This is a genomic window from Marinifilum fragile JCM 15579, assembly GCF_001310955.1.
In the GTDB taxonomy this organism is placed as follows: domain Bacteria; phylum Bacteroidota; class Bacteroidia; order Bacteroidales; family Marinifilaceae; genus Marinifilum; species Marinifilum fragile.
Window position 1 is genome coordinate 57,672 of record NZ_BAZX01000008.1, and the last position, 57,671, is coordinate 115,342.

At 35.1% G+C, this 57,671-nt stretch carries 44 protein-coding genes and 1 pseudogene (2 of these 45 cut by a window edge); 33 read left to right on the forward strand and 12 right to left on the reverse strand.

The features are described from left to right. The 6 genes from JCM15579_RS08300 to JCM15579_RS08325 all read right to left on the reverse strand — a co-directional run. Positions 1-1,064: the 5' portion of an aminopeptidase P family protein gene (locus JCM15579_RS08300; RefSeq protein WP_054718482.1), read on the reverse strand. The gene continues 319 nt to the left of window position 1, outside the view; only the first 1,064 of its 1,383 coding nucleotides appear in the window; the start codon lies at positions 1,062-1,064; the stop codon falls past the left edge of the window. Positions 1,065-1,464: 400 nt separating this feature from the next. Then, positions 1,465-2,070, reverse strand: coding sequence for a LysO family transporter (locus tag JCM15579_RS08305; RefSeq protein ID WP_054718485.1), 606 nt, complete (start codon positions 2,068-2,070; stop codon positions 1,465-1,467). Positions 2,071-2,094: 24 nt separating this feature from the next. Further along, the gene (locus JCM15579_RS08310; RefSeq protein WP_054718488.1) at positions 2,095-2,367 is read right to left on the reverse strand and encodes a LysO family transporter; all 273 of its coding nucleotides are present in this window, start codon (positions 2,365-2,367) and stop codon (positions 2,095-2,097) included. Between the two features lie 135 nt (positions 2,368-2,502). Then, on the reverse strand, positions 2,503-4,038 hold the full coding sequence (locus JCM15579_RS08315; RefSeq protein WP_054718490.1) for a RagB/SusD family nutrient uptake outer membrane protein: 1,536 nt from the start codon (positions 4,036-4,038) through the stop codon (positions 2,503-2,505). 18 nt (positions 4,039-4,056) lie between these two features. Next, a complete protein-coding gene (locus JCM15579_RS08320; protein WP_054718493.1) occupies positions 4,057-7,242 on the reverse strand; it encodes a SusC/RagA family TonB-linked outer membrane protein in 3,186 nt (1,061 codons plus the stop codon). Between the two features lie 699 nt (positions 7,243-7,941). Further along, complete coding sequence (locus JCM15579_RS08325; RefSeq protein WP_054718497.1) at positions 7,942-8,214, reverse strand: DUF493 family protein; 273 nt, start codon at positions 8,212-8,214, stop codon at positions 7,942-7,944. A gap of 337 nt (positions 8,215-8,551) precedes the next feature. Between JCM15579_RS08325 and JCM15579_RS08330 the strand changes: the two genes are divergently transcribed. The 5 genes from JCM15579_RS08330 to JCM15579_RS08340 all read left to right on the forward strand — a co-directional run bounded on the left by JCM15579_RS08330 (position 8,552) and on the right by JCM15579_RS08340 (position 14,189). Further along, positions 8,552-9,673 carry an efflux RND transporter periplasmic adaptor subunit gene (locus tag JCM15579_RS08330; RefSeq protein ID WP_054718500.1) on the forward strand — a complete coding sequence of 374 codons (1,122 nt, stop codon included), beginning with the start codon at positions 8,552-8,554 and terminating at the stop codon, positions 9,671-9,673. Between the two features lie 24 nt (positions 9,674-9,697). Beyond that, complete coding sequence (locus tag JCM15579_RS21880) at positions 9,698-10,693, forward strand: efflux RND transporter permease subunit (RefSeq protein ID WP_262493502.1); 996 nt, start codon at positions 9,698-9,700, stop codon at positions 10,691-10,693. A gap of 37 nt (positions 10,694-10,730) precedes the next feature. Continuing rightward, positions 10,731-12,536: an efflux RND transporter permease subunit gene (locus JCM15579_RS21885; RefSeq protein ID WP_262493503.1), complete on the forward strand. Its 1,806-nt coding sequence runs from the start codon at positions 10,731-10,733 to the stop codon at positions 12,534-12,536. Further along, positions 12,470-12,862, forward strand: a complete 393-nt coding sequence (locus tag JCM15579_RS21890) for an efflux RND transporter permease subunit (protein ID WP_262493504.1) — start codon at positions 12,470-12,472, stop codon at positions 12,860-12,862. The genes JCM15579_RS21885 and JCM15579_RS21890 overlap by 67 nt, the downstream gene beginning before the upstream one ends. 85 nt (positions 12,863-12,947) lie before the next feature. Beyond that, a complete protein-coding gene (locus JCM15579_RS08340; RefSeq protein WP_172677399.1) occupies positions 12,948-14,189 on the forward strand; it encodes a TolC family protein in 1,242 nt (413 codons plus the stop codon). 60 nt (positions 14,190-14,249) lie between these two features. Here JCM15579_RS08340 and JCM15579_RS08345 read toward each other — a convergent pair whose 3' ends face one another. Continuing rightward, complete coding sequence (locus tag JCM15579_RS08345; RefSeq protein ID WP_054718502.1) at positions 14,250-14,711, reverse strand: PaaI family thioesterase; 462 nt, start codon at positions 14,709-14,711, stop codon at positions 14,250-14,252. Positions 14,712-14,984: 273 nt separating this feature from the next. On the opposite strand from JCM15579_RS08345, the gene JCM15579_RS08350 reads away from it, so the two are divergent. The 13 genes from JCM15579_RS08350 (at position 14,985) to JCM15579_RS08410 (ending at position 30,878) form a co-directional block, all read left to right on the forward strand. After that, positions 14,985-15,260 (forward strand): hypothetical protein, encoded by a 276-nt coding sequence (locus JCM15579_RS08350; protein ID WP_157471399.1) that lies wholly within the window; start codon positions 14,985-14,987, stop codon positions 15,258-15,260. A 6-nt stretch (positions 15,261-15,266) separates the two neighbouring features. Then, on the forward strand, positions 15,267-16,145 hold the full coding sequence (locus tag JCM15579_RS08355) for a DUF5777 family beta-barrel protein (protein ID WP_054718508.1): 879 nt from the start codon (positions 15,267-15,269) through the stop codon (positions 16,143-16,145). A 1-nt stretch (position 16,146) separates the two neighbouring features. After that, complete coding sequence (locus JCM15579_RS08360; RefSeq protein ID WP_054718511.1) at positions 16,147-16,698, forward strand: YceI family protein; 552 nt, start codon at positions 16,147-16,149, stop codon at positions 16,696-16,698. A 102-nt stretch (positions 16,699-16,800) separates the two neighbouring features. Continuing rightward, positions 16,801-17,865, forward strand: coding sequence for a glycerate kinase (locus tag JCM15579_RS08365; RefSeq protein ID WP_218186111.1), 1,065 nt, complete (start codon positions 16,801-16,803; stop codon positions 17,863-17,865). Positions 17,866-18,312: 447 nt separating this feature from the next. Beyond that, complete coding sequence (locus tag JCM15579_RS08370; protein ID WP_054718514.1) at positions 18,313-18,894, forward strand: RNA polymerase sigma-70 factor; 582 nt, start codon at positions 18,313-18,315, stop codon at positions 18,892-18,894. A gap of 155 nt (positions 18,895-19,049) precedes the next feature. Continuing rightward, positions 19,050-20,039, forward strand: a complete 990-nt coding sequence (locus JCM15579_RS08375; protein WP_054718517.1) for a FecR family protein — start codon at positions 19,050-19,052, stop codon at positions 20,037-20,039. 138 nt (positions 20,040-20,177) lie between these two features. Continuing rightward, entirely contained in the window at positions 20,178-23,537 is a 3,360-nt protein-coding gene (locus JCM15579_RS08380; protein ID WP_083464602.1) for a SusC/RagA family TonB-linked outer membrane protein, read from the forward strand. Positions 23,538-23,557: 20 nt separating this feature from the next. Then, on the forward strand, positions 23,558-25,135 hold the full coding sequence (locus JCM15579_RS08385) for a RagB/SusD family nutrient uptake outer membrane protein (RefSeq protein WP_054718520.1): 1,578 nt from the start codon (positions 23,558-23,560) through the stop codon (positions 25,133-25,135). Between the two features lie 6 nt (positions 25,136-25,141). Then, the gene (locus JCM15579_RS08390) at positions 25,142-26,206 is read left to right on the forward strand and encodes a glycoside hydrolase family 18 (RefSeq protein ID WP_054718522.1); all 1,065 of its coding nucleotides are present in this window, start codon (positions 25,142-25,144) and stop codon (positions 26,204-26,206) included. Positions 26,207-26,212: 6 nt separating this feature from the next. Beyond that, positions 26,213-27,355: a DUF1735 and LamG domain-containing protein gene (locus JCM15579_RS08395; protein ID WP_054718525.1), complete on the forward strand. Its 1,143-nt coding sequence runs from the start codon at positions 26,213-26,215 to the stop codon at positions 27,353-27,355. 28 nt (positions 27,356-27,383) lie between these two features. Next, complete coding sequence (locus tag JCM15579_RS08400; protein ID WP_054718664.1) at positions 27,384-28,784, forward strand: BT_3987 domain-containing protein; 1,401 nt, start codon at positions 27,384-27,386, stop codon at positions 28,782-28,784. A gap of 193 nt (positions 28,785-28,977) precedes the next feature. After that, positions 28,978-29,937, forward strand: a complete 960-nt coding sequence (locus JCM15579_RS08405; protein ID WP_054718528.1) for a flagellin family protein — start codon at positions 28,978-28,980, stop codon at positions 29,935-29,937. Positions 29,938-30,470: 533 nt separating this feature from the next. Beyond that, positions 30,471-30,878 (forward strand): DUF4625 domain-containing protein, encoded by a 408-nt coding sequence (locus tag JCM15579_RS08410; RefSeq protein ID WP_054718531.1) that lies wholly within the window; start codon positions 30,471-30,473, stop codon positions 30,876-30,878. 228 nt (positions 30,879-31,106) lie between these two features. On the opposite strand, the gene JCM15579_RS08415 is transcribed toward JCM15579_RS08410, so the two are convergent. Continuing rightward, positions 31,107-31,808: a DNA-binding domain-containing protein gene (locus JCM15579_RS08415; RefSeq protein ID WP_054718534.1), complete on the reverse strand. Its 702-nt coding sequence runs from the start codon at positions 31,806-31,808 to the stop codon at positions 31,107-31,109. A 436-nt stretch (positions 31,809-32,244) separates the two neighbouring features. Here JCM15579_RS08415 and JCM15579_RS08420 point away from each other — a divergent pair, with 436 nt between their 5' ends. The 4 genes from JCM15579_RS08420 to JCM15579_RS08435 all read left to right on the forward strand — a co-directional run bounded on the left by JCM15579_RS08420 (position 32,245) and on the right by JCM15579_RS08435 (position 36,916). Further along, positions 32,245-32,694 (forward strand): MarR family winged helix-turn-helix transcriptional regulator, encoded by a 450-nt coding sequence (locus JCM15579_RS08420; RefSeq protein WP_157471401.1) that lies wholly within the window; start codon positions 32,245-32,247, stop codon positions 32,692-32,694. A 509-nt stretch (positions 32,695-33,203) separates the two neighbouring features. Continuing rightward, positions 33,204-34,367, forward strand: coding sequence for a hypothetical protein (locus JCM15579_RS08425; protein WP_054718537.1), 1,164 nt, complete (start codon positions 33,204-33,206; stop codon positions 34,365-34,367). 29 nt (positions 34,368-34,396) lie between these two features. Next, entirely contained in the window at positions 34,397-36,013 is a 1,617-nt protein-coding gene (locus tag JCM15579_RS08430; RefSeq protein WP_054718541.1) for a BCCT family transporter, read from the forward strand. A 60-nt stretch (positions 36,014-36,073) separates the two neighbouring features. After that, on the forward strand, positions 36,074-36,916 hold the full coding sequence (locus JCM15579_RS08435) for a tetratricopeptide repeat protein (RefSeq protein WP_054718544.1): 843 nt from the start codon (positions 36,074-36,076) through the stop codon (positions 36,914-36,916). 420 nt (positions 36,917-37,336) lie between these two features. On the opposite strand, the gene JCM15579_RS08440 is transcribed toward JCM15579_RS08435, so the two are convergent. Next, a complete protein-coding gene (locus tag JCM15579_RS08440; RefSeq protein WP_054718547.1) occupies positions 37,337-37,540 on the reverse strand; it encodes a hypothetical protein in 204 nt (67 codons plus the stop codon). A gap of 236 nt (positions 37,541-37,776) precedes the next feature. Here JCM15579_RS08440 and JCM15579_RS08445 point away from each other — a divergent pair, with 236 nt between their 5' ends. The 9 genes and pseudogenes from JCM15579_RS08445 (at position 37,777) to JCM15579_RS08490 (ending at position 46,871) form a co-directional block, all read left to right on the forward strand. Beyond that, on the forward strand, positions 37,777-38,217 hold the full coding sequence (locus JCM15579_RS08445) for a GNAT family N-acetyltransferase (RefSeq protein WP_054718550.1): 441 nt from the start codon (positions 37,777-37,779) through the stop codon (positions 38,215-38,217). A gap of 6 nt (positions 38,218-38,223) precedes the next feature. Next, complete coding sequence (locus JCM15579_RS08450; RefSeq protein ID WP_054718553.1) at positions 38,224-39,297, forward strand: alanine racemase; 1,074 nt, start codon at positions 38,224-38,226, stop codon at positions 39,295-39,297. Between the two features lie 27 nt (positions 39,298-39,324). Further along, on the forward strand, positions 39,325-39,513 hold the full coding sequence (locus JCM15579_RS08455; protein ID WP_054718556.1) for a hypothetical protein: 189 nt from the start codon (positions 39,325-39,327) through the stop codon (positions 39,511-39,513). Between the two features lie 214 nt (positions 39,514-39,727). Continuing rightward, complete coding sequence (locus JCM15579_RS08460; protein ID WP_054718559.1) at positions 39,728-41,194, forward strand: sodium:solute symporter family protein; 1,467 nt, start codon at positions 39,728-39,730, stop codon at positions 41,192-41,194. Positions 41,195-41,339: 145 nt separating this feature from the next. Continuing rightward, positions 41,340-42,283, forward strand: a pseudogene (locus JCM15579_RS08470) (amidohydrolase). Between the two features lie 36 nt (positions 42,284-42,319). After that, positions 42,320-43,177, forward strand: a complete 858-nt coding sequence (alr, locus tag JCM15579_RS08475) for an alanine racemase (protein ID WP_054718568.1) — start codon at positions 42,320-42,322, stop codon at positions 43,175-43,177. Beyond that, complete coding sequence (locus JCM15579_RS08480; protein ID WP_054718571.1) at positions 43,174-43,458, forward strand: alanine racemase C-terminal domain-containing protein; 285 nt, start codon at positions 43,174-43,176, stop codon at positions 43,456-43,458. The genes alr and JCM15579_RS08480 overlap by 4 nt, the downstream gene beginning before the upstream one ends. 107 nt (positions 43,459-43,565) lie before the next feature. Next, positions 43,566-44,159: a hypothetical protein gene (locus tag JCM15579_RS08485; RefSeq protein ID WP_054718574.1), complete on the forward strand. Its 594-nt coding sequence runs from the start codon at positions 43,566-43,568 to the stop codon at positions 44,157-44,159. 210 nt (positions 44,160-44,369) lie between these two features. Further along, positions 44,370-46,871 (forward strand): beta-mannosidase, encoded by a 2,502-nt coding sequence (locus JCM15579_RS08490; protein WP_218186112.1) that lies wholly within the window; start codon positions 44,370-44,372, stop codon positions 46,869-46,871. Between the two features lie 75 nt (positions 46,872-46,946). On the opposite strand, the gene JCM15579_RS08495 is transcribed toward JCM15579_RS08490, so the two are convergent. The 3 genes from JCM15579_RS08495 to JCM15579_RS08505 all read right to left on the reverse strand — a co-directional run bounded on the left by JCM15579_RS08495 (position 46,947) and on the right by JCM15579_RS08505 (position 52,327). After that, entirely contained in the window at positions 46,947-47,657 is a 711-nt protein-coding gene (locus JCM15579_RS08495; RefSeq protein WP_054718580.1) for a response regulator transcription factor, read from the reverse strand. A gap of 196 nt (positions 47,658-47,853) precedes the next feature. Next, positions 47,854-49,359, reverse strand: coding sequence for a sensor histidine kinase (locus tag JCM15579_RS08500; protein WP_054718583.1), 1,506 nt, complete (start codon positions 49,357-49,359; stop codon positions 47,854-47,856). A 214-nt stretch (positions 49,360-49,573) separates the two neighbouring features. After that, positions 49,574-52,327, reverse strand: a complete 2,754-nt coding sequence (locus JCM15579_RS08505; protein WP_054718586.1) for a TonB-dependent receptor — start codon at positions 52,325-52,327, stop codon at positions 49,574-49,576. A gap of 292 nt (positions 52,328-52,619) precedes the next feature. Here JCM15579_RS08505 and JCM15579_RS08510 point away from each other — a divergent pair, with 292 nt between their 5' ends. Together JCM15579_RS08510 and JCM15579_RS08515 are read left to right on the forward strand one after the other, a co-directional pair. Next, positions 52,620-55,526, forward strand: a complete 2,907-nt coding sequence (locus JCM15579_RS08510) for a triple tyrosine motif-containing protein (RefSeq protein ID WP_054718588.1) — start codon at positions 52,620-52,622, stop codon at positions 55,524-55,526. A gap of 308 nt (positions 55,527-55,834) precedes the next feature. Beyond that, a protein-coding gene (locus JCM15579_RS08515) for a SusC/RagA family TonB-linked outer membrane protein (RefSeq protein WP_054718591.1) crosses the window boundary here: on the forward strand, positions 55,835-57,671 show its 5' portion. Its footprint extends 1,196 nt past the window's final position; only the first 1,837 of its 3,033 coding nucleotides appear in the window; it begins with the start codon at positions 55,835-55,837; its stop codon lies beyond the right edge, outside the window.

A 57,671-nucleotide genomic window follows, 5' to 3' on the forward strand; every position in this document is an offset into this window, starting at 1 on the left:
AGATTTTCCATATCATGAACATCCAAACCCATCATATGTCCAAGTCCACATTGGAAAAATAGAGCATGTGCACCTTGCTGAACAGCTTCATCCATATCACCCTTCATGAAACCCATTTGTTTCATTCCTTCAGCAATGGTTTTACAAGCTTTCATGTGTACATCTTTAAATCGAACACCTGGTCTTAGTTCAGTAATGGCAGCATCATGTGCATTTAAAGCAATCTGATAAATTTCTCTTTGACGTTCTGTAAATGTTTTATTTACAGGAAAAGTGCTAGACATGTCTCCAGCGTAATGCATGCCATTTTCAGCACCACAATCAATTAAAACCATATCGCCACTTTTAATTGTGTTCCCATGATAGTGATTGTGAAGTGTCTGTCCATTTATCGTAGCAATGGTAGGAAATGAAAGCTGTCCTCCGGCTCTAATGGCAACCTCTTGCACAGCAGCAGCAATTTCCGATTCTTTCATTCCTGGTTTAGCCATTCTCATGGCAGTTAGATGCATGTCAGCTGTAATGTTTACAGCTTCTTCAATCTGAATGATTTCTTCATCAGATTTATAATTTCTTTGATTTACAACTGCTTGAATAAATTCTGCGGATGCATTCTCTCCTGCTTGATTTGGATGAATATTTAACCAATTAAGCAACTTAACTTGATGTTCAGGTCGATAAGGAGGCAAGTAATGTACTTTTCTGCCTTGAGGGTTAGCTTTGGTTAGATAGTCCTGTAGCTGACTAGAAGGAGCTGTTTCATAAATTCCTACAGCTTCACTTTTTTCTTTGATGGTTGGTTGGGTTCCCATCCAAACAATGTGATCAATGCTTAGTTCATCTCCGAAAATGATTTCTCTGTTTTCATCGATATCGATTATTGCGTTTAAGCCAGCATAATCAGATCCAAAGAAATACAAGAATGTACTGTCCTGGCGATAATGATAAGTATTGTCGGCATAATTCATACCACATTCGTCATTCCCTAAGAATAATAGAATTCCTGATTTTACCGTCGATTTTAATAATTCTCTACGTTTTTGATAAGTTTCTTTCGTAAACATAAGCTTGGGTTTATGGTGCTGTATTAAATTCTAAAGGATACAATGATTCCAATAGAAAGCATAAGTTGGTGATAAATAAAAATATCTGAAATGTCTTTGTAGATGGAGAGATTAACAAATCCAGCATTCGTACAATCCTTTGTACGAATCATTGTAGTGCGTTATATAATCATTAAATAAAAACATACAATTGAATTTGTCTTGGGTAAATTTAGAAAAAAAAAGCAAATAATTATTTTAAAATTGTAAAAACTATAACTGATTTAAACAATTATTAATCAGTTATAATTCTAGATTTTTTGGATTGTAGTTTTTCAGATATTATTTTATATGTAGAAGCATGAATTGAGAAGGAACAAAATTGATATTTATTGAATATGGGTTGAACTCGATTTTATTATTAAAGGACTTCAAGTATAAATGGAACAAGAAATGGAACAAGAATGGTCAATACTATTCCACTAAAAATTGCAATAATGGCCCATTCTTTACCTGTATATTTTGAAATAACTGGAAGGGTTGTATCCATTGCTGTTGCACCTCCCGAAGCAATGCCAGCTAGTTTGCCAAAATATTTTACAAAAATTGGTACAGCCAGAAGTGTGATGATTTCTCTTAAGATGTTTGATATTAGTGCAATTACACCTAGAGTTTCACCGCTGATTTGAGTAATAAAAATAGAAGATAAACTATAATATCCAAAACCTGCACCAACTGCTAAGGCTTCTTTTAATTGAATTTCTGGAGTAAATATTGAAATTGCTCCAACCCCAACTAGTGATCCTATGATTACACATAATGGGACAAGTATGATTTTAATATTGGTTTCTTTAATTACTTTCCAGGATGATCGGTCAGCACCAATTCCAATACCAACTAAAAACATCAGTAAGTAAAGAGCATATAGTGAAAAATCTGATTCCATAATTACTTCTGGAAGAAATCTTGTTAATCCCAAGATTAATCCCAAGGCAAAAAATCCAAGTATGATAAGGCTGTTTTTCATGGCAAAAATTATTCTGTTGTTGGCTTATTTACTTTTAAAAAATAACTTGTAGGTGATGTATGCGAAAATCAAGCTACCCACAATGGCACCAATAGTTAGAATTAGTGCTTGTAATCCAATCGTGTGCAAGTTGTTAATGATTTTCTCATTTAAACCTACCCCTATACCTAAAAGGAACAGAAGTAAATATATTGACCATGTAGTCATTTTGTCGACTCCTTTAATCACTTTTGGAAACTTCCCTACGAAAAAACCCAAGCCGATACCTAAGGTCATTAATACTAAAACTGTAATCATGATAAATAATCTTTTTGTTCTTCGGTGTGAATTTACTTAAATTTTATCGTAATGTTAGATTGGCTAATCAAATGAAATGCCCTCCAATTATTGAGGGCATTTCTGATTAAATAACTAATCAATAACTAACCTAATTTACTCTATATTGTTGTTCGAGTTAACTTCTGATTCAGGAATTGGGAAGAAATGTGAAGCATCAGTTACTCCAGTTCTTCCATGTGCCGCCATTGTTTCATTTAGTTTTCCCCATCGACGCAAGTCGTGGAATCGAGACCCTTCCATAGCAAACTCACAAATTCTTTCGTGTTCAATTTGTGCCTTAACAGAAGCCTTGTCACTTCCAGTCATTGCAGGAAGTCCACCGTGCATTGCTCTCACATTATTAATATGAGGTATCGCTGTTGATGTTTCATCTAGTTCGTTTAAAGTTTCGGCATACATTAACAAAACATCAGCATATCTCATTAATGGCATATTGTTACCGTGACTGTAAGCATCCAGATCACTTTTAGTTGATGGCAAGTATTTTCTGAAGCCAGTATAGTCATATGCAGTGCTACTTGCGTCCCACCACTCTTTGAAGGTATATCCATAAACTCTTGGATTACTTGGGTCGTTAAAGTATTCATCATCAAAGAACAATGTGCCATATGAACGATGATCGTATCGTCCACCAGTTGCCACTTTTCCTTCTTTCTTAAATTCTTCTAATAAAAAGTTGCTACCAGCAATTTCGTCCCAACCAAACAATCCTTTAGGTTTGATCCAACGGTGATGAGGAAACTTGAACCAAGCTCCATTATCAGTATTATTAGACAACTGCAACTCGAAAACTGCTTCGTTTGAGTTTTGATTGGTACCATCAAACATGCTAATGAAGTTATCTACCAAAGAGAAATTGTTTGAACCTACAACTTCAGCTAAAGCTGATTTAGCAGCTTTATAATATTGGCTTGCATTTGCACTATCTTCTCCAGCACGGAAAAGATTTGCTTTTCCAAGGTATGCGAAAGCTGCCCATTTGGTAGCTCTACCTACATTTTGTGCATTGTATGAACTTGGAAGATCTTTTGTAGCTTTTTCAAAATCAGCTATAATAAAGTCCCAGCACTCAGATCTTTCGCTTAAAGCTTTATGAGTGTCCGAAACTCCTTTTGGATATTGATCACGAAGAATAATTTTTTCCCAAGCCAGAAGCAATTTTAAGTGATAATAACCTCTTAAAAAATGTGCTTCAGCAAGTAGTTCATTCTTTTTAGTAGGCTCAATTTGCTCTTCGGTCATTTCACCTACCTTTTCAATAACTTGATTGGTGAAATTGATACCTCTGTAGTGAATATTCCAGTATGATGCTACCTGCGTATTGGCAGAATTTACATTATAATTATAGATGGCTAACCAATCTTCGTAATTGTAAGCATCTCCACCAATTTTTACCAAATCAGAAGGGTACATTTCTACTGGAAACTTAATTTCAGCAAAACCCCAGTAATCTGTAGCACATTCCAATTGCGAATATGCAGCAGCCATACCTGCTTCAGCATCATCTGCATTTCTCCAAAAGCTATAGCTTGTCAATTTGTCTGGTGACTTTGTCTGCAGGTAATCATCTTCACATGACGAGAAGCCAATTAAGACACAGACACTAAGTATATATAATAATTTTTTCATGTTTTTTTCGGTTGTTGGTTAGAATGATAATTGAACTCCAGCAAAGAATGATTTGTTGATTGGGTAGAAGCTACGGTCAATACCTTGATTCAACACTCCTTCACGTCCTACTTCAGGATCAATACCTGAATAATCAGTACTAGTCCAAATGTTTTGAGCATTTACATATACTCTACATTTTGTAATTCCGATTTTGTTAATAATATTTTTAGGCAATGTATATCCTAATTCAATATTCTTAAGTCTTAAGAATGAACCATCTTCCAAATATCTTGTTGATTCACGAGTATTGCCATTTGGATCACCAAGGATTGCTCTTGGCATGCTTGTGTTTGGATTAGATTCAGTCCAGGCATTCAAAGTTGAAGCAAGGAAGTTTTGACCCGCTGACATGTTTTCTAAATAGTAGCGATTACCATTGTACAAATCATTTCCATGCGAACCATAGAACATCATTGAGAAGTCAAATCCTTTGTATTTCGCATCAAAGCTTAAAGAATAGGTGAAATCAGGTATTCCGCTTCCTGAATAAACCTTATCCTTTGGATCGATTACACCATCTCCGTTCACATCTTTAAAACGAATATCTCCAGGTTTTGCATACATTTGTAATAAATTACCTTCTGGGTTAACATGAGCATTAACTTCATCCATTGATTGGAAGATTCCATCTGCCTGATACAAGTAGAAAGCTCCAATTTCAGTACCAACTTTGGTTTGTGTTGGGAAATGTGAATCACCATACTTTAAACCTTCGCCAAATAGTGATTGATCTGCATCTGCAAGGCTTAAAACTTCATTTTTCATGGTGGTTAATGTTCCATTTATATTAAATGTGAAATCACCTTGATTTTTGTGATATCCCAGTTCCAATTCAAAACCTTTGTTTTCAATTTCTCCAACATTAACTACAGGGTTGTTTGTACCTGCTGATGGTGCAAGTTTATTGACAACCAACATATCCTCAGTTGTTGTATTGTAATAGTTTGCTGTACCAGTGATTTTTGAGTTGAATAAGGCAAAATCTAATCCTAAGTTTTTAGAAATGGTAGTTTCCCATTTGAAATCAGCATTTTCTAAATCCCATGCGATACTTCCTGTCCAAGGATTAGCTCCGGTTCCTTTAACTGAGCCGGTGCTAGAGTCGGTTCCTGAAAAAATTAAAGCTTCATATTGATACAAGCCTAGTGTAATTTCGTTACCTAATTTACCCCAAGAAGCACGTAATTTTAAGTTGTCAATAAAGTCATATGATGACATGAAATCTTCTTCGGTAATTCTCCATCCCAATGCAACAGAAGGAAAAGTTCCATACCTGTTATTCTTACCAAATTTAGATGAACCATCACGGCGAGCAGTTATTTGAATTAAATACTTGCTGTCGTATGAGTAATTAACACGACCAAGAATAGAAGTACGAGTATATTCATCATTACTACCTGATGCATTATAAGTACCACCTTTACCACCATTCAAGGTCATAAAGTTCGGATCAAGGAAACCTGCAGGGATATCGTTTGTTATTACTTCATCACCTTCTGCAGAATATTCAGTTTTTTTACCTGTTACATTTGCACTAATCCAATTGTTAGTAATTTTAGATGCTGTGTAACCAATTACAGAGCTTACTGAGTGTTTACCAAAATCTTTATTGAAGTTGATTAGGTGCTCCATAATTTGCGAACGGTAATTGTTACGCTCTTCGCCATAATAAATCCAGTCTTCGCCATCTTTAGGGCTTCGCTGAAATTTAGGATGATAGCTCCACTCAATATTGTTGCTGTTGATTAATCCTAAGTTTACTTGATATGATAACCAATCAGTAAGTTTAAGGCGTCCGGTAATATTTGCAGTAAAATATTGTAAATCGGTTTCACCTTTATTGTTGATATGATTTGCATACGGATTGGCATTAGCGGGCATATCGCCATATGTCAACTGTACATTACCATCTTCGTCAAAAGGAGTAATTAGTGGAGTAAGGTTATAGGTGTCTCTTATCGAGAATTTTGCGCTTTCAGAATTGGTTTCTGCATAGGAAATATTTGCATCTACCTTTAAACGGCCTTTTTCCATTCCAAGCTTTGCACGAAGTGTCTTTTTTAGGTATCCACTTCCAATAAGAGTACCTTCTTCATCATTCCAACTTCCTGAAATACCATAGTAACCCAAATCGTTACCACCATTAATGCTAACATTATAAAATTGTTGCATTGCTGTTCTTGAAACTTCATCTTGCCAGTTTGTATTTGCTAAAATAGGATCTGTGACGTAAGATGGTAATGCTTTTTGATCATCATTTGATGCATACTTATTGTAGTTTTCGTACATCATTCTGTGAACTTTTACATATCCTTCAGAATCTAACAAGTCTAATTGATCAATTGCCTTAGCTGATCCCACATGCATGTTGAAATCAACATTAACTTTTCCTTTTTTACCTTTTTTGGTAGTGATTAAAACCACACCATTGGCAGCACGTGAACCATAAATAGCTGCAGCAGCACCGTCTTTCAAAACTTCAATAGAGGCAATGTCATCAGGATTAAGTAATGACATTGAACCTGGTAATCCATCAATAATGTACAATGGATTGTTGTTACCAATAGTACCAATTCCGCGGATAGTAATATTTGAACCAGCTCCAGGAGCTCCACCATATTTGGTAATGGTTACCCCAGCAACTTTTCCTTGTAATGAATTTACAGGATTTGAAGATGGAGTTTTTGCCAAATCTTCTGCTTTTACAGATGCAACAGCACCAGTCAAATCCGATTTTTTCTGAGTTCCGTAACCTACTACAACTACTTCGTTCAAGCCCTGAACATCTTCTTTAAGAACTATATTTAAGCTAGTTTCATTTGTAATGGTAATTTCTTGATCTACATAACCGATGAATGAAAATTTAACAACTCCATTTGCAGGAACGTCAAGTTGAAAATTACCATCGAAGTCTGTTACCGTACCAAGGGTAGTTCCCTTTACAAGAATGTTAACACCAATTAGAGGTAGGTTTTGCTCATCAACAACCTTACCGGTAATGGTTTTTTGGTTTTGTTGAATTGCCTTGGTTTTCATAGACCCTGCTGCTTGAAGCGGTTGAGGACCAACTAAAACAGCTAGGATGCAAAGTTTCATTATCCATGAAACCAATCCCTTTTGCACGGATGCATTCCGCACAACAGTTTTTGCGTTTTTTTTCATAAATTTAGATGCGTTAAAAGTTAGTTTTGTTGTTCTTTATTTAAGCGTTCAGAACAACAAACGATTAATATTTGATAACAGGGATTGTTGGTAGCTTTCCCTGTTTTCTTTAATTCTTCGTTTATTAAAACTTATTGGTGTGCAATTTTAATTCTAATATATTACATTAGACACAACGACTGTAGTATTACTCCAATAGTTCTATGTAATAATCAATTGGCTTAATTTGAGGTGGTATTGAAATAGTTGGTAGCTATTCCAATGATACGATGAGATATCAACAGATAAGACATTCAAATAATCCGCGATGAGAATGTCTGTATACTAGTCTAACAGTTGTTGCTTGCATGGGAATGAACATTAACGTATAAACAATTAAAATTCTACTTCATTTATTCAATCTCCGGGTTTTAATGAAAACCTTTGCGGCAAATATATAAAAAAACACTACCAGTACATACTAGTATGTGAAAAAATAACAAGTTTTTTATAGGACATTATTTATTCTTGTTTCTGAAAGTCTTATTTTTATTGGTATTCCGAAGATTGCTAGATGATTGAAAAAAAAAGTAAAAAAATAGGTCATTCTATAATTTGTATTAAAAACGAACACTACTAAGCTGTTATTGCATTCACAAAAGGGCATAAAAAAAGCTGATCTAGAATCAGCTTAATCATTTTTTTATTTTAAATTCCATTTTATAATGCCATTATTCCTCGAATACCTTGAGCTCTTGAATAGATTTCTACTACATCTTCAGCCGAATTCATCACGATCTTTACCGTTACTCCAATAAATCGAATGTCTCTTGATGTTTTATAGGCAAATTCTGTTTCTTTTGGAAACAAGTTTCTTACGGCATTCAATTTCTCTTCGTTGTTTGGTACTATGAATTTAAACATGTATAGCGAAGGCCATTTTGTTGAATCCAGCAACTGTTGTTTGATTCGATTATATTTTTCCTGATCCATTTTGCAAAGATAAGTTTAGGAGGCGCAAAAATGGAAATATTTTTGGTATTTCATCTGTTTATTTTATCATGTTTCTGCCAGATGGAACTTACCATGAGTAAATAATCATTCTCGTGTTTGAGTTAATAATTATTTACTCATGGACGGTTCATGTTATCTTACTTGTATTTTAAAAGGGAATAAAAAGAGAAGGGAATTGATTGAGTAAAATTGGAAAAATTAACGATTCATTAAGTTTTTATCTTTTAATAGCAAAAAAATATTCTTCTGTAAATCTTATCTTTATACTTTTAAAAAATCTAAATAAAATTACACCCATTAATAACACACTTTATCTATGAATAGAAAGATTGTAATTGTCTTGTTGGTTATTGCAACCTTGTTATTGGCAGGACTTGTCTCAACTTTTCTTAAGGGAATGAAAAAAGATCCTGAGAAGAATTTAAATCGTGCAAAACTACCAATCGTAAAAGTTCAGTTGGTTGAATATAAATCATTGGAAGCACCAGTAATAGAAAAGGGTAGATTGGTTTCCAATTTGCAAGTGAATTTAAGCTCTGAAGTAGCTGGACGTATTGTTGAAACGGGAGTTCCTTTAAAAGTGGGGCAAAAGTTTAAGAAAGGTGATCTTCTTATCAAGATTTACGATAAGGATGCTCGAATGGATTTGAGAGCTCAGAAAAGTAGATTTTTAAATAAATTGGCAGAGAATTTACCTGATATTAAAGTTGATTATTCTGATAATTTTCAGAAATGGATGAACTTTTTCAATTTCATAGATCTGGATAAAAATATCCCTGATTTGCCTGAAGTAAAATCCGATCAGGAGAAAGTATTTATGGCTAGTCGTAATATTCTGGGAGATTATTATGCAATTAAAAGTGCTGAAGTAAAACTAGAAAAGCGAATGATTTACGCCCCATTTGATGGTTCGTTTGTAGAGGTGAATACACAAATTGGTTCAGTTGCAGGAATGGGGACAAAATTAGCAGGTATCATTGAATCAGATAATCTGGAATTACAAGTTCCTGTTGAATCGAAAGATATTAAATGGCTGCATATAAATGATGTAGTTGATATTTTGGACTCGAATGGTGAAATTATTTCTACAGGAAGGTTGATTAGAAAATCTGAATTTGTTGACCAGGGAACACAATCAGTTTCTGTTTTTGTGAAGATTAACAATGAAAGAGGTGTTGAATTGTATCAGGGGCAGTTTTTAAGTGCACGTTTTCGTGGGAAAATCATAGAAAATGCCATGGAAGTATCTAGGAATGCTGTTTTTAGAAACAATCGGGTATATGTTGTTGAAGGAGACTTGCTAAAAGAAAAACAGATTAATGTGATTAAATTAAACGAAAATACTTTGGTTTTTAATGGGCTGAATGAAGGTGAATCTCTTGTGATTGATATTCCTGTAAAGGCATCGGATAGCATGAAAGTTAAAGTTGTAAATTAGATTTTCTCCTAAAAATAACCAGAGATGGAAAGAATTGTATCACAATTTGTAAAGTATCCGTTTTACGGAAAAATGATAATTGCCCTGCTTGCCATTGCGGGGATTACGTCGATGATGTTTATGGAGAAATCGTTTTTCCCACAAACTGAATCGAAAACAATAACAGTTTCGATGGTATTCCCCGGTGCGAGTCCGAAAGAGGTAGAGGAGGGAATTACATCCAGAATTGAAGATGCCATAAGAGGAATCGTTGGAATTAAAGAGATGAATTCAGTTTCTTCTGAAGGGTTTGCCAGGGTAACCATTACAACTACAGGAGATTATGACTTGGATGAAACATTGGCTGATGTGAAAAATGCAGTGGATGGTATTCCAAGTTTTCCAAGTGGAGCCGAAAAAGCAGTTATTGCAAAGCAGAGAGCTACCACGCCTGCAATGCGAATGGTTGTAACGGGAAGTGTTGATTTAATTACTCTTAAAAAGTATGCTGACGAAATATATGATGATTTGATGCGCTCCAAAAAAATGTCTCAAATCTCATTGTCAGGATTTCCTCGCTTAGAGCTTTCTGTAGAGGTGAACGAGGATAATATGCGCAGGTATGAACTTACTTTTAGTGAGATATCTGCAGCTATAGCAAATAATAATATTGACATTTCCGGAGGGACCATTAAAAATGAGGTAGAAGAGATATTGATTAGGACAAGAAATCGTTCAGTGGATCCGGATAAGATTGGTGAGATTGTGTTGAAAGCCAATCCTGATGGGAGCTACTTGCGAATTAGAGATGTTGCAGATATTCACTTCCAGTTTCAGGATGTTCCGAATTCAACTTTCGTAAATCAGAATCCGGCTGTTTCTATCGTAATCAATAAGTTAAACAATGAAGATCTTCAAGATATATCTGATTTTTGTAATCAATATGCCGAAGAGTTTAACAGTAAACATACTGATGCTAGCCTAGAGATTACCTTCGATTTTGTAACCATGTTGCAATCCAGATTGAATTTACTCTTTTAAAAATGGAGGGTATGGATTATTATTGGTAGTGCTTGCCTTGGCTTTATTTTTAAGCTTCCGATTATCTCTTTGGGTAGCATGGGGAATTCCGGCATCTTTCCTTGGAATGTTTATTCTGGCTAATTTAACTGGTGTTACCATTAATATGATTTCGTTGTTTGGAATGATTTTGATTATTGGAATTCTGGTGGATGACGGAATTGTGATTGGAGAAAACATCTACTCTCATTTCGAAAAGGGAAAAAGTCCAAGGCGTGCTGCCATTGATGGTACACTGGAAGTAGTTCCGGCAGTTCTTACCTCTGTTACAACTACAATGGTTGCTTTTTCGCCCTTATTGCTAGTTACGGGTAATATGCAATTTCTTTATGAAATGGCATTTGTGGTAATCGCCTGTTTGGGATTGTCTCTATTTGAGAGTTTGTTTGTTCTTCCAAGTCACGTTGGGAATGAAATTGTTTTAAACAGAAATCGAAAAGATCACTTATTAAATCGAATCCGAGCTAAATTAGAAAAAGGCATTAAGTACGTGCGTGATAAATTTTACATGCGTGCACTTGATAAAATTGTTGAGTGGAGATGGTTTGTTCTCTTTATTCCAATTGCATTAATTGTGATTACTGTTGGTTTGTTCCAGGGAGGATTTCTGAAAAGTACCTTCTTTCCAAACGTGTCATTTGATACTTTCAATATCAATATGGCATTTAAACCAGGTACCAACAAGGAGGTTACCATTCGTCAATTAAAAGAATTTGAACAAGCTGTTTGGGATGTAAATGCTGATTTGATGAAGGAGTTTAAGGATACGTCTACCTATATCAAATACACAAATGTGTCGACAGGTGCAGCTTTTAGTGGACAGGAATCTGGTCCTCATGCAGGTAATATAACTGTTACTTTACGTGATTTGGAAGGGTCTCCTGTTTCAAGTTTTGATATCACCAACAGGGTAAAAAAGAAGATAGGTGATGTGAAGAATATTGAAAAGTTCACCATTGGAGCTTTTAACCGATGGGGAGCAGCCGTTTCAATCAGTTTGCTGGGTAACGATTTGCAGGAATTAAATCAAGCCAATGAATTCTTCCAGGATGAATTAAGAAAGATGACTTCCTTGTATAATGTGAATGATAATAATCCGTTGGGAAGTAGAGAGGTACGCATTAAATTGAAACCTAAAGCTTACTTTTTAGGGATGAATCTGAGTTCCATTACTTCTCAAATTCGTCAGGGATTTTTTGGAGGACAAGCGCAGCGCTTGCAGGAAGGAAAAGATGAGATCAAAGTTTGGGTAAGATATCCAAAAAGTGATAGAGTCTTTATTGGTCAGATGGAAGAGATGAGAATCCGAACTCCGCAAGGGGAATTTCCGCTTTCAGAATTGATAGAGTATGATATTAAACGTGGACCTGTTAGTATTCAGCGTTACAACGGATCACGTGAAATTAGAGTAGAGGCTGACCTGTTGGATCCTAACGAGCCAGTTCCTCCAATATTGGAATATATCGACAATAATATTTTGCCGGAATTAGATGCACGTTTTCCGGGTGTTCGTTATGAGTATCAAGGCCAACAAAAACGTGCTGCAGAAGATATCGCAGAAATGAAGCTTTACTTTTCCATTGCCTTCATCGTGATTGTTTTTATTGTAATGATTCACTTCCGAAGCTTTACACAGGGAATCATTGTATTGATGATGATTCCGCTTGGTGCTTTGGGGGCAACCTGGGGGCATGGTATCGAAGGGGTAATGGTTTCTATGTTGAGTTTTGGGGAATTGTGGCTCTCTCAGGTGTTATTATTAACGATGCGGTCGTCTTCCTCTCGAAATACAACTTGTTTATAGAAGAGGGAATGGAACCTGTTGATGCTGTAAAAGAGGCTGGTAGGGCTCGTTTTAGGGCAATCATTCTTACCACAATAACAACCTCGGTTGGATTGTATCCTTTGATTTTAGAGAATTCATTCCAGGCACAATTTTTAATTCCAATGGCTGTAGCTTTGGCATATGGGGTTTTTATTGGAACCTTGTTTATTCTAACATTCTTCCCAGTACTCATATTGGTATTAAACGATTTAAGAAGATTCGTTAAAAGTGTTTGGGAAGGACGTGAGGTAAGTGCCAGAGAGGTGGAACCGAAAGTAAAAGAATCAAAAGTAAGTTTAGATTAATCATAGGAGAAAAATTCTCTGAACCATTATAAATATTAAAATGATAAAAAAGATATCATTAGCCCTATTGTTTAATTGTCTTTTTTTGAGCTTGATCGCTCAGGAAGAATTAAGCTTGTCAAAAGCCATTCAGGTTGGCTTGGAAATCAACTATGAATTAAAAATCATCCGTAAATCAGAACAGATTTCCGAATTAAATAATTCGTGGGGCAATGTTGGAAGATATCCTCGAATACAGTTTAACCTTCAGGGACGAGGAGTAAAAGATTACAATGACACCAATGATTTTACCAGGCTGAGTGTAATTCCATCACTTGATATGAACTGGACATTATTTGAGGGCTTTGCTGTTCAAATAAGAAAGGATAAATTCGATGATTTGGAGCAGCTTTCAAAAGGAAATACTCTGGTAGCAATCGAAAACAGAATTGAGTTGATAATACTGGCCTATTATAAAATCTTACTCGAAAAGGAAAGATTGAAAGTAAGTGAGAAAATTATGAATTTGTCTTCCGACAGATATGAAAAGAGTAAGATTGGGAAAGAGTTGGGAAGTGCAGTTACCTACGATGTTTTACAATCGAAAAATGCCTGGCTCGAAGATCGATCATCATACTTATTGCAAGAGGTTAATTTTAATAATGCGGTGCGTGATTTGAACTTTTTATTGGGCGTTAAAGAGAGTAAAACCTATAAGTTTTCAGATGAGTTTTTGCCAATAAGCGACGAATATCAATTGGCCAATTTATTGGATAAAATGCTAAGTAATAACAACAACTTAAAGAATCGTTACATCCAGGAAATGATTTTAAGGAGAGATGTTGAGCTGGCTAGAAGTAATTTTTATCCTAAGTTGAATTTTGGTGCAGGAATTCAAGGAAACAGAATAAAAACAAAACTTGATGGCATGTCGTCCAGTACAACAGATTCTCATAATTTGTATGCCAACCTTAGTTTGAGTTATATGATATTTAATGGGAATTCGAATCGCAGGGCATTACAAATTGCAAAAATTCAGGAAGAGATTGGAAAAATCGAAACAGAGGATTTAAAGCATACGCTAACGAATGCCTTAGCTCAAGATTATGAGTTGTACCAGGTTAGAAGGGAGTTGTATTTATTGGCAGAAGAGAATTTGGAAGCTGCCGAGTTGAATTTGTCTATTTCGAAGGACAAATATGAATCGGGTAGCATTAACTCCTTCAACTATCGTGATGTTCAGATTGGCTATCAAAATGTGGCTTTGGCCCGATTAAATGCTATATTCAATTTGATTCAATCCAGAACCTCACTGGTTCGATTGACGGGAGGAATTTTAAACGAATAAGTAATCTCACAAATTATAAAAAGGCTATTCAACTGATGTGAATAGCCTTTTGTTTTGTTCTTATTCGCCAAAATTATCAGGTACCAATACTGCAATAATTTCACCTGTTACACAAAGTTTGCCGCCAGCATAAAGTTCAGCAACAACAGTTGCCTTACGCTCGGTAATTTCGGCAATTGTACCTTTTATTTCAATTTCCCCATCAATAGGTGTTGGTTTTAAATATTTTACTTGTAACGAAGCAGTAACACATCTTGGAGCATTGTGTTCACACAATTCGATATTTTGTTGTTTGGCAAATGCCAATGCAGCCGAACCAGTTCCATGACAATCAATAACAGAAGCCAGCATGCCACCATAAACAAAGCCTGGTATTGCCGTGTGATATTCTTTCGGAACAAATTTAGTTGTGGTATGTTCACCTTCCCAATAAGTCTTTAATTGATGACCATGTTCATTTAGTCTTCCACATCCGTAGCATTGTGCAAAATGGTCTGGATAGTAATCTTGTATTCCTTTCATATATGTATTCTTTTTAGATGATTTTAGTTGTGGTTTGAAATTGTAAAACTATGATTTAAAAATCTTAATTAGGATCAGTTAGTGAAAAATATTTTAGGATATCGAGATCTTTTAGTATATTATAAATATAGAAATAATATATTCTTAATTGGGTGATAATTAAATTAATAAAAAGGAGATAGGTATGAAGAGGATTTTTGGATTTATAGCAATAATTTTTTTTGTTGGGAATTTTTTGCTTGTTCATCATCTTCTGACGATGATGATGGAATGATGCCTGATAACGACCAGGCTTTAATAGAAGCTCAAAATTATTTTAATAATACATTAAGACCTGTTATAGTAGATAAATGTGTGTCGTGTCATGAAGGAAAACACAATAAAAATGATAGATTTAATTTCAGTGTTTTTACGAATGCCAGGAATAGTGCTACTAGTATGTTTAATCAAGTTGATGCAGGGACAATGCCTAAGGATGGAGATAAATTACCTCAATCGGAAATAGATATGTTTGAAGAATTCAGAGATTTGGTAAATAAAATCAACTAGTGAATTATGAGATTAAAGGTCATTCTTATTATAGTCTTTCAGATATTATGTTGCGGATGTTTGCTTGCTCAGGAGGAAAATACCCTATTGAATCAAATCGATACAATTGGTGAGGATCGACCTGTTAAAGGTTTTAAAAGTTCCAGGTTAATACTTGGTCAATCAACTGTACAATTAGCTGAAAGAGAGCTTCAGTTTAGAGTTTCACATTTATTTGGACGCATTACCGATGGAATTGAAGAATTATATGGTTTGGACCAAATGTACAATGTAGATCTTTCGTTTGAGTATGGAATTACAAACCGTTCGCAAGTTGGATTGGCAAGATCTAATGATTTTGATAAAACTGTTCAATTGTCTTTTAAACGGGCTTTGATAAGACAATCATTACAAAATTCCCCAAAATTTTCGTTGTCTTACTTTGGTAGTTTTAATATTAAAACCAGAAATTACGATGAGAGTAGAAGTTTTAGTGATCGTCTTGAATATGTGAACCAATTACTTTTATCCAGAAGATTTTCAAAGAAAATAGCAGTCCAAATCTCTCCAAGTTATACTTACCTTAGTAGGGTATTAACAAATCAACATCCACATTCATTATTAGCAACAAATTTTGGGGTAAGTACTTCTATTACTAAGTCAACCAACTTTAATATAGAATATATCTATACATTTCCTACTTTCACGAGCGACTTATACGACTTTAAGAAAAATGTTTTGTCATTGGGTTTTGATATTGAAACGGGAGGACATGTATTTCAGGTTTATATTACCAACTCTACTCGAGTTCAACCTGGCAGTTTTATTCAGCAATATAATAATGATAATTTCTTTGATGGAGATATACATATAGGCTTTAGTATAATGCGATCCTTCAATTTTTAAGATGAATTTTCGAATATTCATCATATTAACCAGTGTTATTTGCCTGTCAATTGCCTGTAAGGCTCAGGAATTGTATCGGGTGCAATCAGGATTTGTTTCCTTTTTTTCTTCGGCGCCTTTGGAAGATATTTACGCCGAGAATAAAAAAGTTAAAAGTATTATTAATCTTGCAAGTGGAGAATTTGCTTTTGTCATTCCAATTTCTGGATTTCAATTCAAGAAATCGTTAATGCAAACTCATTTTAATGACAAGTATTTGGAGTCAGATCAATATCCAAATGCAACTTTTACTGGAACTATAACTTACCCTAAATCTTTAAATAAAACAGGAGAAAATCACGTTGTGGCGGTTGGAGTAATCAAAATTCATGGGGTAGAACAAAAAATATCAATTCCGGCCAACTTAACCATTGCACAAAACAAACTTTTGGTTCAATCTGAATTCATATTAAAGCCAAAAGATTTTGATATTAAAATTCCCCGTATATTGATAAAAAATATAGCAGAAGATGTATTGGTAAATGTTGATTTGCAGTATTTATCTCTCCCCTGAAAATAGAATTCTGAATAATAGTATGGTCTATAATATCCACCATTTAGCCAAGTAAAAGTAATTTTATATCTTGCCATTTTTATTCAATTGAAAGTGGTTCAAATGACCAAAATAATCATAGCTCCCGATAAATTTAAAGGATCTCTTACTGGACTTCAGTTTTGTGATGCCATCGAAAGAGGAATCAGAAAGCAAGTGCCTGATGTTGAAATTGAGAAGCTGCCTTTGGCAGATGGTGGTGATGGAACCGTTGAGGTACTACAGTACTACTTGGATGGAGATATGATATCATTGAATGTAGGTAATCCATTGGGCAGAAATGTAAAGGCCTCATACTTGTATTCCAAAGCCAAGAAGACTGCTTTTATTGAAATGGCCGAAGCTTCTGGAATTCGCCTGCTTAGTAATGAAGAAGCAAATCCTTTAGAAACCAGTACTTATGGAACGGGTGAGCTCATAAAAGATGCTCTCGGCAAAGGAGCAGAGCACATTATATTAGGAATAGGTGGCAGTGCTACCAATGATGCTGGTATGGGCATGGCCAGGGCACTTGGATATCGATTTTTTAATAAGGACAAACAGGAGCTGTTAGGAGTTGGTAAAGATTTGCAGGAACTTGAAAATATTGATGTTTCAGAAGTCCACCCCAAAATTAAGGAAGTGAAATTCGAGGTAGCTTGTGATGTAGATAATCCACTGTATGGACCAAAGGGTGCTGCATATGTATATTCACCTCAAAAAGGAGCTACTCCTGAAATGGTAAGGCAACTTGATAATGGACTTATCAATTTTAATAAGCTTGTAAAATCGCAATTCCGATTGGATCTGCAAAATATAAAGGGAGCAGGTGCAGCAGGAGGACTTGGAGCTGGATGCATACTTTTCCTTGGAGCAAACTTGAATTCCGGAATTAAACTGATCAAAAAAGAGGCAGACTTTGATCAGAAAATTAAAGGTGCAGATTGGATCATTACAGGAGAGGGAAAACTGGATTCTCAAACCTTCTCAGGCAAAGTAATTAAAGGAGTGTTGGATTCTATGGAAAATCAGAAACTGGCCCTGTTCTGTGCTTTGGTTGATCTATCGGAAGAAGAAAAAATGACATGCAAGTTGATTATATCTCCGAAACTTCGGTTTATGCAAAAAATCTGTATGATTCCATGCTAAATGCGGGGAAATATCTGGAAATGGCAGCAGAGGAGTTTGCTCAAAAGCACCTGTTAAAATAGGCTGATGAGGCCACTTTTTTGTTTACGGCAATTTTTTATCCATTGAATATTTAGGTCTTAATAGAACGCTTTAAAACTTGTTAGTGTTTAGAATAGATATAAATAACCCCATAGAAAAACCGTTCAAAAAAAGATTTTACCATTAATAATTAACATTTATTATTACAAGTGGAAGAACATATTGTTTTAAATATTAAGATCTTGAAATGGTGAGAATTGTGTGTAATTATATTATTACAACTTGAATCTGTATCTGGTGAGATTATTTTTTATGGATATATAGATTGTTAATCTTATCTGTTGAATGATAACATTTTTAAGAATTGTATAAAATTGCAAATATTTTTTATGTTTGTGTGTCATTTTCCTCAATTTACTTAATGTGATGAATGATTTGTGTGATCGTGATTTGGTTGAAGGGTTAATAAAAGGAGACATGAATTCCTTTCGCATACTCTTTGATGAAAAGTATACTTTGTTCCATTCTTTTATTAAAGGAATGGTTAAGAATGCTTGGCTAGCCGAGGATATTACGCAAAATATATTCATGAAAGTTTGGGTCAATAGGAGTAAACTGAATCCTGATCAATCCATTCACAATTACTTGTATGTTTTAGCAAAAAATGAAATTCGTGACCACTTTAGGCTAAAATGCAATGAGCATCATCAGGAGGTGCAAGAAAATCATAGGGTATTTGTTGAAGATTTTGAAGAGTCATTGGATGTTCAAGCAATGACCGAATGTGTAGCAAGAATCGTTGCAAAAATGCCTGAACAGAGAAGAAAAGTTTACCAGATGAGTCGCGAGAGAATGTTGTCGAATAAAGAAATTGCAGAGCAGTTACAATTGTCTGTTCGAACAGTTGAGCGTCATGTGTTTTTGGCATTACAAGACATTCGTAAACACCTACCTATTTATTATCTCTTCCTGTTTTTAAGTTTTGATGGAATTTTTGTTGGGATGTAATATCTTAATAAATGAGTCCTTTAGGAACAGCCGTTTGTTGTGTGTTCTTACTCATTTAAAAAAAAGTAAAAAAAAACTTATTTCCATTGCGTAGTATATCCTCTTGTTTCGTTCTATTAATGTCGACCAATTAAAAAATGCATTTTTAGAATAATATGACGAAGGAGGAATTACAAAATTATTTTTACAATCAATGTACCAGTCAACAAGCACATGAAGTTCAACAATGGCTTTCTACTATCGAAGCTGAAAGTCAGGACGAAGCTTTGCTCAGGGAGATTTTGAATGAGATAAATGTTGATAAGGATGATCGTCTGGTGAATCAAGCATTTGAGAAATTCAAGAAGTCCATTCATTTAGATGACAAGAATAAAGTTGAAAAAACTCCGATTGTTAGAAGAATTGGAGAGTGGTATCGTATTGCAGCAGCAGTTTTACTGATTCCTATTTTATTGACGAGTCTTTATTTTTATAAAGAAACTACAAACCCTAAAGAATGGGTTGAAGAGTATGTACCATACGGACAAAGTAAAATGGTTTGTTTGCCAGATAGTTCTAAACTATGGTTGAATGCAGGTACCAAATTAATTTATCCAAAGAAGTTTAATAATTCTCTTCGTCAGGTTTATGTAGCAGGAGAAGCGTATGCTCAGGTTACAAAAGATAAGTCTCGTCCATTTGTTTTGTCGGCAGGAGAAGTGACAGTTGAAGTTTTGGGTACAAAATTCAATGTCAAATCCTATAGCGAAGATTCATATATCGCAGTTTCTTTAATGGAAGGTTCTGTTAAAATGAATGCCTTTTATAAAGGGGAAAGCAAGACGAAGTTATTAAAACCTGGTGAGATTGTTAGATACTCGAAGAGTACAGGAGAATTACAGAAAAGTGATTTTGTAATTGCAACTCGCAAACAATGGTTTAATAGTAAGGGATTCTACTTTATGGATGAATCATTAAGTGAAATTGTTGTTGCTCTTGAAAGGTATTTTGATGTGAGGATTAATATTGAGAATGAATTGCTTAAAAAAGAGCGCTTCTATTCAATGTTTGTAAATAATGAAAGTCTGGATGAAATCTTATCAGCTTTAAATGCAAGTGGAAAGATGATTATTGAACGAAAAAACAATATGATATATATAAGGTGAAATATAAAGTATAACTCAAAACCTAAAATTTGCCAATGAAGAAACACTAATCACAAAAAAAGGCAGAGAATCTCGTACATTCTCTACCTGTATTTTTCAGTTAAATTCTAATAAAAAACTAAAAAACATTACAAGAATATGAATTTAATTTCAGTAAACCTCAATCTGGCGCAGTTAAGATTGAAAAAATCAATAATAATGTTGATTGTAGCGCTATTTGGAGGAATTACACCAATATTTTCTCAGAAAATATCGGTTGATTTCAAGAACTTAACATTGAAACAAGCGGTTGAAGTTCTACAATCTAAACACAATTATTCTTTTTCTATGAATACCAGTGATATAGATATGAATAAACGTGTTGACTACAAAGCAAAAGACGTTGAACTTAAAGAGGTTCTTAATAGAATATTTGAAGGACAGGGCTTTGAGTGCTTTGTAAAGGATAATATTATTACCGTTACAAAGAAAGACCTAGGTAAGAATGCTGCCTCTGTAAAAAAGGAAGTAAAAATAAAAGGGAAGGTGATTGATGATACTGGAGAATCCATTATTGGTGCATCTGTAAGTATTAAAGGAACTACCAACGGAACCATTACAAATTTTGATGGGGAGTTTGAATTGACAGCATTCACCTCCGAAGTTTTGGCCATTTCATTTATTGGATTTGAAAATCAGGAATATGTTATAACAAAAGAGGAATACTTTAACATTGTGTTGGTTCCATCCGTTGTTGGCTTGAATGAAGTTGTTGTTACGGCCCTGGGTATTAAGCGTTCAGAAAAGGCATTGAGTTATAATGTACAGCAGGTTTCAAGCGAAGACATCTTATCAAATAAGGATGCCAATTTTGTAAATTCGCTTTCAGGAAAAGTAGCTGGTGTTAATATCAATAGCAGTTCATCAGGGGTTGGGGGAGCTAGTAAAGTTGTTATGCGTGGTACGAAAACGATTGCCCAATCGAGTAATGCATTGTATGTGATTGATGGGGTACCAATGTTTAATTTTGGTGGTACCGGCGATACCGAATTTGGATCTAATGGTTCTACGGAAGCAATAGCTGATATTAACCCGGAAGATATTGAGAATGTGTCAGTTTTAACTGGGGCGGCAGCTGCTGCTCTTTATGGTAGCCATGCATCTAATGGTGCAATTGTTATTACAACCAAAAAGGGGAAAGCAGGATCAACTTCGCTAACCCTAACAAGTAATGTTGAAATGATGCAATCCTTTGCATTGCCAAAGTTCCAAAATACTTATGGTACTGGGGATTTGAGTTCTGATGTTCAGGTTTCGGATATTAGTTGGGGACACAAATTGAATGGTGCTAACAGAATGGGATACTCACCAAAGAGTGATTTCTTCGAAACCGGAATGGTGTTCACAAATTCTATGTCGTTCTCTACTGGAACAGACAAAAACCAAACCTATTTATCTGCAAGTACTGTTAATTCAGGAGGTATTGTTCCAAACAATAGCTATGATCGTTACAACTTTACATTCAGAAATACAACCAGTTGTTTGGATGATAAAATGAAAATCGATTTTGGAGGTTCCTACATCAAACAGGAAGATCAAAATATGGTGAATCAAGGGGTTTATGCGAATCCATTAGTAACGGCTTATCTGTTTCCGAGAGGTGACGATTGGGAGGATATCAAAATGTATGAAAGATATGACTCTTCTCGTAAAATATATACACAATATTGGCCACAAGGAATTGATGAATTTGCTGGACAAAATCCGTATTGGATTGCCCATCGAAATCTAAGAAAAAACAAGAAGGATCGCTACATGTTGAATGCTGGTTTTAGTTTTGATGCTACAAATTGGTTGAACTTTGCTGGTCGTGTGAGAATTGACAATTCAACGAACGATTTCACTGAAAAATTATATGCCACATCTAACAGAACTCTTACTGAAGGATCTAATAATGGTTTATATGGAATTGCAAGAAGCGAAGCAAAGCAAACATACGCCGATTTCCTTGTAAACATCAACAAGTCATTGGGTGAGGATTTTTCACTTCAGGCTAATATCGGTGTTTCATACTCCGATATGAAAGAAGATGTGTTATCTAACAGAGGACCGATTCGTGCGGATGGTATTCCAAACTTATTTAATGTATTTCAATTAGACGATGTGACCACCAAGCGTGAGCAGTCGGGATGGCACGATCAAACTAAATCTGTTTTTGCAAGTGCAGAATTGGGATATAAAGGGGCGTACTATTTAACTCTTACAGGTCGTAACGATTGGGCTTCACAGTTGGCAGGACCTCATTCAAATGAGAGTTCTTTTATGTATCCATCCATAGGTACCTCATTTGTACTTTCGGAAATATTCGATTTGCCAAGACAAATTCAATATGCAAAATTGAGAGCTTCCTATGCATCTGTTGGTCTTCCTTTTGCACGTTTTTTGGCAAATCCTACTTATGCTTGGGACAATGCAAATAAGGTGTGGCAAACAAAAACACACTATCCGCTTTTCGATTTAAAGCCAGAAAGAACCCAATCGTGGGAACTGGGTTTGACAACAAAATTGTTGAAACATTTCGATTTGGATTTAAGTTTGTATAGTACCAAAACATTTAATCAAACCTTCGATCCTCAAATATCCGTTTCTTCGGGTTATTCTACTTTGTATGTTCAAACAGGTAGTGTTAAAAACAAAGGGATTGAATTTGCATTAGGATATCAAAATACTTGGAATGACTTTTCATGGAGTTCTAATTTCACATTAAGTTCGAACGAAAATGAGATTTCAGAATTGGTAGACAATTACGTTCATCCTGAAACGAATGCAGTTATTACCAAAGATCGATTGGATATCGGTGGTTTATCGAATGCAAGATTCATATTGAAAAAAGGCGGAAGCCTTGGAGACTTGTATTCTATTGCGGATCTAAAGCGTGATAGTGATGGAAAAATTTTCGTAGATCAGAATGGAAATGTTGCTGCAGAATACAATGTAGAGGATATAAAATTAGGCTCGGTATTTCCTGATGCAAATATGGCATGGAGAAACGATTTTAAATACAAAAACTTCAGACTTGGATTCATGCTTTCGGCTCGCTTGGGAGGTATTGTTTACTCTGCTACTCAGGCTACTTTAGATCGTTATGGGGTATCAGAAGCTTCTGCTAAAGCTCGTGATAATGGTGGAGTAGTTGTGAATGGTGGTGATGTGATAGATGCTAAGAATTGGTACACCACTATTGGGGCAAAATCCGGAATTCCACAGTTTTATACTTATAGTGCTACAAATGTAAGATTGCAAGAAGCAAGTATTGGCTATACCATTACTAGAGACAAGTTGAATAATTTCGCTGATGTGACATTCACATTGGTTGGAAGAAACTTATTCATGTTCTACAACAAGGCTCCATTCGATCCTGAATCAGTTGCTTCAACAGGGAACTACTATCAGGGAATAGACTATTTTATGATGCCGAGCCAGCGCAGTTATGGTTTCAATGTAAGAGTTAAATTCTAAGCAATTCAATATTGATAATTATGAAAAAATCATTTATAAATTTGTTGTTTTCTGCTTCGATTTTATTGATTACTTCTTGTACTTCAGATTTCGAGGAATACAACACCAATCCATATGACGCCAACGATGAGCAAATGCAATACGATGCATATAGCTTGAGGGCAGCTATGGTGGCTATGCAGGGCTATGTTATTCCTGCTGATGTTAATTTAAATCAGTTCACAGAATGTTTGCTTGGAGGATCTTTTGGTGGATATTTGGCAGATTCGAACTCTGGATTTGTAGGTAAAAATTATGCAACTTATAATCCGGAACAACACTGGATTCAAGTACCATTTAATGATATTATTCCTAAAATTTATGCCAATCAAGTTCAGTTAAAGAATGTTACTACTGATCCGGTACCTTTGGCAGTGGCTGATATTATTAAAGTAGCAGCGATTCATCGTGTTACGGATATCTACGGACACATTCCTTATTCTAAAATTGGGGAAGACGGCAAGTTAGAAGCTCCTTACGATTTACAAAAGGATGTGTATAATAAAATGTTCGAAGAATTGGACCATGCGATTGAGGTTTTAACACCAAATCAAACTTCTGATTTTAGTCCTTATGCAGATAAAGTATATGGCGGTAAAGTATTGAACTGGATCAAGTTTGCCAACTCTTTAAAGTTACGTTTGGCAATGCGTATTGTTTATGCCAATCCTACTTTAGCTCAAGCGAAAGCAGAAGAAGCAGTAAATCATGAAGTGGGAACCATGTTAAGCAATGAGGATAATGCCTACAATACGGTTTCAAAATCGCCATTCAGAGTAGTGATGTTTGAATATAACGGAGGTGATTCACGTGTATCTGCAGATATTACTTCTTATATGAACGGATACGCTGATCCACGAAGAGAAAAGTATTTTACCACGAGTACTTTCGAGAATACCGACAATGCTGCATTCGAAAATGGATATTATGGCTTACGATCAGGTGCCAATATTGCATCATCGGCAACAGCTCACAAGTACAGTAATATGAATATTCCTGAATCATACAATAAGTTACTTTGGATGAATGCTGCAGAATGTGCATTCCTAAAAGCTGAAGGTGCTTTACGCGGATGGAATATGGGTGGCTCTGCCAATGAATTTTACAATCAAGGAATTGAGTTGTCCTTTAATCAATGGGGTGTTTCGGGTGCAGCTACTTATGCTGAGAATGCAACCAGTATTCCTGATAATTATAAGGACCCTCTTGGAGCAAACGACAACTCAGGAGTTCCAGCTTCAATTACAATTAAATGGAATGATGCGGACGAATTTGAGCTAAGTTTGGAACGCATTATTACTCAGAAATGGATTGCTAATTTTCCTTTGGGACACGAGGCCTGGTCTGAATTCCGTCGTACGGGATATCCACGCTTAATGGAAGTGCCATATAACCTGAGCAATGGTATTGTTGATGGAGCTGAAATGGCCCGTCGTCTTCCATACCCTCTACGCGAGTACAAGGAAAATAGCGATAATTTGAAGCAAGCCATTAGCAATTTGGGCGGGCCTGATAATATGGCAACTAAAGTATGGTGGGATTGTAAGAATAAAAACTAGCACAACATGAAGAATATATCAAAATATAAATTTGTACTGTATGGAATGGGTCTAATTGCTTCTTCTCTGTTTGGCTCTTGTGATGACTGGGTAGAGACTGAATCATTGGATATTAACCAAGCTGGTATCGAAGATGAAAATCCTGCACTTTATGCAGATTATCTTGAAAATTTAAGAGCATATAAGAATTCTGATCATAAAAGCATATTCGTAAGCTTTGATAACCAGATAAAGCAGCCTTATAATCGTGCGCAGCATATCAATGTAATTCCTGACAGTACTGATATTGTTTCATTAATTTATCCAAATAATTTGGTTGAAAGAGAAATTCAAGAAATCAATGAAACAAGAGAGAACAAAGGAACCAAGTTTGTATTTACTGTTAGTTTCGATGCTATTAAATTTAATTATATTCAGTTAAAGAGTGAGGAAGATAAAGCCAGGCAAGATGGTGAGGAAATCGTATCTCCACTACCAACTTTCATTAATTATATGGTTGACAGTTTGCACAACTCTTTCTCTTTAGTGAAGAAATACAATTACGATGGTGTATGTTTCGCCTATGAAGGAAAAAGTATTCTTCACATGACAGAGCAGGAAAAAGCAGAATACATGAGCTATCATAATGCATTCATTGGAATTTTGAAAGATTGGAGTACCAGAAATGCTGATAAAATGGTCTTGTTTCAGGGGAAACCACAGAATCTTTTAGATAAGAGTTTTCTTACGGACTGTAAGTATATCATTATACCATGTTCTGATGCAGGAAATAGTTCAAAATTGAGTTACAACATCTATTCTGCCGCTGTTGAAGGAGTACCAACAGACAGATTTATTGTTGCAGTTGAAACCATTTCTCTTGACCCGGCAGATATGAAAACTGGTTACTGGGCCGATGGTGTGACGCATTCGATTGAAGGAGCCTCTGTTTGGGTTGCTGCGGAACACAAAGGCTTCACAGTTGCAGGTATGGGGATTTATAATGTGAGTAATGATTTCTTTAGTTCAGAGCGTGTATATCATTATACAAGAATGGCGATAGATAACATTAATCCATCACTTAAAAACTAAACAGATATGAAACACTATATATTATATGCCGCTTTATTTTTCATGACCTTTACCTTTGGTTGTGACAATTCTGATGATGATTTCGACAATAAAGCATATGTTAGTAGTTCATCAAAAATAAGCGAGTTGTTGGTAAAAGCAGGAGTGAATGATGTTGAAAAAAGCATTCAGGCGGCTATTGCGAAACCTAACAATCAGGATATTCTTGTGAAATACCGAGTTGATCAGGCATTGGTGGAAACCTATAATATGGCGTATTACGATAATGCTGTAATGCTTCCTGCTGAAAATTATTCATTCCCTGAAAACACGGTGACCATTACCGCAGGAAATGTTCTTTCAAAAGAGTTAAAAGTGTTGTTTAACGATTTGAGTCAGCTTGATCGTGAAATTGTATATGTTTTGCCAATTACCATGGATAGCGAAGATATCGATGTGTTGAAAAGTGACAAAACAATGTACTATGTGATTAAAGGTGCTGCTCTTATTAATGTTGTTGCTGATATTGAGGAGAACTATTTAACTGTAAATTGGACCAAACCTGATGTTTGTAATAATTTGTCACAACTGACAATGGAAGCTCTGGTTAGAGTGCGAAATTTTGATAGAATGATTAGCACTGTGATGGGAATTGAGGGGCAATTCTTAATTCGTTTAGGAGATGCCGGTTTCCCAAGTAATCAGATACAGATTGCTACGAATAGTGGAAATTTCCCTGATGGTGATTCCAACAAAGGATTACCAACCAACGAATGGGTACACATTGCATTAACCTACGATTCTTCAACCGGAGCAATGGCTGTTTATGTGAATGGCAACAAACAGTCTGAAACCATAAAATCATTGGGAAATATAAATCTGGGACAAGGTGGCACCAGTGGATTTTGTATAGGTCGATCTTATGCTGACGATCGTTACCTGGCTGGTGAAATTTCAGAGTGTCGTATCTGGAATGTAGTGCGTACAGCCGAAGAAATTGCCTCCAATCCATATTATGTGGATCCAGCTTCTGAAGGTTTGGTTGCCTACTGGAAATTTGATGATGAATCGGCACTATCAGTCGAAGATCATACAGGGAATGGAAATAATGCAGTAGCGAATTCTACTTTAAGATGGACTCCGGTTACATTGCCTGTACCTGGCGAGTAATTGAGGTGTAATTAAAAACTGAAAAATGATGAAATACAACATATCATTCAAAAGAAATTTAATGCTTGCTGCTGTGTTGACAGTAATGGGCATGTTTACCGCCTGTGATGATAGCATTGACGTGACAAGTGTTGACGAAAACCAATACACGACAAGCACCGATGCAATAGGCTACTTAGTTGACAATACCGGAAAACGAGAAACTTCATTGGTAGAATTTCGCAATCAAGGCCAGGCAGAAATCTATTTGGCATCCTCAAAAAATACCGAAACAGATGTTGTGGCCAATTTGAAATTTGATGCAGAAGTACTAGATGCTTACAATGACGAAAATAACTCAGACTATGAGTTGTTTCCAGTTGATTTGGTAAGCTTTGAAAGTGATTTTCAATTGAGCAAGGGAAGTAACAAGTCTGGAAAAACATTGGTTCAATTTACAACATCAGATGCCTTAAGTGCTGAGAAGACCTATGTAATTCCAGTTCGTGCGGTGGTAAAATCAGGGAATATTAAATTATCAGAAAAAGAATCGGTTTATCTGATTTTTGTAAAGGATTTAAGCACAATTCCTATCGCTGATAAAGCCAATGGTATCAAAATCATCAGTTGTATGGAAGTGAATGATACCAACCCATTAAACAACCTGTGTTTTACGCTTAAAGAGAGTGGCAAACCTTTAATTGATATCGTCATTCTTTTCTCGGCGAACATTAATTACAATAACGAAACGGGTAAGGTATATGTATACAACAATCCAAATGTTCAGCACATTTTAGACAACAGAGAGAAGTATTTAAAACCATTGCAGGACAGAGGGATGAAGATCGTACTGGGTATTTTAGGAAATCATGACCGTGCCGGAGTTTCCAATTTAGCAGATGAAACGGCTAAAGTATTTGCTCAGGAGTTAAAGGTGGTATGTGACTCTTACCATTTGGATGGAATCTTTGTTGATGACGAGTATTCGGCATATCAAAATCCGGTTCCTCCAGGGTTTGTTGCTCCTTCTTCGGCTGCAGCATCACGTTTATGCTACGAAGCCAAACAAGCTATGCCTGATAGATTAGTATGCGCTTATGCTTATGGTTCAACAAGTTCTTTGCCTGAGATTGACGGACACCAATCAGGTGAGTTCGTTGATTACGGTATTCATGATTATGGCAGAAGTTCAGATTTAAGTTCTAATTATCCGGGAATGCCGAAATCGAGAATGGCTCTATATTCACAGGAGTTTAGCCGTGGTTACTGGGCCTCAGATTCTGATTTGGAGAGCATGAGAAACGATGGTTATGGTTCACACATGATTTTTGCAATGGATCCTTATCGAAATAATTTCGATCGTCAGAAACAAGCAATGGAAAGTATCGCCAGTAAGTTGTTCGATGATGAATTGGTTTACGATGAGAAGCCATATAAAAAAGACTGGTAGACTTAAATAAGGAATTTATTTGACCCTTTTTTAAGCAGATTGATATTGTTTAAGTTTTCTCCCAACGAAGAACGGTTGGGGGAAGCTTTTAAAATTTAATGATGAATCTATGAAACAAGCCGAATGGCAATTTCAATATACAATGGAATGAAAGGTTTTATAGAGTGAAATTGAAAATCTTAAATTAAAACAAATGAAATTACGAAATAAACTGTTGTTATTGCTAGTTATGGTGTTGCCTTTAGGCTTTGCCGCTTGCGATGACGACGACGATGATGCTGATGTGCAGCCAACAGAAGAAGTTGCGGAATTGATTCTTGAGAAATCATCAATAGATGTGGAAGTTGATGATACAGGTACAGTGAAAATTACACAGGGTGGAGGAGAATACCATGTGTTTTCTTCTAATCCTGATATTGTTGCAGTGGAGCTGGAAGGCAATGTGGTAAAATTGAGTGCTTTATCAAGAGGAAGAACATCTGTAATTATTTCTGATAAAAACAGCCAATACAAGGAATTGGGCGTAGTGGCTTTCTATGATGTACTTGAGATTGAAACATCAGAAATTAATGTTAAAATGCCTTTGGGACATTCCAAAACCGCGAGAATTCCAATTACAAAAGGTAATGGGGGCTATGAGGTGAGTGTTGAAAGTGAAATTGTTTCGGCAACAATTGAAAATGATAGTGAAATTGTACTTGTAGCTACAAAAGAAGGAAAGGCAACAATTACATTGACCGATTCTTATGGTTTAACATTGGATATTCCGGTAACAATTAGTACAACTACAATTCCTTACGATGATAAAGAATTGGAAGCCATTAAAGCTGATGATACCAATCGTTATGAATTTAACGGAGTTCGTATTGGACACCCAGCTTATAGTGACGTAAATACAATTGAAGACGGTGTAAATGTATATGGATTAGATTATAGAGGATTCTACTTTTATAAGGTTTACTTTTCTGGAGATAAAGAAGTTGGAGTGAAAACGGATGGTAGATTAGATATTAATTATCACAATCCGAGAATTACACTTAATGAACCATGTGATTTAGAAATCATCAAGAATGACGGAACCAAAATATGGGTGGTTTATTCGTATATAAAAGACGAAAAACTGAATTTTGGTCATTTCTGTCAGGATATTTAATCTCGATAATAATATTTACACAGATGTATAATTATTTGTGTATCCTCTAAAATGAACACAAGGGCAATTGTACTTTATCCGATTGCCTTGATAATCTGTTTTTGCATTAAAAAATAAACAATCTGGTATTGGGTTTTATGCACCTGATATAGAATCGTATTGCCTTAATTGTAGCATGTTTAATGAGCTGAAGTGTAAGTAAATCTGTGATATGGGTTCATTTCAAAAGAAGAAATTTGATTTTCAATTGGTATGAATCTGTAAAGAAAAAGTACTAAAGTTTGTTTTAGTAAGTGGCAATATGATTGTTAAAAAGAGACTCAAGATATGACTCCGGTTCAGATTAGAATCGTGAGCAAAGAAACTAAAATTAGATAATAGCATGTCTAGATTTAGTACAATTATACAATGAAAAAAGGCAGAGTGAACGAGTAGAAGTAGTATAACTACTCGTACTCTGCTCTTTTTAACCCATCAGCATAAATTATTAAAGCTATAATTCTAATATGAGATATATTCTACTCCTAGGGTTTATGCTATTATCAACTGTGCTATTGGCTGATAAACCCAAAAGATATAAAGAGAAGCTTAAAAATAGCATTCAATTTTCAAGTCCAATTCCATACAATAATGTACTTCAAAACGATACCCTAACTTTTGAAATATTGCTTACCGCAGATAGAAAAATGAATTCTTATCGAATGCATTTGGAAAAGGGAGGACTTTCGAAATTAAACTGTGAGGAATATTTTAGTTCTTCTATTAATGAATTGTTTACCAGTGAAGAAATATCTTGTTCTAAGAAACAAGAGGTTTTATACTTTAAATTAAAAGTGAATAACAATGCCATACCCGGCAATTACAAATTTCATATCTATATGACAGATACTACTGGAAATATATTGCATGCTTGCCACCATTTCTATGTTGAAAGAAAATAGTGTGAAGAAGGAATCAGTGAATTTTACTGCTTACAGATTTTGACTGTGGCTGCTTTTTTATGCTATTGGCATCCCATAGTGCTAACTATGTATTGTTTATAGTTACGACTATAAGGAGTATATACTTAGTACTATAAGACGTATTCTCTTATTACTATATGGTACGGATAGTAAAAAAGGCTACATTCATTTTTGGAATGTAGCCTTCATTTCTAAAGGAAAAGAGGTTTAACTTGTAGGCACTAAATCAACAGGAAGTATTCCTTTTCGAACTGCTTTTGTATTTTGGAGAACAGTTCTTACTTCAACCGTAAAATTCCCACTTGTCAAATTTTCGGGTACAAAAAACAACAACTCCGAAGGTTTGTTTTTTACCACATTCTCAACTCGGGTTTCTGAACCATCGGTAGCTATAAAGAATATACCTTGTTGAGTATCTCCAGTATCGAATTTTAATAAGGATCCACGAATTGAAGCAATTTGTCCTGCTGTGAATGATTCGTTGATTACATTGGTTTTTAAATCGACAAATTGCTGCAGAATAGGTTGTGGAGAAGTAATCTCTACTTTACGCAATTCAATGTCCGAAATGGCTTCGATTAATCTAGAACCTGCATTTAAGTTCAGGCGAACAGCGTGGCGTGCAGGATCGAAGCCATCATTTTGGTCGTTAAAAACGCCAGAAACACTTGGGGTGATTCGGAACAGTTGAGTATTTACACTATTTCCATTCTTAACAGCTTCAACTACTGCATATTCAAATTCTTCGATTACCGAAAGAGCTTCGGCTTTGGTAATAGTAGACCCTTTGCCTATCATCTGTTCAACAATAGAATCAACTGTTACCGATTCGTTGTTGGTAACTACGCCCATGTAATCATTTGGGTCGTCCGTCAAATGGTTTGGAATTAATCCATAACGTAATGTCATAATAATAACATTTAAATTTATTTTTGGAACGAGCCCATCGGCCTCCTCTAGCAAGTGCGACGGCCAAGTTTTACCTGTTTGATGACCAGCCGATGGGTTATCATTCCAAAATCACAACCCAAGTTAAATAAATATTATGACAATATTGTCTGTCAAATGTGTCAAGTTGATTAGAATCAGTTCTTTTAATAAAGTTTAACATTTTACATGTCTGTGTTATTCAATAAAAAGCTTTGGTTTTAGGAAGTCATATTGTAGTTTCTACATTATGGAAGCTCCATTCTACAGGTGTTTGATATTCATTAATTTTCTTTCAAAGTAACATTTCTGTTTGCAGTATGCTAAAAAATTGAAGCCTTACAATAAGTAGTAGTCATTAATTGTGCAGGATTGCTTACTTTTGTAATCAAATCAGCGTCTCTAACATTAGATTTATATGGATTACAAGAATATTATTATTAAAATCAGACGAATTGTTCGATCGATTAATCTGGAGTCAAAAAAGATTCAGAAGGATCATGGGGTAAGTATTCCGCAGATTTTATGTCTGGAGTATTTAAAGAGTTCGCCAAGTTACCAGGCTACTCAAAAATCTATCCGTGCCCATTTAAACCTAAATTCAAGTACAGTCACAGGAATTATCGGACGACTTGAGAAAAAGGGGTTTCTTGCTCGTTTGCCAAAAGCTGGAGATCGAAGAACTACGGTAATTGCCTTGACATCCACGGGAGATCAATTGTTAAAGAATACGCCAGATTTATTGCAGCAGAGGTTAGCTGTAAAGTTGAAGAAGGTTCCTGATTCAGATTTGCAAAGAATTGAAGAGACTCTGGAAATTCTTGTAAATATGCTTGAGATTGAAGAATTGGAGCTTCTCCTGTACTGACCGCCGAGGATTTTATTAAGGAAGAACTGAATTCGGAAGAAGAGAACATAGATTTATAGAAGAAAATTAGGATATAAATACTGAGCCATCATGAATATGATGGCTTTTTTTGTGCTCACAAGTTTAGGAGATTTGAAGCTTTTTCTTTACGTGTCTTGCCAATCTTTAAAATGCCAATTGGAATAAAAATCAGATTGGTTCTATTCCAATGTCTCTATAAATCATGCATACCAATAGGATATGTAGAATGGTTTTTATGCGAATTAATTAATGTTGATGAAAGTGAATAATTTAAATTGAATAAACCGCTTAGGTCTAAAATGTGCATAAATACAGGGGTTTGTGCTTGTTTAAGGGATTCTGTATTGTATGTTATTTAGCAAATGTGTTGTGTAGAAATAAAATTTCTTCTAGATTTGTCGCGCAGAAACTAAATCTGTGCTATTTGTTCTTTATTTCATATGGTCAAGAGATAGGTAGTTGAGGATTGGAAAAGGAAAACTTGAATTATGAAAGAAAATCTCTTAAGAAGATTTAAATTAATATTGGCATTGATAGTGATTGCTAATGTTGCGCAAGCTCAAAAGATAAAGGATGTTAAGATAGGAGGAGCCCTCCGGTTTAATTTCAGATACAAAGACTGGGATGAAAATAACAAGGACGTAGGTGGGGATGCTGTTCTTGATGTTTTTCGTTTGAATGCCAAAGCAAGGTATGAAAAATTATACATGGATGCTGAATATCGTTTCTATCCATCAGAATTTGGTGGAGGTATGTTGCATCATGGATTTATAGGATATAATTTTAATGACAATTCACATCTGGAATTGGGAGTGCATCAAGTTCCATTTGGAATTCAACCATTTGCTTCGCACTCATGGTTTTTTAATCTTCCTTACTACGTAGGATTGGAAGATGATTACGATACCGGGCTAAAGTATGTGTTCGATACGAACAAGTGGAATTTTGCCTTTGCGTTTTACAAGAATGCAGAAGGAGGAAGGGCTTGGACAACTTTTTCAAACGGATCGCAAGGAAATGCCGTGGATTTGGCAAGATACTCTTACGATTTGGCTGGTGATAATGAAGAGAATGGTCAGTTCAACTTTCGTGCTGCCCGTAAATTCAATAATCAGGAAGTAGGTTTTTCGGCACAGTTGGCTCGATACAGAAATCATGTAAAAGATAAAAATTACCACTACAATGCCTTCGCGCTTCATTATCATGGTCGTTTTCTTGAAAAAGAGAGATTGGATGTGAAGTTTGAGTTAACCCGATACGATTATAAGGGTGCCGATAATGATTTGATTAAGATGGCTGCCTATAATTATACCTACGATATTGCCAGCGAAGCAATCATTATATGTGGAGGTGTTGCCTATACGATACCTGTGGAGTGGGGACCAATTGAGTCGCTGCAAGTGTATGACAATTACAATTACATGAAAAAGGGTAATTCCCAATTCAACGACACTCAAATGAATGTACTGGGAGTGATGGTGAAAGCTGGTCCGATTTATACTTATATCGATTATGCATCGGGTAAGAATCAGGACTGGTTAGGTCCATGGGGTGCATTTGGTGAATCGGCCGATGCTTATGGTTTCGGCCGAGGAGCTGCGAATCCCGAGTGGCACTCTTGGTTTAATGTGAATGTAGGATATTACTTCTAAAAGTTACTGTAAAAACGAATATTATTGATATGGGATTAAAAAGAAGAATTGATAAAATAAATGATAAGATAAAATCGGTATCAATTGCTGCAGATGAAGAAAAGGTATATGTTCGTTCAGACCGTAAATCTTTTTTGGGAATAAAGGCCAATGGTACTGTGTTTGTGTCCTCTTTTTTGGTAGTATTTGCATTAGTTACCACTACTTTAATTGTAGGAAAGCCAATGGCAACATGGTTCTCAAATACACAGACTGTTTTATCTAATAGTGTGGGGTGGCTGTTCATTTTGTTAATGAATGTATTCCTTGGATTTGCTTTATTTCTTGGATTTGGTAAATACGGAAAAATCCGTTTAGGTGGTCCTGAAGCAAAACCTGAATTTAAAATGACATCATGGTTTGCCATGTTATTTAGTGCAGGAATGGGAATTGGTTTATTGTTTTGGGGAGTTGCCGAACCAATTTTTCACTTCGATAATAATCCTTTTGCGATGAAAGGTGTTGCTTCTGCAAAATCAGCTATGGGGGTTACCTTTTTGCATTGGGGATTTCATGCTTGGGGAGTGTATGCTATTGTGGGGTTAGCTCTTGCGTATTTTACATTTAATAAAAAATTGCCACTTACCATTCGCTCCATCTTTTATCCATTGTTTGGAGAGAAAATTTATGGACCTATTGGCGATATTATTGATATTGTATCAGTCATCGCTACTCTATTTGGCCTGGCTACCTCTTTAGGTTTTGGTGTGCAACAGGTAAATGCAGGTTTAACCTATTTGTTTGATGTGGAGTATGGAGTAACCTGGCAAATTGGGTTGATTGTGGTGATTACCTTGTTTGCGACTCTTTCACTGGTTATGGGTCTTGATAAAGGGATTCGACGATTAAGTGAGATCAACTTGCGCCTGGCACTTATATTATTATTGTTTGTGTTGTTGATTGGTCCAACTGCATTCTTATTGAAAACATTTGTTCAGAATTTAGGCTATTACCTAAGTAACTTTATGGAATTAAGTTTTTGGACAGAATCCTATATTGGTGTAAAGAAAGGTACTCATTGGCAAAATTCATGGACCATATTCTATTGGGCATGGTGGATAGCATGGTCGCCGTTTGTTGGTATTTTCATTGCTCGTATCTCTAAAGGAAGAACCATTCGCGAATTTGTTTTGGGAGTGCTGTTTGTGCCTGCATTGTTGACCTTTTTATGGATTTCAGTATTCGGAGGAAGTGCCATTTATCAGGAATTGCTTGGAAATACTCAGATATCGGAAGCAGTTAACGCCAATATTGCTACGGCAATATACCATTTGTTGGAGCAGTATCCCTTTCCATTTATATCTTCTTTGCTAACGGTTATTTTGGTAGCATGTTTCTTTGTTACTTCATCTGATAGTGGGTCGATGGTGGTTGATACGCTAACATCCGGAGGAAAGCTGGATGCTCCTGTTGGGCAAAAAATATTTTGGGCCTCAATGGAAGGCTTAATTGCAATTATATTGCTGATCGGTGGGGGGCTAGCTGCCTTGCAAACTGCAACGATATTAACTGGTTTACCTTTTGCAATACTGCTTCTGGTATTATGCTATAGTTTGCTAAAATCTTTAAAAAAGGATTATGGTGTAAAAAAATTAAAAGGTAGTTAAACGATTCTAAAATGTTAATGTTCAGAGTTTATTGATTGGAGTTGACTTGTTTGAAAAGGTATGAAGAATTTATTTTTATTAATTGTTTTATTTGTTTCTTTTAGTGCAATAGCCGAAGAAAAAGTGGTTAAGGTTGATTCGCTTGAGCAGCCAATGTTTAAGCCATTTATAGAAAGATACATATTAGATGAATTAAAAAGTTTGCGACAAGAAAACCTTGAATTAAAAAAAGATGTAGCTGAGAAGTTGGCAGAAGTAAAACTTGAGTCATCAGATCGGGCAATAAACTATACCACAAGTACCATAAATAATATTTTCTATATAATTACTGCAGCGGCATCATTGCTTGTATTGCTAGGCTGGAAATCTCTAAGTGACATTAAAAAGACAATTAAAAAAGACAGTGGAGCTAAAATTCAACAACTTACAGCTGATTATGAAAAGCGATTGAATGCAATAGAAAACCAAGCAAAGGAAAGGTCGGAGATTATAGTAGATACACAAAAGAAAATAAGTACGACAAACTCGATTCATTCTTTATGGATGAGGGCTGGGATTGAGAAAAGTGAGGAAGAGAAGATTTCTATTTATGATGAGATATTAGATATAAATCCAAGTGATATAGAAGCTATGACCTATAAGGCTGATGCTCTTCTTGAAATTGGAGAGGTTCGGTGGGCTCTTAATTTAGCTAATGCAGCAATTGAAAAGGATAGTCAATATGCATTGGCCTATTGGCAAAGAGCGTGTGCTTATGCTCATTTAGAAAAAGATAATGATGCTATAAAGGATATTGAAAAAGCGATAGAGTTATCTGATGCATTTGTAGATGAGTTGGATAAGGAGGTTCACTTTAAAAAATTAAGAGGTAATGATAAATTTGAGTTGATATTAAATAATTAAAAACTCACATATCAAATGTAATTGGATTGATTTTTATAAAGATTCGTTTAAATATTAAAGTGTAGTAAATCTGGTTTTTCTTGTTATATCATTTCAGATATAAATTTTCATATTGGCTTTGTAAGTCAAGATAAAAAAAGAGGTCGTTAGACCTCTTTTTTTTATTTCACATTCTTTAGTATCAATAGTGTGAAGAATGAAATGTTGATTGAAAATGAGATTAATATGTAAAAGAAATAAATGTCAAAATTAATGGGATGTAAATTGTAAACGATATGATTTCTAAAGATTAATATACTAATTAAGAGAAATGTAAATGTTATTAAAACTCCTAAAGGTTTTAGTTTGAAAATTACTTGTGTTATTACAACTAAGCACAAAATGATACCAGTTGGAATGCTGCAATTACCGTTAATGATTTCATAATAAAGAATACAAATACGAGATAAATTTCAGGAATGTTTTTAATGATTTGTTTAAAATTTTTTCATTCTGCTTTGAAGAAGAACTCTGAGGTTTGTTTGTAGTCTTTTTCTTTGCCGAATTATTCTTTTTTACATTCTGATCTTTTTTCCACTTTTTCCAAAGTATGTCTTTATAAATTAATCCTAAATGATAGCTCATTGGTCATGAATTTTGTGAAAATGGTTCTGTGGAAACAAAATACATACAAGAAATTAAATATACAAATTTTCTGAAGTAATATAAAAAGTGTGTGTGTTTCGAATAACACCTATATTCAAAGAGTTAAAAGTGTTTTAGAGGCTTTGTTTCAAGTCAGAGACTTTTAGTGTATATTTTGCCTACGTGATTTGAATTGTTATATTTGTTGTGTAGAAACAAAACTTAAAGATATAAGTATGATTACAATTAAACTTATGACCTCCTTTCTTCGTCCTGATGGTTATGAAAAGAAAGAGCTGTTAAATTTTCTGTATGAGCATCTGGAAGAATACGGAGATGACAAGGCAGATATTGAAAAAGCTATGCAATATGCATTAAAAGAAACACCATCGATGGGCGGATTTATTCTGTCTGCAAAATTAGATAATAAAATTGTTGGATCTGTGGTGGTAAATAGGACTGGAATGGAAGGGTATATCCCTGAAAACATACTTGTATATATTGCTACCCATAAGGGATACAGAGGCAAGGGGATTGGTAAAAAACTTATGGAAGAAGCCATAAAGATTGCAAAAGGTTCAATCGCTTTGCATGTTGAACCAAATAATCCTGCAAAGCATTTGTATGAAAAAATGGGCTTTGAGAATAAATACCTTGAAATGAGATTCACAAAATAAAGTGTCATGGCATTTGTAACTCTTAATATTTCAAAACTGCAAGAAAATTACTGCTATTTAGATAAGTTGTTTAAAGAAAATAGCATTAAATGGACTGTGGTTTCAAAATTGTTGTGCGGAAACAAATTGTTTTTAGAAAATCTAATTTCCTTAGGAATAAAGAGTCTTTGTGATTCAAGAGTCTCTAATCTAAAAATGATTAAAAAATTAGATCCTAACATTGAGACCATATATATAAAACCTCCTCCAAAGTTATCTGTGAGTGAAATTATTAAATATGCAGATGTTAGTGTGAACACTGAATTAAAAACCATAGACTTACTCTCTAAAGAGGCTTTAAAACAGAATAAAAAACATAAAATCATTATTATGATTGAAATGGGAGAGCTAAGGGAAGGTGTGATGCGTGAAGATTTCATTGACTTTTACAAAAAGGTGTTTGAATTGCCAAATATTGAAGTTGTAGGTATCGGCACAAATCTTACTTGTTTAAATGGTGTATTACCTAACGAGGACAAATTAATACAGCTTAGCTTGTACCGACAGTTGATAGAGGCCATGTTTAATAAGAAAATTCCATTGGTTTCTGGAGGGGCTTCAGTAACTATTCCTCTTTTAATTCATGAAATTTTGCCGAAAGGAATAAACCATTTTAGGGTTGGAGAATCCTTGTTCATGGGGACTGATGTTTACAACGATACAGCCCTTGAAGGATTACATACTGATGTCTTTAAATTGTATGCTGAAATAATTGAGTTAATAGAGAAACCAATGGTTCCTGCTGGTGAGTTGGGTACAAATCTTGAAGGCGAAAGCCTTACAGTAGAGGTAGATCAGATGGGTGAGACATCTTATCGGGCAATTATCGATTTGGGGATGTTGGATGTTGATAGTAAACACATTACTCCAAAGGATCATTCACTTGAACTTGTGGGGGCTAGCTCCGATATGTTGGTGGTTGATTTGGGAGATAATATTAACAAGTATAAAGTAGGTGGTTTGATTGAGTTTACTATGGATTATATGGGTGTGCTGCGAATTATGTCTTCGCGATATATCGAAAAAAAGGTTATTGAGTAAGTCGCCTATTGTAAAAGTGTATTGCAAATGAGAAGTAATAAAATATTGGAAGAAGAAATAATGGAATTTGTTCGTTTGAATCAACCTGTTGGTTTAGGGCATATTTTAGCAGGTTTGAATTTGTCACATTATTCAGGTGCAAAAATTGTTTTAGAACTAATTCAGAAAGAGAAGTTAAAATATTCAGATATGGGAAAGCGTATCATGATTAAATAGTAAAAGCTAATTAATTTCGACAAGAGTTGTTTTTAGGTAATAGAGATGTAGCAAGTCAATAGTTCCCATGTTATAGAGGTTTATTCTCAATTGCTTAAAAATGCGCAACGTCATCAGGTTTCTGGTGACGTTGTTTAATTAGCGCAACAATTTTTAATCTATAGCTAATACTTTTAGTAAGAGCTGAAAGGTGGAGGTTATATAAAATAATTCTATGCATATTATTGATATTATCATTTTTTTCATCTACTTCGCTGTGATGCTGGGAATTGGTGTCTATTTTTTCAAAAAAAATGAAAGCCATGAAGACTACTATGTTGGCGGTAGGCAACTTGGAGCTTGGCATATTGGGCTATCGGTAGTAGCCACCGATGTAGGGGGTGGATTTTCCATTGGATTGGGAGGTTTGGGATTTGCAATTGGTCTTGGTGGATCATGGATGCTATTTACTGGCTTGGTTGGGGCATGGCTAAGTGCAGTTGTGCTAATTCCGGTGATTAGTAAACTTTCAAAAAAGCATAAACTATTTACATTTCCTCAAATATTCGAATATTTCTACAATCATAAAGTAGCATTGATCGCAGGTATTATTTCTGCAATCGGATACATTGGATTTACAAGTTCCCAACTTTTGGCTGGTGCCAAATTGGCTTCAGCAACTTTCACTGAAATTGACTTAAATACTGCTTTGATTATTATGGGAGCGCTTGCAGTTGTTTATACCAGTATTGGAGGGTTGAAGGCGGTAATCTATACCGATACGGTACAATGGATAATTTTAATGGCAGGTCTGATGTTTATAGGAATACCTGTGTCCTATTACAAAATAGGAGGAATGGAGGCTATTAGGGCAACGCTTGGGAATGAATTTCTTTCCTTGGGGAATGTATCTTGGCAACAAATTGTAAATTGGGGAATTACGATTATACCCATCTGGTTTGTAGGTATGACACTTTACCAGCGTATTTATGCCTCTAAAAACGAAAAGGAAGCTAAAAAAGCGTGGTTTATTGCCGGTTTATTTGAATGGCCACTAATGGCATTTATGGGTGTAACGTTAGGACTGTTTTCTCGTGTAGCATATGAAAATGCAATGTTTGCAGATTTGGGCTATGCCCTAGATACAAGTTTAGATGCAGAGATGGGCTTACCTGTTTTGCTTAATACGGTTTTGCCAGCAGGTATTATGGGACTGATGCTTTCCGCGTATTTTTCGGCCATTCTTTCAACAGCTGATAGTTGCCTTATGGCTGCTTCGGGAAATGTGCAAACAGATATTTTAGAGAAAATTTTCAAATTCAGGCAAAACTCCAAGTTTCAGTTGAGGCTTTCACAGATTATTACCTTGGTTATAGGTGGACTAGCACTGTTTCTGGCTTCCTATATGACCAATGTACTTGAACTTATGCTTTACTCTTATGCATTTATGGTATCAGGCTTGTTTGTTCCGGTAATTGCTGCATTGTACGGTAAAAAACCCAATGCCACTGCTGCTATTTTCTCTATGATTTCAGGAGGTGCAACAACTGTTCTCCTAACCACTTTAAAAGTTAAATTACCATTTGATTTGGATGCCAATATTTTTGGGATTTCAATTTCTGTTTTTGTTTATCTGATTCTCTCATTAATTTATAAGAAAAAATATGAGAAATATAATTGTGTTAAGACAAGAACTGCATAAATATCCGGAGCTTTCCAATAAAGAATTCGAGACATCGGGACGCATTGCCGGATTTTTTGAAAACTTGTGTCCGGATAAGATCATAAGACTTGGGCCTACAGGGCTTGCCTTTGTTTTTGAAGGGAAGGAAAATGGCAAAACTCTAATGTTTCGTACCGAACTTGATGCATTGCCAATAACTGAGGTGAACAATTTGACCTATGCCTCTGCAAATAATGGCGTAGCACATTCTTGTGGGCATGATGGCCATATGGTAATTATTTCGGGTTTGGCACAAAAAATAGCAGACCACCGTCCCTTTAAGGGAAAGGTAGTTTTACTTTTTCAGCTGCAGAGGAAGTAGAGCAGGGAGCATATGATGTTGTTAATCATCCTGATTTTAATAAAATACAACCAGATTATATTTTTGCCTTACACAATATTCCGGGTGCAGAAAAGCATAAAATCCTGATTAAAGAAGGTAGTTTTGCTGCTGCATCAAAGGGATTGACTGTTAAGCTATATGGCAAAACTTCTCATGCTGCAGAACCTGAAAATGGTATCAATCCTGCTAATGCAATCTCTAAGATAATTAAGCAACTTCATCAACTTCGAAATCGTAAAACTCAATTTGAAGATGTCATTCTATTGACAATTATCCATATTCAACTGGGCGAAATTGCTTTTGGAACTTCACCCGGATATGCAGAAATCAGGCTTACCCTTCGTTCTTTTTATAACAATGATATGGATTTGCTTTCAAGCCATACAGAGCAAATTATTAAGCGGATTGCAAGGGAAGAAAACTTAAAATCTATATTGGAATATTCAGAAGTTTTTCCTGCTACGGTGAATGATAAAGAGTGCGTTGAGTTAATTCAGGAATCTGCTAGGGAGAATCAGTTGGCAATCGAAACCATTTCAAAACCATTTAAATGGTCAGAAGATTTTGGCTATTACACTGAAAAATACAAGGGAGGCTTTTTCGGCTTAGGTGCTGGAATCAATCAACCTGCTTTGCACAATCCCAATTACAATTTCCCTGATGAAATTATTAAGACAGGAATAAATATGTTCTTTTCAATATATCACAAAATTAATTGTAGATAACTGAAACTACTAACCATTATAAAAAATAATAGTCCAATGCAAGGAAGTTCATTTATTACCCTAAAAAGAGAGGCCCTTCAAAATAATATTCGATTCCTTAAGAAAAAGTTGGGAAATCATGTTCGCATATCGTCGGTGGTGAAAGCCAATGCATACGGACATGGAATTGAACAGATCGTTCCTATGTTCGAAGAGGAGGGAATAAATCACTTCTCTGTTTTTGATTTTGGAGAGGCGGTAAGAGTTCAGAATAGCCTTAAAAATGACAAAGATATAATGATTATGGGATGGATCTCCGATGAAAACGTCGTTGAAACCATAAAAAGAGGAATAGAGTTTTATATATTCAACATTAATCGTTTAAATATTGCACTGCAAGCGGCATCTGAAATTGGAATAAAAGCTAAAATTCACCTGGAAGTAGAAACTGGAATGAACCGATCTGGCTTAACAATTAAAGAGTTGGAAGAGGCAATTTCGATAATAAAAAAGAATCCGGGAATTTTTGAAGTAAAAGGGTTCTGTACTCATCTTGCAGGAGCGGAAAGTATTTCAAACCATGTGCGCATCCAAAAACAATTAAAGACTTATCACAAACTACATCGTGTTCTGGAGAACAGTGGGATAATTCCGGAGTACAGGCACATAGCCAATTCAGCTGCGGCTTTTGTGTATCCAAAATCAAGATTGGATATGGTGAGAATAGGAATTATGCAGTATGGATTTTGGTCGAGTATCGAAACATTTTTGCGATACACTCATCATGAAAAAGACCCTCTTCGACGCATATTGGGGTGGAGAAGTCAGATCATGTCAATAAAAGAAGTGAATAAAGGTGAGTTTGTTGGATACGGTATTTCATTTTTGGCTCAGGCGAATATTAAAACAGCTTGATTCCGGTTGGATACTCTGGAGGGTATAGCCGATCTCTTAGCAATCGGGGCCGAGTACTGATTAATGGTCAAAGGTGTGATATAATAGGCATGGTGAATATGAATATGATTATTGCAAATGTATCAGAATTGCCAGATGTAAAAGTTGATGACGATGTAGTAATTATAGGAATGCAAGGAAAAAGGGAAATTAAAGTGTCTGCATTTAGCGATATTAGTAACAGTCTTAATTATGAGATATTAACACATTTGCCAGTTAATGTTGAACGTGTTGTTATATAAATATGTAAAAAAATACTATTGATTAAAGTATTAAATTAGATGTGATTGAAATATAATTTAAAAGAAAATGTAATGTTGAATTGCTATTTTTGAGTAAAAATTACGGCATGTCAGAATTATTTGAAATAACACATTCAACACCCATTCCAGAGATATTCTATTCGGAGAAGGAAGAAAAGAGATTTACAGAATGCACCATTTGTGGTAAGAATTTAAGCGATGGTAACGAATTGTATTTGATTGAGAAGGCATTTGAAAAAAAGCCAGGTTCTGATAAGCCACAATTGGTTTTTGAGTTGGCTTGCTGTATGGATTGCCGACAGGAAATGCATGATTCGCTGTCAGAAGAATCGAATGAAAAAATTGCTGCTTATTTCGAAGCCAATAGTAGAGCAGAAGAAAGAGATAGGGAGTTGAAAAAACATGACTTAATGGACACTGATATCTGGCTGAACAATTGTATTATAAAAAATAAAGCCATGGATGAGGTGAATGAATATCAGATTTACGCTCTGTGTTGGAAGGATGAAATGGTTTTTCATCAGATGCCTTTTATGCTTTGCGGAGATACCATTGATGATATCATGAATTTATTGTCCAATAAAAGTCTGGATATTATCAATGATCTAACTGCCGATTTAATTGATTTACCTCCCGAATATGGAGAACTATTCAGAGATAAAAAAGTGCTGTTTATATAGACGGTGCATACACAGCGCCAGGATAATGACCGATGAATTGTAAACTTGTAAGTCTTACAATTCATCGGTTTCTTTTTTCTGTTTATTTTAGTGCATGAATTCCAAAAGCCAAAGCCAAACAATAAAAACAAACTTATGTCTCTACGATGTATTGTAGTATTTACTGTCCTGATTTTTCTTCTGGGCTGTAAATCACAAAATCAAAACTCAATGATTGTGAAAGAGTTGAACTCCAGTTGGGAGTTTTCTGAAAAGGATTCGATAAATTGGATGCCTGCCGAAGTGCCAGGCTGTGTACATACAGACCTGATTGAAAATAAGAAAATAAAAGACCCTTTTTATCGATTAAATGAGCATGATTTGCAATGGATCGATAAAAAGGATTGGCTTTATAAAACAGAATTTGATCTGGATCAGAAAGTTTTAAGTAAAGATAGAATTGTCATTGATTTTAAAGGTCTGGATACCTATGTCGATGTTTACCTGAACGATCAGAAAGTACTTTCGGCAGATAACATGTTTCGGGAGTGGACTGTTGATGTAAAGAAATATCTGAAAGTAGGAAAGAACAAACTGAAAATTGAGTTTCGGTCGCCAATTAATGAAGGTTTAAAGTTGTACGATGCTAATGGATTTGTCTATCCTGGAGCGGAGAATGACCAAGCTGAATTGGGCCAGGTTGAAGGAAACAAAAGGGTAAGCATTTACACCCGTAAAGCAGGCTATCATTATGGATGGGATTGGGGACCACGTTTGGTAAGTAGTGGCATTTGGCGTCCTGTCTATCTTAAAGCATGGGACAATGCAAGAATTCATGATTTACAGATCGTGCAAAATAAAGTGAACGATGATATTGCCAATTTTACTGCGATTCTTGAATTGGAGTCTGAGGACGAAGTGTTGGCCGATATTCAGATTCAAAATGAAGGAGAAGAATTGGTTGCTACAGAAGTGCATTTGAGAAAGGGAATTCATAAATACGAATTGAATTTTGATATTGAAAACCCAAAACTATGGTGGCCTAGTGGTTTGGGAGATCAAAACCTATATCATATCAAGGCGCAGGTAAATGTTAATGGAAAAATAGAGGAAGCAAGTCGCAGAATTGGTATTCGAACGGTAGAAGTAGTTCGTGAGAAGGACGAAAAAGGGACTTCTTTCTATTTCAAAGTTAATGGGGTGCCAGTATTTATGAAAGGAGCCAATTACATACCTAATGACATTTTCCCATCCCGGGTTAGTAAGGAGCAACTTGAAAAGGTGATTCATACTGCCAAAACTTCCAATATGAACATGCTTAGAGTTTGGGGAGGTGGTTATTACGAAGATGATTTGTTTTATGACTTATGTGATGAGGCAGGAATATTGGTCTGGCAGGATTTCATGTTTGCCTGTGCAATGTATCCGGGTAATCAGGACTTCTTGGACAATATAAGACTTGAGGCAAGAGATAACATCAAAAGACTAAGAAATCATCCAAGTATTGCACTTTGGTGTGGAAACAACGAAATTTTGGTTGCCTGGAACAATTGGGGTTGGAAAAGACAAGCGAAAGAACAAGGTGAGGAGGTAAGTTCTAAAGTTTGGAAAGCCTACGCCGATATCTTTCATGAAGTATTGCCAAAAGCTGTAGAAGAATATGATTCATCAAGATTTTACTGGAGTTCAAGTCCTTCATCAGGAACTGGTGTAAAGCCGGATTTAATCAATGGTGATGATCACTATTGGGGAGTTTGGTGGGGAAAGGAACCGTTTGAAACTTATGCCACACACATTGCTCGCTTTATGAGCGAATATGGTTTTCAATCTTTCCCTCAGATGAAATCGGTTAGAAAATATGCCGAGCCTGAGGATTACGATATCTATTCAGAGGTAATGAAGTCGCACCAGCGATCGTCGATAGGGAACGAAACCATTGAATATTACATGCTAAAAGATTACAAGAAGCCCAAGGATTTTGAATCATTCCTGTATGTGAATCATGTGTTGCAAGCCGAAGGAATTAAATTTGCATTGGAAGGTCACCGAAGAGCCATGCCATATTGTATGGGAAGTTTGTACTGGCAGATTAATGATTGCTGGCCTGTGGCTTCATGGAGTTCTACGGACTATTACCAGGAATGGAAAGCTCTACAATACTATGTAAAAAAAGGCTTTGAACCTTTGTTAGTTTCTCCTTATGCCGAAAATGACAGTATTAAGCTAGCTGTGGTAAATGACCATCAGAAAGAAATCAAAGCCAAATTAATCATGAGAGTGCTTGATTTTTCAGGGAAAGAAAACTGGTCGGAAATCAAAGATATTGTCATTCGTAAAAATTCAAGCGAAGTTTTCTTTGCGCAGGAGCTTAAATCATTCTTACAGAACAGAAAGCCTGAAAGGGAAATGCTTTTGGTTGAATTACAAATGGGTGAAGAAGTAGTGGCAAGGAATACCTTATATTTTAAGCCAGTGAAAGACCTCAAATTGCCTAAGCCAAATGTGGAGTACGTAATTGTTAAAGGAGAAAAAAACTACGAAATAAACATATCATCGGATGTGTTGGCAAAGAATGTATTTTTGACCCTTGGTGATGAAGATGGATTCTTTTCTGATAATTATTTCGATGTATTGGCCGGTGAATCTGTAAACATTAAGTTGGAAACAGAACTATCACTGGAAGAAATCAAGAAAGTGATTCAGCTTAGAACACTTGACTCTACCTTTGAATAGAAATTCAATCTCATGTTATAAAAGAAGGAGTACCTATTTCTAGAGTACTCCTTTTTGTATTTTTTGAAGAGTTGTTTATTTCACCAAAAACAAATATCCTCTCCCGCGTAAGGTTTGAATTTCAATGTTATCATCTTCGCCAAAGTAGTTTCGAAGCTTTTTAATGTACACATCAAGATTACGGGAATTGAAGAATGAATCGTCTCCCCAAACTTGCATTAAAATGTCTTTTCGTTCAACAACCTTACTTCCCATTTCGGTTAATTTTTTCAGCAATTCGCCTTCGCGATTTGACAGATTAATGGTTTTTGAAGGAGTGATCAATTCATATCTTTTTGGAAAATAGGTGTAAGTTCCTAATTTAATTTCATCATGCTCAATTTTTTGCTCTTTTACAGTTTCTTTGTTTTCTCCAATGCCATGTAGCTTTAATTGGTTATCAATTCGAATCACCAACTCTTCTATGCTAAAAGGCTTGCGGATATAATCGGTACCGCCAGCTTCAAAACCTTTTACAAGATCTGGAGTTTCAGTTTTGGCAGTAAGAAAAATGATTGGAAGAGCTGGAAATTTGGATCTGATGTGCTCGCAAAGTTGGTAACCATCAACATTTGGCAGCATGATATCCAGAACGCAAATATCAGGAGTGAAATCATGAAATTTCGACATTACATGGGCTCCATCTGTTACCCAAATAATATCAAATCCTTTTAAAATTAAAGAGTCGTAAACAATTTGCCCTAAATTAGGTTCATCTTCAACGTAAAGTATCCTGGTTTTATTCATGTTGATCTTAGCTAGAGTGCCTTGCAAGATAAGAAATGTAAGAAGATAATAGGAATTTGATTTTGTTAATAATGCTTAAATATCAGTTATCAGTTGCGATTTCAGATAGAACTGTCATAATTTTGCTTACTGCTTACTGCTTACTGCTTACTGCTTACTGCTTACTGCTTACTGCTTACTGCTTACTGCTTACTGCTTACTGCTTACTGCTTACTGCTGGAAACTCTAATTTCATTTCACAACCACTTTCCGATAGGTTATCAGCCAAAATAGATCCGTTGTGTTGTTTCATAACCAAAGCAGCAAAACTCAAGCCTAAACCAAATCCTTTTATATTGTGCTGGTTGCCAGTTGGCACTCTGAAAAATCGATCGAAAATCTTACTCAGATATTCTTTTGGAATTCCTGGCCCATTATCTATAACCGAGATGTAAACATGTACACCTTTCTGCCATAGCTTAACAACAATACTTACATCATCGCCACCATATTTTTTACTGTTTTCAATCAAATTACGAATAACACCTTCAATATACACCCGATCTATTGGTATGCTTATCAATTCATCAGGTTTGGTAAATTTGATATTGACCGTATCAACATAAAAGAGTTGTACCGACTTTACAATTCGATCGACAAATTCGTTCAAATTGGTTTCTTCCTTCTTTAGCAGATGTTGATTTGATTCAAGCTTTGAATGTTCCAATACTCTTGAGGTAAGACTATCCAGGCGATTCATCTCCGAAGCGACCATTTTCAGGTAGGATTTTGTTTTTTCTTTATCGTCGGTAATGCCATAATTCAGAATGGCTTCCATAGCGGCTTTGGCTGTGGATACCGGAATTTTTAATTCATGTGTAATATTGCTAACAAAATCGGAACGAAGCATGTTCAACTTTGCCTGTGTAAGGTAGCTCCGGTAAGCAAATACCAAGGCAAAAATGGATAGTCCAATCAGTACAATTCCAAATATAATTTGCGCCAGAATTTCTGCAATTAGATGTAGAAAGTAATGTTCAAAGTATAGAACACTTGCTTTATCATATCTGCGGGTATATGTAATGATTCCCAATCTCCCTCTTTTTAATATTTCACTGTTGGTTCTTTCAATCGACTCAATATTTTCTCTATCAATTTCTTCTTCGTGACCAGCTTTTAAATTTGGGAACTTGAGTGTAACATTTCTTAAGAATATATTTCTCAAAAATTGTTGAGTTGTATCGTTTGGATTCTTACTTTGGTTATAGAGAATTTGAGCAGGGTAGATTTGATAACGATAACCTAATCTTAAAATATCATAATATCGTTCATCTTTTAAACTATCAGGAATAAATGAATTTTTTTCGATAGCTCTAAATGCATTTATATAGATTTGATTGGTATCTACAAATGCTTTTAAATCTTTAACGTAAGCCTTTTTAAACTCAGCACTGGTTTTTTTCGTTCCTATTTTTAAACTATCGAAATTAATGGTGTCTTGATAATTTAAAGCAGGTTTAATCACGTTTCGATAAAAGAAAATAAACTCTCCATCGTTTATGGATGTATTATAAAGTCTGGATAATTCTACCTGCAGGTTTTTCTTTTCATTGTTGTACTGAGAATGCAACCAGTATCCCACAAAAGTTACCAATAAAAACATACTTAAAACCATTGGCGAAATGATTTTAAACTTCTTTCTATTTAATCGGTTTTTTGACATGTAACAAATATACTGGCTTTCAGTAGCAAATGTTCGGATTGTTAACCTTAATTAACCAAAATGCAGAGAACTGTTTTGGGTTGGCCATTAGCAATGTGTTTTCTTAACAACATATTAGAAATTTTCGATGGAAAAAGGCCATCCCTTTCGGAATGGCCAAACTTGACTATGAAAATTAAAAAGAAAATAATTTTTTGCTTTGATGTTCATGCAATTACATCATGTTGTAATTGCCATAACTAGGATACATACCATGTCCTCCTCTATGCTTTCTGCCTTTTTCTTTACCATCTCTTAATTTATAACTGAAAGTAAGGATGTAGAATTTGTTCAATTTATTTGTGTAGTAATCTGCAGTATATAAATCCGAAACAAAGTGAGATCTTTGATCATCTTTACTTAAAATATCATAAGCCGTGAATGATAATTCTCCGCGTTTGCTTTTAAATACTTTGGTAGATAAACCAAGATTTAGGTGCCAAAAGTTATCCACATCGTTGGTCGAAAAGTTATTTTGATAATTGTTACTAGCATTTGTTCTAAACACCAAATCTTTATAGAAATTCCAATACATGTTTAGCGAGGTTGTTTGAGATAAATACTCTGAACCGGAATTTGATGTGTTATTGGACTTTTGATAATTGCTTGAACTGGTAAATGTAAAATCGATTTTTTCGCTAATGTTGGAGCTTAGAGTCATTCCATGATTCAAGTTCCACGAATCGGTATATGCCTTTTTATCGTTTACAAAAGTAGGGTTGTGAGAAAAACGACCTCTTGTGTTGATATTTAATTTGGACTTTAACTTTTTAAGAGGAAAGCTATACGAAATACTTGTTCCGATTGAATATTGACCATCAAGATTTACAGGTTCTGAAAATTGACCTCCTGCAGGTAGAAAGTACAATCCATTAATGGTTGTATCTTTTGCTGCAACAATTGTTCTTCTTCCCACAGTATTGTTTGTTGAAGTTGCCATGGCATGAATGGACAAATGACTTCCTTTTTTCATGTTTGAAGCTGAATAAAGTGCCATTAAAGTGTGAGAGCTCGATTGTTCCAATTCGGAATTACCAGTTGAAATGTACAATGGATTCGAAAGATCTACAACTTCTTGTAAATCGCGAATATTTGGAGTTGTTGTTCGCGACATATAGTTAAGGTTTATTCTTTTTTGATTCTTCAAATTAAGCGAATACCTAACATATGGCTTGAATGAGAAGAAATCCTTTTTAAAATCTGTCTGATTGGGAAATGACTCTTCATTTTTAAGTGTAGTCATTTCAAAATCGGCTCCCAAGCTAAAACCATGAGTTTTGCCATTTAGGTTATACGAGAATCTTCCTGCATTTATGATGCTTGAATTTTCAAAATTATTCGTGGTTAGCTCATCCAAATCGCTATAGGAGTTTTCATTTTCATTAAAGTTATAGCCGTACTTATCTGATTTTTGTTCGTTATAATTGAAACGATATCCTAAGTTGGCAAATCCTTTTTTGCCAATGGGTTCGCTATACGATATTCCAGCATTGACACCTGTATTTTTCCTTTTAGAATCTGAAATTCGGTTGATACTTTGACTTACTTCGTTGCTTTCATTTAAAGTTTCAGACAATTGCGTCCCATCCGACTTATTGTTAGAGTAATTAAATCCAGCATTTAAATTCAAGGAGCGGCCTTGGTTGCCTAATCTTTTCGAATAATTTACGGTTTGGTATAGATTGTAGTTTTTATTCTCAGAAGAATTATGGTTATTGTTCGAGTTTAAAGGATTGCCGTTTAATTTGGTATCAGAAATTGAATTGGAATTTGACTCTCTATCAGCAGTAGAAATATTGGTATTCAGCATTAATCTGTGTTTCGGATTGGAATTTAAGGATACTCTCAGGTTAATCCGATGATCATTGTTGTCATTGGTCGAGTGGTTTGTTGAATTTTGAATTTGGCCCAAAAGAGCATCAGAAGTATAATTTCTTACACTGCTACTCTTGTTTTCGTAGTCTTGATTGCCATATTCATAGCTAAACTCAATGTCATTTTCATTTTTCGAATTTACAAAGTTGATTCCGAAAGAATCATCCTGAATATCATTCCCGTCAATGCTTCTATTCCCAAAATTTCGGTTGCTTAATTTTAGAGGCGCATTTACATCTCTCGATTTTGCAGTAAGGGTAATGCTATTGTTATCCGAGAAACTGTTAAAATTCCCATCGAAACCATACCTGTTGTCTTTACCAAATCCTGCAGCCACATCTCCAAAAACAAGTCTTTTGCTTTTCTTGGTGGTAACAATGTTTAGCGTTTTTTTATCTTCTTCATTTCTCTTTAAACCGGTAAACTTTTCTTCATCGCTTTTGTATTCGTAAACTTCAATATTTTTAATTACATCGTTTGGAATTGTTGCCAAAGCTTGATTCATATTGTTCCCAAAAAACTTTTTACCATCAACCAGTATTTCTGCAACCTCTTGTCCTTCTACTACCAGCTTACCAGCCACTTCATAAAAACCAGGCATTTTGGCTAAGAGTTCTCCTGCTGTAGCATCTGGATTTACTTTGAATGCATTGGGATTAAATACTGTGGTGTCGCCTTTAATTTTTGTAGGAGGCAATGTTTCGGTGATATTAATTTCTTGAAGAAATTCAGAGTTTTCAATCAATTTAAACTGACCTAGGTCAATGGATATTTTATCAACAGTAATTGATTTTTTAATATCCTTATAGCCAATAAAAGAAACTTGAAAATCATATTGTCCGGGTTTTACTTTTATATTGAAATTACCCGATTCGTCGGTTATGGTACCTGTTTTTTGAATGGTATCAGATTTATTTATTAATAGAATTGTTGCACCAGGTAAAGAGCCTTCTTCCTGCGAATCCAGTACTTTTCCAGTTAAAGTATAACTCTTTTGAGCAAATAAGGATAATCCGGTTAGGATGAAAAATATAGATAGTAAAATTCGGTACATTAATCTTTGTTTTAAAATTTAATTCAAAGATAAGCTAACATCCAGGCATCATTAACTGATTTAAGGTGAATCAAGGTTAAATAAGGTTAATCCTCAAATCTTTGTGTTGATTATAAGTGTCAGAAGTTTAGTTGCTTATTTGTTTGGTGTGGTATTTTTGGTGTTAAGAGTTGTTAATTGTAAGCCTTTGTTATAGCTGAGAAAAATTGTTTGTGATGTTTTTTAGTATTAAATCAACTTTGCATATTTTTATGAATCATTATATCTTTCAATAAACAAAATCATCATTGCTTTGAATAAATCTACTACAATATTACTCCTATTTCTGCTTTTAAATTTTTCCTGTTTAGCTAAGGTAAAGAATAAAGGAATCCCATTTATCAAGAATTTTCCAAGAGGTGAATATCATGGAGGAACTCAAAATTGGGACATTGCACAATCCTCTAAGGGTTTGATGTATTTTGCCAATAATGAAGGCGTTTTGGAATTTGATGGAACGAATTGGCGTTTGATTGAAATGCCAAATAATTCGGTGGTTCGTTCTTTGGTCATTGATGGATCGGATAAGGTATTTGTTGGTGCATACAATGAGTTTGGATTTTTAGAGCCCGACGAAAAAGGAAAATTGACTTTTCGTTCTTTGGTAAATTTAGTACCTGAAAAGGATAGAGATTTTAAAGAGATATGGCAGATTTATCTTTACAAAAATGGAATTGTTTTTCATAGCTTTCAAAAAGTATTCTTCTATAAAGATGGTAAGATATCTGTTTTGGGGGATGGAGAACTATTTCGTCAAAGTTTTGTAATTGGCGATGAATTCTATGTTCAGGTACCCAAAAAAGGATTCTGTAAGTTGAATGGGCAGAATTTTCAATTGGTTGATGAGGGAGAAAAATTAAAGAATTATGAAATTGTAAGTGTGTTGCCTTATTCAGAAGATGAACTTTTAATTGCAACAGCTTTAAATGGCTTATTTATTTATAGCTCTGGAAAAATAGAAACCTGGAATTTGAAGGTAAACAAGTCTTTTATCAAAGAACAGATTTATTCAGGATTAGCGGTTAATAAAAAGTATTTTGTTTTTGGAACAGTAAGAAATGGATTGTATATCATTAACAAGCAGGGACAAATTATCCAGCATATCAATACTGATTTAGGATTGCTAAATAATACCATACTTAGTTTATTTCAGGATTCAGAAGAGAACTTGTGGCTGGGTTTGGATAATGGAATTAATCATCTTGAAATTAGTTCTCCTGTTTCAACATTCCCAAGGATTAGAGATATAGGAACAGGCTATGCTTCAATATACCACAATGGATACTTGTATCTTGGTACCAACATGGGCTTGTTTGCTCAGAAGTACGATTTCTCAGGTGCAACATTAAATACAGAGGAGAAGTTTAATCTTGTTGAAAATACTGCCGGACAGGTATGGAGTTTGGAAGTAATTGGGGGAGAATTAATCTGCGGGCATACCAATGGGACATTTCGAATTGATAAGAATAAGGGGGAGTTGATTTCTGATGTTGAAGGAGGTTGGAAATATTTATACCACAAGGATTTTCCAAATAAAATGATCGGAGGAACTTATTCTGGATTAATTCTTTTTGAGCGAGAATCAGAAAAAGACAAATGGAAATTCAAACAAAAGATAGGAGGTTTTAATGAATCTTCACGAGAATTACTTTGGGGAGCAGATAACAGCATTTGGATGAGTCATGGATACAAGGGGATCTATAGAATTGTGTTGAATAATGCCTTGGATTCTTGTATTAATGTTCGTTTATATGGAACTGAGGATGGTCTTCCTTCTGATTTGAGTATTGGTCTTCATGAAGTTAGAGGAGAAAAGGTCTTTACAACGAATAACGGAATATATAAGTATGTTCCTGAGCTTAACAAGTTTGAGATTTATTCATCCCTAAATAATTTATTCGGCACGAAAAAAGAGCTTACTAAGCTTTTTCAACAATCCAATGGTGATGTTTGGTATTTTCAGGATGGAAGAGTGGGTATTTTAAAACTACAAGTAGATAATACCTATGCAAAGCAGGAATTGGCATTTTCTTCTATTCGTGGCTCTTTTATTGGTGCATTTGAAAATGTGTATGAAATTGACAGACAAAATATATTAATTGCCACTGAAGATGGGTTTGTTCACTACAATCCTGAAATACGAAAAAGGTATGAAAATAAATTTCATACATTGATTCGAGAGGTGCGAATTGCAGGTAAAAAGCAAGATTCTGTGATTTATGCTGGAAGCAAATCAAATAATGAAAATTCAGTAGAATATATAAAGTTTAAGAATAATGAGATTCGCTTTCAGTTTAGCGCTCCTCAATCAAGTCATGCACAGTTGGTGAATTATAAATATCAATTGCAAGGATTTGATCAAGATACTTCTGCATGGGAGGTAAGCACCAATAAGGAATATACCAATTTACGAGAGGGAGAATATGTGTTTAGAGTTTTGGCACAAAATCAATATGGGGTTCAATCTGTTCCCGATGAGTTTAAATTTGTAATTCTACCTCCCTGGTACAGATCCAAATTGGCGTATTTTGTATATGTATTCACTTCACTACTTATTATTTATGGCTTGATTTTATTGGTTCGCTTAAGAATGAAGCAGATACAATACAGGTTGGAGAAACAGCAGGAGGAAGAACTTAAAGCTAAGGAACAGAAATTTAGAGAAGAGGCTTTAATTGCAGAAAGAGAAATTGTAGAATTAAGAAATGAAAAGTTAAAAAGCGAGGTGGATTTTAAAACTCGCGAATTAGCAAGCTCTACAATGAATATTATCCATAAAAATGAGGTGCTTTCATATGCTGTTGGAGAATTGAAGAAGGCTTTAAAAAAGATAAAGGATCCAACTGCATTGGTTCAAGTGCGTCAGTTGATGAAAACCTTAGATTCCGAATTTAATAGCGATCAGGATTGGGAACAATTCGAGTTACATTTCGATCAGGTGCATGAAAACTTTATAAAGAGGCTGAGGTCGTCTTTTCCACAATTAACACCAAAGGATTTAAGAATGTGTGCCTATCTTAGAATGAATTTATCTACAAAAGAAATTGCACCCTTAATGAATATTTCGGTTAGGGGAGTAGAAATTAGTAGGTACAGGTTAAGGAAGAAATTTGATTTAAACCGAGAAGAAAACTTAATAGATTTCTTACTGAACGTATAAAATATCAATTTTAATAAAAAGGCAAATCTCGCAACAAAGATTTGCCTTTTTTCATATTTGATGTATAAGTAATATGCATTTTTTAAGATTTGTTGTATTTTTTAAGTATTAGTTACACAGGTAATTATAAGTTCTGAAAAATCATTTGATGTAGTAATGATGTATTGTATTTTGGATGTTGATGAGTTCTTGATGTAACTGTATTTTTGATTTTGCTCAAATAAGAAAAGATATTGCAAACGATTTAGGTGAATAAATGTAACCCAAATTTATGAGCTAATTTTTTCTAATCTTAACGAACTAAATTTATGAAAAAAACAGTTGTGTTAATAGTTATGGCATTCTTTTGTTTGCAAGTATTTGCTCAAAATAATGCTGTAACTGGTATTGTTACCTCTGGAGAAGATGGAACTCCTATTCCATTTGCCTCCATTGTTGTTAAGGGAACAACAATTGGTACATCAACCGATTTTGACGGTAAGTATTCTATAGAAGTATCTAAGGATGCTACTTTGGTATTTTCAATGATTGGTTTTGCTCCACAGGAGATTTTTGTTGGAGACCAAACTGTTGTAAATGTTATTCTGATGACTGAGACTACAGGCCTTGAAGAGGTTGTAGTAGTTGGTTATGGTACTCAGAAAAAGCGTGATGTTACTGGTGCAGTAACTGTGCTTGGAGCCAAAACAATCGATGAAATCAAACCTGTTAGAGCCGAGCAAGCTTTACAAGGAACCACTTCGGGAGTGGTAGTAAGTTCTTCTTCGGGAGCTCCAGGTTCTGGTTTAGATATAAGAATCCGCGGTATTTCTACAAATGGAGATGCTTCTCCAGTTGTTATTATCGATGGTTATGAAGGATCATTGGAAACCTTAAGTCCTGATGATATTGAAAGCATTACAGTATTAAAAGATGCACAGGCGGCAATTTATGGTACTGTTGGTGCAAATGGAGTTGTGTTGGTAACAACCAAGACAGGTCGTAAAAACACTGCGCCAGCAATTCGTTTTAACAGCTCTGTTGGTATTCAAGAAACTTCACGCAAATTGCCAGTGCTAAATGCAACTGAGTATGCTGCATTATTAAATGAAGCCTATGCTGCAAATGGACAAGATTTGCCGTTTACAAATATTTCAAATTTAGGTAAAGGAACCAATTGGCAGGATGAAGTATTCTCAACAGCACCAATCTACAAGAATGATGTGAGTTTAAGTGGAGGATCTGATAATATAGTATATTCGTTAAGTGCTTCAGATTTAGATCAGAAAGGTGTTGTAGGGAAAGATAAATCAGGCTACAAGAGAAATACTGCAAGAATGAACTTGGGCATTGATATTTCTGAAAAGCTGAAATTCAAATCATCCTTGATTTATACTTACTTAAGAAGAAGATCAATTAACGAAAATGGATTAGGATCGGTATTGTTTAATGCATTAAACATGCCTTCTACCATGCCGGTATATAATGAAGATGGTTCATTCTTTTTAGCTCCTAACAGTCTTGGTAATGAGGTGATCAACCCAATGGCACAAATCGATGATACTTATAATATCTATAAGTCAAATCGATTGAGCGGAAGTTTTAGCATGGAGTACATTTATTCTCCACAATTAAAGGCAACGGCTCGTATTGGATTTAACACTGGTAGTAGCAAGGAAAAATCTTTTGCTAAGGAAATAAGTTATGGAGGAAAAGTATTTGATAATACCAGAAGTAGTGTTTTCCAGGCTAGAGATAACTTCAATGATTACACATTTGATGCCTTTGTTACCTACGATGATACGTTTCTAGAGAAACATCATGTAACAGCAACTTTAGGTACTACTGTATATAAAAATTGGGGTGACCATTTAGATGCAACAGGTTTTGATGTACCTAACAACTCGTGGGAATTTGCAGATATCTCGCTAACTGAAGGAACTAGTGAAGCAAAAACCAACAATTCATGGGATTACGATGATAGAAGATTGTCTTATTTTGCTCGTCTTCAATATGATTATGAAGGAAAATATTTGCTTTCCGGAATGTTCAGAAGAGATGCTTCTACTAAATTTGGTCCAGATGAAAGTGTAGGGTATTTTAATTCAGCTACTGCTGGTTGGGTAATTTCCGATGAGGATTTTATGAGTGACATGGAATTTATCG

Coding starts and splice junctions, on each gene's coding strand:
- JCM15579_RS08305 (WP_054718485.1), bottom strand. CDS start 2,070: ATGAAAAACAGCCTTATCATACTTGGATTTTTTGCCTTGGGATTAATC.
- JCM15579_RS08310 (WP_054718488.1), bottom strand. CDS start 2,367: ATGATTACAGTTTTAGTATTAATGACCTTAGGTATCGGCTTGGGTTTT.
- JCM15579_RS08315 (WP_054718490.1), bottom strand. CDS start 4,038: ATGAAAAAATTATTATATATACTTAGTGTCTGTGTCTTAATTGGCTTC.
- JCM15579_RS08320 (WP_054718493.1), bottom strand. CDS start 7,242: ATGAAAAAAAACGCAAAAACTGTTGTGCGGAATGCATCCGTGCAAAAG.
- JCM15579_RS08325 (WP_054718497.1), bottom strand. CDS start 8,214: ATGGATCAGGAAAAATATAATCGAATCAAACAACAGTTGCTGGATTCA.
- JCM15579_RS08330 (WP_054718500.1), top strand. CDS start 8,552: ATGAATAGAAAGATTGTAATTGTCTTGTTGGTTATTGCAACCTTGTTA.
- JCM15579_RS21880 (WP_262493502.1), top strand. CDS start 9,698: ATGGAAAGAATTGTATCACAATTTGTAAAGTATCCGTTTTACGGAAAA.
- JCM15579_RS08345 (WP_054718502.1), bottom strand. CDS start 14,711: ATGAAAGGAATACAAGATTACTATCCAGACCATTTTGCACAATGCTAC.
- JCM15579_RS08350 (WP_157471399.1), top strand. CDS start 14,985: ATGCCTGATAACGACCAGGCTTTAATAGAAGCTCAAAATTATTTTAAT.
- JCM15579_RS08355 (WP_054718508.1), top strand. CDS start 15,267: ATGAGATTAAAGGTCATTCTTATTATAGTCTTTCAGATATTATGTTGC.
- JCM15579_RS08360 (WP_054718511.1), top strand. CDS start 16,147: ATGAATTTTCGAATATTCATCATATTAACCAGTGTTATTTGCCTGTCA.
- JCM15579_RS08365 (WP_218186111.1), top strand. CDS start 16,801: ATGACCAAAATAATCATAGCTCCCGATAAATTTAAAGGATCTCTTACT.
- JCM15579_RS08370 (WP_054718514.1), top strand. CDS start 18,313: ATGAATGATTTGTGTGATCGTGATTTGGTTGAAGGGTTAATAAAAGGA.
- JCM15579_RS08375 (WP_054718517.1), top strand. CDS start 19,050: ATGACGAAGGAGGAATTACAAAATTATTTTTACAATCAATGTACCAGT.
- JCM15579_RS08380 (WP_083464602.1), top strand. CDS start 20,178: ATGAATTTAATTTCAGTAAACCTCAATCTGGCGCAGTTAAGATTGAAA.
- JCM15579_RS08385 (WP_054718520.1), top strand. CDS start 23,558: ATGAAAAAATCATTTATAAATTTGTTGTTTTCTGCTTCGATTTTATTG.
- JCM15579_RS08390 (WP_054718522.1), top strand. CDS start 25,142: ATGAAGAATATATCAAAATATAAATTTGTACTGTATGGAATGGGTCTA.
- JCM15579_RS08395 (WP_054718525.1), top strand. CDS start 26,213: ATGAAACACTATATATTATATGCCGCTTTATTTTTCATGACCTTTACC.
- JCM15579_RS08400 (WP_054718664.1), top strand. CDS start 27,384: ATGAAATACAACATATCATTCAAAAGAAATTTAATGCTTGCTGCTGTG.
- JCM15579_RS08405 (WP_054718528.1), top strand. CDS start 28,978: ATGAAATTACGAAATAAACTGTTGTTATTGCTAGTTATGGTGTTGCCT.
- JCM15579_RS08410 (WP_054718531.1), top strand. CDS start 30,471: ATGCTATTATCAACTGTGCTATTGGCTGATAAACCCAAAAGATATAAA.
- JCM15579_RS08415 (WP_054718534.1), bottom strand. CDS start 31,808: ATGACATTACGTTATGGATTAATTCCAAACCATTTGACGGACGACCCA.
- JCM15579_RS08420 (WP_157471401.1), top strand. CDS start 32,245: ATGGATTACAAGAATATTATTATTAAAATCAGACGAATTGTTCGATCG.
- JCM15579_RS08425 (WP_054718537.1), top strand. CDS start 33,204: ATGAAAGAAAATCTCTTAAGAAGATTTAAATTAATATTGGCATTGATA.
- JCM15579_RS08430 (WP_054718541.1), top strand. CDS start 34,397: ATGGGATTAAAAAGAAGAATTGATAAAATAAATGATAAGATAAAATCG.
- JCM15579_RS08435 (WP_054718544.1), top strand. CDS start 36,074: ATGAAGAATTTATTTTTATTAATTGTTTTATTTGTTTCTTTTAGTGCA.
- JCM15579_RS08440 (WP_054718547.1), bottom strand. CDS start 37,540: ATGAGCTATCATTTAGGATTAATTTATAAAGACATACTTTGGAAAAAG.
- JCM15579_RS08445 (WP_054718550.1), top strand. CDS start 37,777: ATGATTACAATTAAACTTATGACCTCCTTTCTTCGTCCTGATGGTTAT.
- JCM15579_RS08450 (WP_054718553.1), top strand. CDS start 38,224: ATGGCATTTGTAACTCTTAATATTTCAAAACTGCAAGAAAATTACTGC.
- JCM15579_RS08455 (WP_054718556.1), top strand. CDS start 39,325: ATGAGAAGTAATAAAATATTGGAAGAAGAAATAATGGAATTTGTTCGT.
- JCM15579_RS08460 (WP_054718559.1), top strand. CDS start 39,728: ATGCATATTATTGATATTATCATTTTTTTCATCTACTTCGCTGTGATG.
- alr (WP_054718568.1), top strand. CDS start 42,320: ATGCAAGGAAGTTCATTTATTACCCTAAAAAGAGAGGCCCTTCAAAAT.
- JCM15579_RS08485 (WP_054718574.1), top strand. CDS start 43,566: ATGTCAGAATTATTTGAAATAACACATTCAACACCCATTCCAGAGATA.
- JCM15579_RS08490 (WP_218186112.1), top strand. CDS start 44,370: ATGATTGTGAAAGAGTTGAACTCCAGTTGGGAGTTTTCTGAAAAGGAT.
- JCM15579_RS08495 (WP_054718580.1), bottom strand. CDS start 47,657: ATGAATAAAACCAGGATACTTTACGTTGAAGATGAACCTAATTTAGGG.
- JCM15579_RS08500 (WP_054718583.1), bottom strand. CDS start 49,359: ATGTCAAAAAACCGATTAAATAGAAAGAAGTTTAAAATCATTTCGCCA.
- JCM15579_RS08505 (WP_054718586.1), bottom strand. CDS start 52,327: ATGTACCGAATTTTACTATCTATATTTTTCATCCTAACCGGATTATCC.